This is a genomic window from Mycobacterium sp. SMC-15 (assembly GCF_045310925.1).
In the GTDB taxonomy this organism is placed as follows: Bacteria; Actinomycetota; Actinomycetes; order Mycobacteriales; family Mycobacteriaceae; genus Mycobacterium.
This window is the reverse complement of the sequence record NZ_JBJIAJ010000014.1, coordinates 1-57,671: the sequence shown is the minus strand read 5'-3', so window position 1 is coordinate 57,671 and position 57,671 is coordinate 1. Positions and strand designations below refer to the sequence as shown.

The 57,671-nt window shown below is 66.2% G+C and carries 33 protein-coding genes and 2 pseudogenes (1 of these 35 running past the window's edge); 18 read left to right on the top strand and 17 right to left on the bottom strand.

Translation table 11 applies throughout. The features are described 5' to 3' along the window. A protein-coding gene (locus ACJH71_RS19270; RefSeq protein WP_406759586.1) for an MBL fold metallo-hydrolase crosses the window boundary here: on the bottom strand, positions 1–147 show its 5' portion. It extends 492 nt beyond the left edge of the window; only the first 147 of its 639 coding nucleotides appear in the window; it begins with the start codon at positions 145–147; its stop codon lies beyond the left edge, outside the window. 85 nt (positions 148–232) lie between these two features. On the opposite strand from ACJH71_RS19270, the gene purS reads away from it, so the two are divergent. Both purS and purQ read left to right on the top strand, forming a co-directional pair. Next, entirely contained in the window at positions 233–472 is a 240-nt protein-coding gene (gene purS / locus ACJH71_RS19265) for a phosphoribosylformylglycinamidine synthase subunit PurS (RefSeq protein WP_024441898.1), read from the top strand. Next, positions 469–1,143 (top strand): phosphoribosylformylglycinamidine synthase subunit PurQ, encoded by a 675-nt coding sequence (gene purQ / locus ACJH71_RS19260; RefSeq protein WP_406759585.1) that lies wholly within the window; start codon positions 469–471, stop codon positions 1,141–1,143. Before purS ends, purQ begins: the two co-directional genes overlap by 4 nt. A 28-nt stretch (positions 1,144–1,171) precedes the next feature. Here the strand turns inward: purQ and ACJH71_RS19255 are convergent, their stop codons facing one another. Next, a complete protein-coding gene (locus ACJH71_RS19255) occupies positions 1,172–1,969 on the bottom strand; it encodes a family 1 encapsulin nanocompartment shell protein (protein ID WP_406759584.1) in 798 nt (265 codons plus the stop codon). Further along, the gene (locus ACJH71_RS19250; RefSeq protein ID WP_406759583.1) at positions 1,966–2,985 is read right to left on the bottom strand and encodes a Dyp-type peroxidase; all 1,020 of its coding nucleotides are present in this window, start codon (positions 2,983–2,985) and stop codon (positions 1,966–1,968) included. The genes ACJH71_RS19255 and ACJH71_RS19250 overlap by 4 nt, the downstream gene beginning before the upstream one ends. Positions 2,986–3,036: 51 nt before the next feature. Between ACJH71_RS19250 and ACJH71_RS19245 the strand changes: the two genes are divergently transcribed. From ACJH71_RS19245 to ACJH71_RS19235, 3 genes are read left to right on the top strand one after another with little or no spacing between them, the layout of a single operon-like run. Further along, complete coding sequence (locus ACJH71_RS19245; protein ID WP_406759582.1) at positions 3,037–4,305, top strand: M18 family aminopeptidase; 1,269 nt, start codon at positions 3,037–3,039, stop codon at positions 4,303–4,305. A gap of 46 nt (positions 4,306–4,351) precedes the next feature. Continuing rightward, complete coding sequence (gene purL, locus ACJH71_RS19240) at positions 4,352–6,622, top strand: phosphoribosylformylglycinamidine synthase subunit PurL (protein WP_406759669.1); 2,271 nt, start codon at positions 4,352–4,354, stop codon at positions 6,620–6,622. A gap of 10 nt (positions 6,623–6,632) precedes the next feature. Continuing rightward, a complete protein-coding gene (locus ACJH71_RS19235) occupies positions 6,633–8,327 on the top strand; it encodes an alpha/beta hydrolase (RefSeq protein WP_406759581.1) in 1,695 nt (564 codons plus the stop codon). 231 nt (positions 8,328–8,558) lie between these two features. On the opposite strand, the gene ACJH71_RS19230 is transcribed toward ACJH71_RS19235, so the two are convergent. From ACJH71_RS19230 to ACJH71_RS19210, 5 genes are all read right to left on the bottom strand, one after another. Then, on the bottom strand, positions 8,559–10,016 hold the full coding sequence (locus tag ACJH71_RS19230) for a cytochrome P450 (protein ID WP_406759580.1): 1,458 nt from the start codon (positions 10,014–10,016) through the stop codon (positions 8,559–8,561). Between the two features lie 77 nt (positions 10,017–10,093). Beyond that, positions 10,094–10,531, bottom strand: a complete 438-nt coding sequence (locus tag ACJH71_RS19225; protein WP_406759579.1) for a nuclear transport factor 2 family protein — start codon at positions 10,529–10,531, stop codon at positions 10,094–10,096. Next, complete coding sequence (locus tag ACJH71_RS19220) at positions 10,513–11,445, bottom strand: aldo/keto reductase (RefSeq protein ID WP_406759578.1); 933 nt, start codon at positions 11,443–11,445, stop codon at positions 10,513–10,515. The genes ACJH71_RS19225 and ACJH71_RS19220 overlap by 19 nt, the downstream gene beginning before the upstream one ends. Positions 11,446–11,453: 8 nt before the next feature. Continuing rightward, positions 11,454–12,725: a type III polyketide synthase gene (locus ACJH71_RS19215; protein WP_406759577.1), complete on the bottom strand. Its 1,272-nt coding sequence runs from the start codon at positions 12,723–12,725 to the stop codon at positions 11,454–11,456. Between the two features lie 331 nt (positions 12,726–13,056). Further along, positions 13,057–13,488, bottom strand: coding sequence for a nitroreductase family deazaflavin-dependent oxidoreductase (locus ACJH71_RS19210; RefSeq protein WP_406759576.1), 432 nt, complete (start codon positions 13,486–13,488; stop codon positions 13,057–13,059). Positions 13,489–14,556: 1,068 nt separating this feature from the next. Between ACJH71_RS19210 and ACJH71_RS19205 the strand changes: the two genes are divergently transcribed. After that, a complete protein-coding gene (locus tag ACJH71_RS19205; RefSeq protein ID WP_406759668.1) occupies positions 14,557–17,517 on the top strand; it encodes a PE family protein in 2,961 nt (986 codons plus the stop codon). A gap of 198 nt (positions 17,518–17,715) precedes the next feature. Here ACJH71_RS19205 and ACJH71_RS19200 read toward each other — a convergent pair. The 3 genes and pseudogenes from ACJH71_RS19200 to ACJH71_RS19190 form a co-directional block, all read right to left on the bottom strand. Beyond that, positions 17,716–18,141 (bottom strand): annotated as a pseudogene (locus ACJH71_RS19200) (Dyp-type peroxidase domain-containing protein); the annotation flags it as partial. A 131-nt stretch (positions 18,142–18,272) separates the two neighbouring features. Beyond that, entirely contained in the window at positions 18,273–23,969 is a 5,697-nt protein-coding gene (locus ACJH71_RS19195) for a PE family protein (RefSeq protein WP_406759575.1), read from the bottom strand. Positions 23,970–24,718: 749 nt separating this feature from the next. Next, complete coding sequence (locus ACJH71_RS19190; RefSeq protein ID WP_406759574.1) at positions 24,719–25,351, bottom strand: TetR/AcrR family transcriptional regulator; 633 nt, start codon at positions 25,349–25,351, stop codon at positions 24,719–24,721. 621 nt (positions 25,352–25,972) lie between these two features. On the opposite strand from ACJH71_RS19190, the gene ACJH71_RS19185 reads away from it, so the two are divergent. The 4 genes from ACJH71_RS19185 (at position 25,973) to ACJH71_RS19170 (ending at position 31,328) form a co-directional block, all read left to right on the top strand. Beyond that, the gene (locus ACJH71_RS19185) at positions 25,973–26,458 is read left to right on the top strand and encodes an acyl-CoA thioesterase (protein WP_406759573.1); all 486 of its coding nucleotides are present in this window, start codon (positions 25,973–25,975) and stop codon (positions 26,456–26,458) included. Positions 26,459–26,552: 94 nt separating this feature from the next. Further along, positions 26,553–27,935 (top strand): cytochrome P450, encoded by a 1,383-nt coding sequence (locus ACJH71_RS19180; protein ID WP_406759572.1) that lies wholly within the window; start codon positions 26,553–26,555, stop codon positions 27,933–27,935. A gap of 4 nt (positions 27,936–27,939) precedes the next feature. Then, positions 27,940–28,428 (top strand): MmpS family transport accessory protein, encoded by a 489-nt coding sequence (locus ACJH71_RS19175; RefSeq protein WP_406759571.1) that lies wholly within the window; start codon positions 27,940–27,942, stop codon positions 28,426–28,428. Continuing rightward, positions 28,425–31,328, top strand: coding sequence for an RND family transporter (locus ACJH71_RS19170; RefSeq protein WP_406759570.1), 2,904 nt, complete (start codon positions 28,425–28,427; stop codon positions 31,326–31,328). The genes ACJH71_RS19175 and ACJH71_RS19170 overlap by 4 nt, the downstream gene beginning before the upstream one ends. Here the strand turns inward: ACJH71_RS19170 and ACJH71_RS19165 are convergent. Both ACJH71_RS19165 and ACJH71_RS19160 read right to left on the bottom strand, forming a co-directional pair. Continuing rightward, complete coding sequence (locus ACJH71_RS19165) at positions 31,303–32,022, bottom strand: TetR/AcrR family transcriptional regulator (protein ID WP_406759569.1); 720 nt, start codon at positions 32,020–32,022, stop codon at positions 31,303–31,305. The two genes, ACJH71_RS19170 and ACJH71_RS19165, sit on opposite strands and share 26 nt — an antisense overlap. A gap of 161 nt (positions 32,023–32,183) precedes the next feature. Then, positions 32,184–33,299: an AraC family transcriptional regulator ligand-binding domain-containing protein gene (locus ACJH71_RS19160; RefSeq protein ID WP_406759568.1), complete on the bottom strand. Its 1,116-nt coding sequence runs from the start codon at positions 33,297–33,299 to the stop codon at positions 32,184–32,186. A 458-nt stretch (positions 33,300–33,757) separates the two neighbouring features. On the opposite strand from ACJH71_RS19160, the gene ACJH71_RS19155 reads away from it, so the two are divergent. The 7 genes from ACJH71_RS19155 (at position 33,758) to ACJH71_RS19125 (ending at position 48,592) form a co-directional block, all read left to right on the top strand. Continuing rightward, a complete protein-coding gene (locus ACJH71_RS19155) occupies positions 33,758–38,494 on the top strand; it encodes a PE family protein (protein ID WP_406759567.1) in 4,737 nt (1,578 codons plus the stop codon). 439 nt (positions 38,495–38,933) lie between these two features. Next, positions 38,934–40,352 carry a PE-PPE domain-containing protein gene (locus tag ACJH71_RS19150; RefSeq protein WP_406759667.1) on the top strand — a complete coding sequence of 473 codons (1,419 nt, stop codon included), beginning with the start codon at positions 38,934–38,936 and terminating at the stop codon, positions 40,350–40,352. 210 nt (positions 40,353–40,562) lie between these two features. Beyond that, complete coding sequence (locus ACJH71_RS19145; protein WP_406759566.1) at positions 40,563–41,669, top strand: Rieske 2Fe-2S domain-containing protein; 1,107 nt, start codon at positions 40,563–40,565, stop codon at positions 41,667–41,669. A 79-nt stretch (positions 41,670–41,748) separates the two neighbouring features. Further along, positions 41,749–42,213, top strand: coding sequence for an SRPBCC family protein (locus ACJH71_RS19140; protein ID WP_406759565.1), 465 nt, complete (start codon positions 41,749–41,751; stop codon positions 42,211–42,213). 666 nt (positions 42,214–42,879) lie between these two features. After that, positions 42,880–43,578: a hypothetical protein gene (locus ACJH71_RS19135; protein WP_406759564.1), complete on the top strand. Its 699-nt coding sequence runs from the start codon at positions 42,880–42,882 to the stop codon at positions 43,576–43,578. 63 nt (positions 43,579–43,641) lie between these two features. Continuing rightward, positions 43,642–44,403, top strand: coding sequence for an SDR family oxidoreductase (locus ACJH71_RS19130; RefSeq protein ID WP_406759563.1), 762 nt, complete (start codon positions 43,642–43,644; stop codon positions 44,401–44,403). Between the two features lie 55 nt (positions 44,404–44,458). Beyond that, positions 44,459–48,592 carry an AMP-binding protein gene (locus tag ACJH71_RS19125; protein WP_406759562.1) on the top strand — a complete coding sequence of 1,378 codons (4,134 nt, stop codon included), beginning with the start codon at positions 44,459–44,461 and terminating at the stop codon, positions 48,590–48,592. Positions 48,593–48,601: 9 nt separating this feature from the next. Here the strand turns inward: ACJH71_RS19125 and car are convergent, their stop codons facing one another. From car to ACJH71_RS19105, 4 genes are all read right to left on the bottom strand, one after another. Further along, the gene (gene car / locus ACJH71_RS19120; RefSeq protein WP_406759561.1) at positions 48,602–52,135 is read right to left on the bottom strand and encodes a carboxylic acid reductase; all 3,534 of its coding nucleotides are present in this window, start codon (positions 52,133–52,135) and stop codon (positions 48,602–48,604) included. 36 nt (positions 52,136–52,171) lie between these two features. Further along, positions 52,172–52,966, bottom strand: coding sequence for a hypothetical protein (locus ACJH71_RS19115; RefSeq protein WP_406759560.1), 795 nt, complete (start codon positions 52,964–52,966; stop codon positions 52,172–52,174). A 111-nt stretch (positions 52,967–53,077) separates the two neighbouring features. Beyond that, on the bottom strand, positions 53,078–54,577 hold the full coding sequence (locus ACJH71_RS19110; protein ID WP_406759559.1) for a hypothetical protein: 1,500 nt from the start codon (positions 54,575–54,577) through the stop codon (positions 53,078–53,080). A 387-nt stretch (positions 54,578–54,964) separates the two neighbouring features. Further along, positions 54,965–55,387 (bottom strand): PaaI family thioesterase, encoded by a 423-nt coding sequence (locus ACJH71_RS19105; protein ID WP_406759558.1) that lies wholly within the window; start codon positions 55,385–55,387, stop codon positions 54,965–54,967. 613 nt (positions 55,388–56,000) lie between these two features. Here ACJH71_RS19105 and ACJH71_RS19100 point away from each other — a divergent pair. After that, positions 56,001–57,671, top strand: a pseudogene (locus ACJH71_RS19100) (hypothetical protein); the annotation flags it as partial.

The window sequence follows — 57,671 nt, the reverse complement described above, 5'->3', positions numbered from 1 at the left end:
GTGATCGGGGTGCTGATGAGTGACCAGGATGGCCGCCAGACCGGTGATGCCCTCGAAGCCGTGCGAAAAGTTGCCGGGGTCGAACAGCACCGTGGTTCCGCCGAAATCGGCGAGCAGGCAGGAATGGCCGAAGTGGGTCAGTTGCATACCTAAAGATTGTGCGCTCCGGCGCCACCGGCGGGCATCGGTATTGTTGACCCGACCGATTCCCCGTCGACAGTAGGGAGCACCCGTGGCCCGGGTGGTTGTGCACGTGATGCCCAAAGCCGAGATCCTTGACCCGCAGGGACAGGCGATCGTCGGAGCGCTTTCTCGGCTCGGACACACCGGAGTGTCGGATGTGCGGCAGGGCAAGCGCTTCGAGCTCGAGGTCGACGATTCGATCGACGACGCCGCGCTGGCCGAGATCGCCGAATCGCTGCTGGCCAACACGGTGATCGAGGACTTCACCGTCAGCCGGGAGACCTCGTGAGTGCCCGGATCGGCGTCATCACCTTCCCCGGCACCCTCGACGACGTCGACGCCGCCCGCGCGGTCCGGTTCGTCGGTGCCGAGCCCGTCAGCCTCTGGCACGCCGACGCCGACCTCAAGGGCGTCGACGCCGTGGTGGTGCCCGGCGGCTTCTCCTACGGCGACTACCTGCGCTGCGGGGCCATCGCCCGGTTCGCCCCGGTGATGGGCGAGGTCATCAAGGCCGCCGGCCAAGGCATGCCCGTACTCGGCATCTGCAACGGCTTCCAGGTGCTGTGCGAGGCCGGGCTGCTGCCGGGTGCGCTGACCCGCAACGCGGGCCTGCACTTCGTCTGCCGCGACGTCTGGCTGCGGGTGGCCTCCACCGCGACGGCCTGGACCTCCCGATTCGACGCCGACGCCGACCTGTTGGTGCCGCTGAAGTCCGGCGAGGGCCGCTACGTGGCCTCCGAAGCAGTGCTCGACGAGCTGGAGGGTGAAGGTCGGGTGGTGTTCCGCTACCTCGACAACATCAACGGCTCCCTGCGCGACATCGCCGGGGTGAGCTCGGCCAACGGCCGGGTGGTCGGGCTGATGCCGCACCCCGAGCACGCCATCGAGGCGCTGACCGGGCCCAGCGATGACGGGCTGGGGCTGTTCTACTCCGCGCTGGACGCGGTGCTGTCGGTCTGACGGGCTCAGCCCGCCAGGGGCCATGGCGTCAGCAGGTCAGCGCAACCGCTGCCTCGGCGGTGTAGCACAGGAACGTCAGCGTCTCCTGCAGGTAGAGCTGCACGTTCTCGGCATCGTGCGACAGGTAGCCGATCGACACGTCGGTGCCCAGCCGCAGGTCGAAATCGCCGCCGCGGGTGGTCAGCACAAACGCACCGTCGATCGCCGGTGCCCAGATGATGTCGCCGGTGACCAGCCGGCGCAGGTGCTCCAGGATCGGGTAGCCGTGATCGGAGGTCTCGGCGACCTTGGTGTAGGTCTCTGCCGACAACAGCACCGAGTACGGGCCGTCCACCCCGGCCAGCCGCAGCGCTGAGAGCGCCTGGCTGATCACGTCGGGGATGCCGCGCGGGTCCTCCGGCAGCGTCAGCTCCGGGTTCGAGCTGGCGCTGCGGATGCCCTCCACCGCGGCGCCCGGGTAGCCCCCGAAGATGATCCGGTCCTCGGCGAACGCCAACTTCTTGGCCGCGGCCTTCACCGGGTCCCAGTCGGGATCTTGCGAGCCCCGCTCGACATCGTCGATCTCGTCACGCGACAGGGTGAACGGAACCCGCAGGCGCACCAGCGGTTTGCTGTCGCGCAGATGCGCTTCGACGCCGTCGGCCGGCGCGCCGATGCCGGTCAGCCGGCCGGTGCCCACCGCGGCGGCCGTCGGGCCGGCCGGCTCGCTGACGTCGACCACTCGGCGACCGGCAATGTGCCGCTTGAAGGTCCGGGTGGCCTCCTGCTCGATGTCGGCCCAGGCCGCTTCGGTGACCGGGGCCAGATCGCGATACAGGTTGTTCATTGCGAGGTTCCTTTCAGGCTGCCGATGTTCAGTGAGCCTTGAACGGCGGTGGATTCGACGGGCTCGGTGGGGGTGGGCGTCGCTGCTCCCGGCAGCGGCGGCGGATCGTCGAGGAAGTCGGCGGTGGGGGTGAAGAACATCCCGCCGGTGACCGCGGTGGAGAAGTCCAGGATGCGGTCGGTGTTGCCCGGCGGGTCGCCGAAGAACATGTTGCGCAGCATCTGCTCGGTGACGTCGGGAGTCCGCGCGTACGCGATGTAGTACGTGCCGGACTCGCCGGCGCCCACCGAGCCGAACGGCATGTTGTGCCGCACGATGTCCAGTTCGTTGCCGTCCTCGTCGGTGATGACATTCAGCGCGATGTGCGAGTTGGCCGGTTTCACCGCGTCGTCGAACTCGATGTCGTCGGCCTTGGTCCGGCCGATCACGCGTTCCTGTTCGGTGACCGGCAGCGCCTCCCAGGCGGCCATGTCGTGCAGGTACTTCTGGATGTGCACGTAGGACCCGCCGGCAAAGTCGGGATCGGAGTCACCGACCGCGGTGGCCTCCAGCGCCTCGTCGTCGACCGGGTTCTCGGTGCCGTCGACGAACCCGAGCAGGTCTCGATTGTCGAAGAACCGGAAACCGTGCACCTCGTCGACCACGGTGATCGCGCCGGCCATCGCCTTGACGATCCGCCCCGCCAGCTCGAAGCAGACGTCCATGGTCTCGCCCTTGACGTGAAACAGCAGGTCCCCCGGGGTGGCCGGAGCGGTGTGGCGGGGACCGGTCAACTCCACGAACGGATGCAGCTGCGCCGGCCGGGGCCCGGCGAACAGCCGGTCCCACGCCTCCGAGCCGATCGAGGTCACCAACGACAGCCGTTTGGTCGGGTCGCGAAAGCCGATCGCCCGGGCGAAACCCGCCAGGTCGGGCAACGCCTCGTGCACTGTCTGCTCGCCGCCCTCGTTGATGGTTGCCACCAGAAAAATGGCCGCACAGGTCAGGGGAGCGGTCACGGGCTGGACGGACGGCACGGTATCGACCCTAACGCCCCCGCCGGCGTCCCGATGCGAAAGACTTGAGCCATGGCGGCCACCGCAACCGGATTATGCGAATTCATCGACGCCTCACCGTCGCCGTTTCACGCCTGCGCAACCGTGGCCGAGCGGCTTCGGTCCGCCGGCTACACCGAGGTCGCCGAGACCGATCGGTGGCCGCAGGCGCCGGGGCGGTACTTCGCCGTCCGTGCCGGTTCACTGATCGCATGGAACAGTCCGGAGCACGGCGGCCACATCCCGTTCCGGATCATCGGCGCGCACACCGACAGCCCGAACCTGCGGGTCAAGCAGCATCCCGCCCGCGAGGTCGCCGGCTGGCAGCTGGTGGCCCTGGCGCCGTACGGCGGGGCCTGGCTGAACTCCTGGCTGGACCGCGAGCTGGGCATCAGCGGGCGGCTCTCGGTGCGCGACGATTCTGCGGGCGCGGGAATCAGCCACCACCTGGTCCGTATCGATGAACCGATCCTGCGGGTGCCGCAGCTGGCCATCCACCTGGCCGACGACCGCAAATCGGTCACCCTGGACCCCCAACGCCACATCAACGCCGTCTGGGGAGACGGCCGGTCGCCGGACTTCCTCGGCTACGTGGCGCAGCGCGCCGGCGCCGAGCCCCGCGACGTGCTGGGCTTCGACCTGATGACCCACGACCTCGCGCCGTCGACCGTGACCGGGGTGGGCCAGGAATTCGTCAGCGCGCCGCGGCTGGACAACCAGGCCAGCTGCTACGCCGGGCTGGAAGCCCTGATCGCAGCCAAGCCTGGCCGCCATCTGCCGGTGCTGGCGCTGTTCGACCACGAGGAGGTCGGATCGACGTCGGATCACGGCGCCCAGTCCGATCTGTTGAGAGGCGTGCTGGAGCGGATCACGCTGGCCGCCGGCGGCGACCGGGAGGACTTCCTGCGCCGGCTGACCGCCTCCACGCTGGCTTCGGCGGACATGGCGCACGCCACCCACCCGAACTACCCGGAGCGTCACGAACCGGGCCATCCGATCGCGGTCAACGCCGGCCCGGTGCTCAAGGTGCAGCCCAACCTGCGCTACGCCACCGACGGCCGCACCGCCGCCACCTTCGCGCTGGCCTGCGAGAAGGCCGGGGTGGCGCTGCAGCGCTACGAGCATCGGGCCGATCTGCCCTGCGGATCGACCATCGGCCCGATGAGCGCCGCAAGTACCGGGATCCCCACCGTTGACGTCGGCGCTCCGCAGCTGGCCATGCATTCGGCACGGGAACTGATGGGCGCACGGGACGTGAGCTCCTATGCGGCGGCTCTGACGGCATTCCTGGCGCCGGACTGAGCCGAAATCGGTGCCATAGACTGTGCCCGTGACGCCCCCGACCACGCTGGACACCGTCGAACACGCCGCTGCAACGCCCGAGCACCCGCAACCGTTCGCCGAGTTGGGTCTCAAGGACGACGAGTACCAGCGCATCCGCGACATCCTGGGCCGCCGCCCCACCGACGCCGAGCTGGCCATGTACTCGGTGATGTGGAGTGAGCACTGCTCCTACAAGTCCTCCAAGGTGCATCTGCGCTACTTCGGTGAGACCACGACCGACGAGATGCGCAAGGCCATGCTGGCCGGCATCGGCGAGAACGCCGGCGTCGTCGACATCGGCGACGGCTGGGCCGTCACCTTCAAGGTGGAGTCGCACAATCACCCGTCCTACGTCGAGCCCTACCAGGGTGCGGCCACCGGAGTGGGCGGCATCGTGCGCGACATCATGGCGATGGGCGCCCGCCCGGTCGCGGTGATGGACCAGCTGCGGTTCGGCGCCGCCGACGCTCCCGACACCCGCCGGGTGCTCGACGGAGTGGTGCGCGGCATCGGCGGCTACGGCAACTCCCTCGGGCTGCCCAACATCGGCGGCGAAACCATCTTCGACCCCTGCTACGCGGGTAACCCGCTGGTCAACGCGCTGTGCGTCGGCGTGCTCAAGAAGGAAGACCTGCACCTGGCGTTCGCCTCCGGTGCCGGCAACAAGATCATCCTGTTCGGCGCGCGTACCGGGCTGGACGGCATCGGCGGGGTGTCGGTGCTGGCATCGGACACCTTCGGCGGCGACGAGAGCGGCGCGGGCCGCAAGAAGCTTCCGTCAGTGCAGGTCGGCGACCCCTTCACCGAGAAGGTGCTCATCGAGTGCTGCCTGGAGCTCTACGCCGCCAAGCTGGTGGTCGGCATCCAGGATCTCGGTGGTGCCGGATTGTCTTGTGCGACTTCTGAGCTGGCTTCTGCCGGCGATGGCGGAATGGCGATCCAGCTGGACCAGGTGCCGCTGCGCGCAGCGAACATGAGCCCGGCCGAGGTGCTGTCCAGCGAGTCGCAGGAACGCATGTGCGCCGTGGTGGCCCCGGAGAACGTCGACGCCTTCATGGCGGTCTGCGCCAAGTGGGACGTACTCGCCACCGTGATCGGCGAGGTGACCGACGGCGACCGGTTGCAGATCACCTGGCACGGACAGACCGTGGTCGACGTTCCGCCGCGCACCGTGGCCCACGAAGGCCCGATCTATCAGCGCCCGGTCACGCGCCCCGACACCCAGGACGCGCTCAACGCCGACCGCTCCGACAAGCTGCCGCGGCCGGTCACCGGTGAGGAGCTGCGTGCGACGCTGCTTGCGCTGCTGGGCAGCCCGCACCTGTGCAGCCGGGCGTTCATCACCGAACAGTACGACCGCTACGTGCGCGGCAACACCGTGCTGGCCGAACACGCCGACGGTGGGATGCTGCGCATCGACGAGGCCTCCGGTCGCGGGATCACGATCTCCACCGACGCCTCTGGTCGTTACACCAAGCTCGACCCCTACACCGGGGCGCAGCTGGCGCTGGCCGAGGCGTACCGCAACGTGGCCGTCACCGGCGCCACCCCGATCGCCGTCACCAACTGCCTGAACTTCGGTTCTCCGGAAGACCCCGGGGTGATGTGGCAGTTCGCCGAGGCCGTTCGCGGTCTGGCCGACGGCTGTGCGGCACTGGGGATTCCGGTGACCGGCGGCAATGTCAGCTTCTACAACCAGACCGGCGCCACGCCGATCCACCCCACCCCGGTGGTCGGGGTGCTCGGGGTTATCGACGACGTCGGCCGCCGTATTCCCACCGCGTTCGGAGTCGAACCGGGTGAGACGCTGATTCTGCTCGGCGACACCCGCGACGAATTCGACGGGTCCATCTGGGCGCAGGTGACCGGCGACCACCTGGGCGGACTGCCGCCGAAGGTCGATCTGGAGCGCGAGCAGCTGCTGGCCGAGGTGCTGAGCGCGGCATCGCGCGACGGCCTGATCTCGGCAGCCCACGACTTGAGCGAAGGCGGGCTGATCCAGGCGGTGGTCGAGTCGTCGATCGCCGGTGAAACCGGTTGCCGCATCTTGCTTCCCGAAGATGCCGACCCGTTCGTCTTCCTGTTCTCCGAGTCGGCGGGCAGGGCCCTGGTGGCGGTGCCGCGCACCGAGGAGAGCCGATTGCGCTCCATGTGCGAGGCGCGCGGCCTACCGGCCACTCGCGTCGGCGTGGTGGACCAGGCCTCGCAGGAGATAGAGGTCCAGGGCCAGTTCAGTGTGTCGCTGACCGAACTGCGCAGCACCTCCGAAGCGGTGCTGCCGGGGCTGTTCGGATAGTCCGACCAGGATGCAGGCGCCGGCCAAACACCCACTGCTGGTGTGGGCTTGGAGCCTGCTGCGGCTGGGGTTCGTCGGGGTGGCGTTCGGTGCGCTGTTCTTCTGCCTGTCGCTGACCCCGTCGCTGCTGCCGCGCGACTGGCTGTTCCAGGGGCTGATCGGCGGGATCAACGCGGCCTTCGGCTACGGGCTGGGGGTGCTGATCGGTGCAGCGGTGGAGCGGTTCGTCCTGCGCGGTGCCGACTGGTGGCCGCCGCCGCGCCCGGTCTTGCTCGCGCTCAAGGCAACAGTGGTGGTGGCGGCCCCGGTCGCGTGCATTGTGATGCTGATCCCGGCCGCCGGCTGGCAACGCCAGGTCTCCGAACTGCTGGGCATCGAAGGCCCGGCAACCCTGGGCTACCTGCGCACCCTCGGCGTGGCCATCGGGGTGGCCGCGGCGCTGGTGGCGACGGTGCGGGTGCTGATCGACGCCAGTCGGCTGCTGGCACGGGCGCTGATCCGGCGTTGGCACCTGCACCGCGAAGTCGCCATGTTCATCGGCAGCGCGATCGTCGTCGTGCTGCTGACCACCTTGATCAACGGCGTGCTGATCCGCGGTTTCTTCGCCGGCGCCAGCGCGGTGTTCCAGCCCGAGGACAGCGCCACCGTGCCCGGGACGAACCAACCGCTACAACCGGAGCGATCCGGCAGCCCGGAGTCGTTGGCGCCCTGGGCCACCCTGGGCAGCCAGGGCCGCAGCTTCGTCGCCGGGGGAGTGCACGCCGCCGAGCTCGCCCGGATCAACGGACGGCCCGCCCGTGAACCCATCAGGGTGTATGCCGGGCTGCACAGTGCGGGCGACGACCAGGCGCGCATGCAGCTGCTGCTCGAGGAACTGGACCGCACCCACGCCTTCGACCGCCAGGTGTTGGTCGTGGTGCCCACCACCGGCACCGGGTGGGTCGACCCGGCGGCGGCCGACGCGCTGGAGATGCTCTACAACGGCGACACCGCCATCGTCGGCGTGCAGTACTCCTACCTGCCGAGCTGGATCTCCTTCCTGGCCGACCAACGTAAATCGATGGACTCCGGCCGGTTGCTGGTGCGCACCATCGCCGAGCGGTGGCGAGGCCTGCCCGCGCAGCACCGGCCCAAGTTGGTGCTCTACGGGGAGAGTCTGGGATCGATGGCCGGGCAGGCCGCGTTCGACTGGCTGCCCGATGTCGCCGACATGGGCTATGAGGCCGTGCTGTGGGTGGGGCCACCGCAGGCCAGCCCGCTCTGGCATGCGTTGCTGGTGCGGCGTGACCCCGGCAGCACCGCCGTGTTGCCGCGCTACGACAACGGCCGCACAGTGCGGTTCGCCCAGGGCACGGTGCCGGCCGAGATCGCCCGGATCGCCGCGCCGCCGTGGCAGGGCACCCGGGTGCTGTTCCTGCAGCACGCCTCCGATCCGGTGGTGTGGTGGTCACCGGACCTGCTGTTCGCGCGGCCCGACTGGCTCACCGAAGCGCCCGGCCCGGACCGGACCGCCTCCATGCGCTGGTACCCGGTGGTGACGTTCTGGCAGGTCAGCGCGGATCTGTTCCACGGTGAGCAGATGCCCGCCGGGCACGGGCACAACTACGCGGACACGATCCTGGACGGCTGGGTGGCGGTGCTGCCACCCGACGGCTGGACGCCGGCCGACACCGAGCGGGTGCGCGCGGCGCTGCGTCAGCCGTGAGAAGCGCACTCGTGCGCCCCGTCGAGTCTGGCGTGCCATGGATGCCCGTACAGAAGAAAGAGCATCTGCTCTTCGCATTCCCGATCGGATCGGTCAGTCGTCATCGATGACCCAAAACCCGCGCATGAACGCAACACGGTGAAGTTGCCGGTCGGCGCGCGTCGGGGTCCGTTGGCCCCTTACGATGCGGTAATCAGCCGGGACCCGACGATATTGAGCCCGACAAGCAGGCTAAATCAGCCACGGCTTTCGCCGAATTGACCGACTGGTCCCCGCGATTGAATCGAGACGTCGGATGTGTTCGCCGTGGTCGCGGTGGCTGATTGCGATCGAAGGGCGGCGAAGAGTGGTGCGAAGGCGCAGCCCGCGTGCGGTCAGGTTGACAGTTGCACGTGGACGCAGCGGCGTGCCGGGGACGGTCGTGAGGGTCCAGCGTGAAGCGATGGTCGCAAGAATGAGGGTCATTTCGAGGGGCGCGACTTGGGCAGCGATGCATTGCCGCGCGCCCTTACCGAAGGGAACAAACGTATTCCGTGGTGGGCTGGAGCGCGATTCATCCCAGCGGTCAGGGGCGAAGCAGTCGGGGTTGTCGTAGTGGGCGCTGCGCCCCATGAGGTAGGGACTGTAGGTAAGGATCGTTCCGGCAGGAAGATCATGCCCGCCGAGTCGTGTAGCGGCGGTGACCACGCGCGTCATGATCCACACGCTGGGGTACATCCTCAGGGTTTCCGTGATGATGTTCCGGGTGAGCTTGAGCTCGGATACATGCTCAAAGCCGGCCGGATCTCCGGCCAAGACGGTATCGACTTCGGTCTGGAGTCGAGCCGCAATATCGGGGTGGCTGCTGACCATGAACAGAACCCATCCCATGACGCTGGCGATGGTGGCGGTGGGAGCAGCGATGAAGGTGGCTGCATGACCAAGGATCTGGTCGTCGGTTAGTGCCGGACGCCCGTCGTCGGTGGTTGCCAGCAAAGCCGTGAGAAGGTCATCGTAGCCCTTGCCCTCAGACCGGCGCTCGGCGATCACATGGCGGAGGGTCTGGCGGATACGGGCGACCGCCTGGTTGAAACGACGGTTGGCGGGAGTCGGTACCCAGTGGAAATAGGGCGGATGGCCAACGCGTTGTGCGACCACAGCCAGAAAATCCGTGAAGTCATCGGCTAGGTGATCAACCACGTCGGGAGCCAGCACACCCGAAAACAACACTTGCACCGCGGCGTGTATGGCGATTCTGCGCATTTCTACCGGTACGTCGATCTCACAGCCATCGCCCCATCGTGATGTGATGAGGCCGGTTGTCGCGGTGAATACGTTGGCATACCCCGGCAGGCGAGTCGGGTCGAAGACGGGCTGGATAAGTCGGCGATACTTGCGGTGCCGACTGCGAGGACATGTGGCCAGGCCGTCGGTGACCAAGGGCTTGACCAGTTCGATCAATGGTCCGCCTTTATCGAAGGTGCGGTCATCGCACAGCATCTGGTGTGCCAGTTCCGGATTCCGGACCATTGTCATTTGCTTAGGTCCAACGCGGAACCGAACGAGGTCGGCATCTGAGGGAAATGAGTCCAAGAAGCCCAGCGGGTCACGGCGAAGCCGGAACATATGCCCAACCACCGGCAATGCGCCTGGCGCCGAGGGGATCTGATTCTCAGCACTGCTTGCCATGACCATAGAAAGTTCGGTCATGTCAGCTCCTTCCCTTGAACGATCGGAGTCGGTCGAGGCAGATCAGGCGCGGACCGCTTGCCGTCCGCATTTGACGTCTACCCAACGGGTGTGTGAGACGTCAAAGGCAGGGGGTTACGCGCCAAAAACTCGGCGAATGCAGCTGCGGAATAAGCGTTTTCCCAGTGCTCGACAATGCGCCCGTCACGAAATCGCCACAATCCGCAGAACGGCATGGCGATGGATTCGCCGTTCAGGCTGGCGCGCAGATGTCCGGAGGCCGCGCCAAAGTGGTCATTCGCGGCGACAAAGTCGACGTCCATCACCAGGGTGCCGGCCGTCCTCAAGACCAGGTCAACTTCCTTCTCCAGAACAGCCTGCGCGCCAGCATAGATGGGAACGGCTCCAGGAATGTCACGTTCAGCTGCGTGCAGAACGACATCGTCGGCAACGTAATCCGAAATCCGGGTCAGGTCGGCATAGATATCGCGGAGCACCGTGGCGTTCGGATGCTCAATCATCGTGTTGGTCGCCAAACTTCGACCCCCGACTGGTCGACGGCCGTGGTGATCGCCGTCAGATCGTCTGCGGTAAGTTGCAGGTCCTTAGCTGCGAGATTGTGCTCGAGGTGTGCGATGGACGTGGTGCCCGGAATAAGCAAGGTGTTCGGAGCGACGTGGAGTAACCACGACAAGGCCAGCTGCGACGGCGATACCCCGAATTGGGCGGCGACTGCCTTCAACGGGCTGTCGGGTCCGACGAGGTCGCCATGGCCCAGCGGGAACCACGGAATGAAAGCCATATCGTTGGCCTCGGCGTATCGCAACGCCTCAATTCCGGACCGATCGGCAACGTTGAACAGGTTCTCGACAGCAACGACTTTGGCGTGCTGGCTCAGTTCTTTCAGCGTGGCAGCATCGACTTCGGGCTGACCCGAGACGCCGATGTGCCGGATCTTGCCTTGCTCTTGCAGCCTTACCAACTCACCGAATTGGTCGGAAACAGGTACGGTCGGGTCAATGCTGTGCAGCTGGTACAGATCTATGCACTCGACGCCAAGGTTGTGAAGGCTGACTTCGACCTGCTGGCGAAGGTATTCGGGGCGACCCAGCGGAACGATGTACGGAGCATCATCACGTGCCCAGTCCTTGGGACCCGATCGCAACAAGCCGCCCTTGGTGCAGATGACGAGATCGTCGGGATAAGGGTGCAGGGCTTGGCGGATGATGCGCTCGTTACTCCCGGGTCCGTAAGAGTCGGCGGTGTCGATGAAGTTGACCCCGAGCTCCACGGCGCGGCGCAGAAGTGCAATCGCATTGTCTGGATCCAGCGTATCGCCCCACATTCCGGGGCCGGTCAGATGCATTGCGCCGTAACCAAGTCGGTTGACGGTGAGATCGTTGCCGATCGTGAGGGTTTCGGAGGTAGAGCTGAGGGTGGAGGTCATCATAGTTTCCTTTAGGCGAGGTTGGTTTCGAGACTGCGCGACTCCGATCGCGCAACGACTTGTGGGGTAGCGCCGGTCCAAGTCCCTATTGCGACTTCGGCAGTGATGCCTGGACCGAAGCCGGCGATCATTCCCCGGGCGCCTTCTACCAGGTCGCCCTCCTCAAACTGCCGACGCAGGGCATCCAGTACAACCGCTGAAGCGATGTTGCCGCACTCCGTCAACGTGGCTCTGCTGTGGGCAAAGCTGTCGGCAGGAACTTTCAAATACTTGGACAGGTCGTCGAGAATCCGAGGTCCACCTGCGTGGATAACATAGAAGTCCAGACACGTTGCGTCCCAACCGCGTTGTGCGGCGATATCGGTCAGCACTGGCGCAAGTTGCTCCATAGTTCCGGGCACACGCTTGTCGAGTAAAAAATGAAAGCCCGTGGCTTTTACTGCATAGGAGATCCAGTCCTCGGTGTCGGGAACGAGACGTGTCCCGCTGTGCTCGATCCGCAGCCCCACCCCGTATCCGTCGCCTCGAACCACTGCGGCGGCTACGGCGTCACCGAACAGGCCGTTCGACAGCAGATTTCCCACGGCTAGGTCGGTCGGCTGATAGCAGAGTGAACAGAACTCGCAAGCCACGATCAGCACATTCGAACCTGGATGTGCCACGCAGAAATCCCGTGCTCTGTTGATCGCCGAACCCCCTGCTGCACAGCCGAGCTGCGCGATCGGGATCTGACAGATATCGTTGCGAAATCCGAGGTTATTGATCATCCACGCGGTCAGCGAAGGCATGGTAAAGCCGGTGCACGAAACGAACACGATCGCATCGATCTGATCAACTGCCACTTCCGCGTTCGCAAGTGCCTCGGACACGACACCGGGGATCCGTGCTTTGGCTTCACGGACATATACCGCGTTGCGGATCTCGAATCCGGGGTGCTCCCGGGTCACCTCGACCGGCTGCACGATATGGCGGGTGCGAACCCCGGTGTTGCTGATCAGCTGTACGGCCAAGTCATATTGCGGATGGAGACGGTGCAGTTCCTCAGCCAACTTCAAGGTCTGGTCAAGCGTGATGACGTGTTCTGGCAAATGAACGGCCGGACGGCACAGTACGGGGAGAAATGGGTCGTCCTCCCAGTCGAGGTCCGGCGAAGCCGGCGTGCCCTGCGGAGTGCTGCGGTCGGCCAAGTACTCATTGTCGAGACTCACGGGATACGAATTGTGCATGAATAGCCTTCCCTGCCAAGCAGTTTCGTCGATCGTCTCGACGTCAACCGCCTTCAACGAAATTACGGTAACCCATCGCGACGTGTTCGCCGAGGGATAAATTGCGGAATGGGGTTTTCACGGCGTTGATGCCGCCGTGTCGGCTAGACGGAGCACGTAGACAGCGAACGCAGCTGACCGCGACGGTGAACGCAAAGCAGTGGACGCGACGACGATGCGGCGGCTACCGCTGACGGTAGCCGCCGCATCAAGGCAAAGAGACTGTGCCATCAAGCAAGTGGTTCTTTGCCCGCCTGGGCCGCGGGGCGGAGATCGGATCCGGGGCCTGCGATCGGCGATGGACGAGCTCGCGCTGGTGTGCTCGGACGCCTCAAATCGGGCCGGGGCATCAACGGGTGCGCTGCAACTCGAAGAGCGGAATCACTCGGGCCGTTCGTGCTTGGTAGTCGGCGAATCCGGGTGCGACTGCGATGATCCGAGAGAAGATCTCGTCACGCTCTGCTGCGGGCAATTCGAACGCAACGGCGTCATAGCGCGTCGTGCCGATCTCCACTTTCGCCCGCGGATATGCCCGAAGATTGTGCACCCAAGCGGGGTGGACGTCGGCCCCGGCATAGGAGCCGATGATTATCAGGCGACCGTCGATGCGGAGATAGGCCAGCGGGGTCAGCCGTTGCTGACGGGACTTCGCGCCGGTCGTCGTCAACAACAACAGGTCGGCCCCCTCGAATTGGCCACCCACCTTGCCGCCGTTGCTTCGGAACTCCTCGACAACGGCCCTGTTGAATGCCTGCATCGCTTCGGCATCCGGGATCTGCATTGCGCTCGTCTCCTATCTCGATCACTCTCGATTGCAAGTAGGCGCTCGGTGAAGCTGCGGGAGGCGTGCGTACCAAGAAGGTCGTTGGCGGTACCACATACTGCACCGGACGCCGGCGGTGGGATTGGGTTTGCGGGCTGTCTGTCATTTTTCATGACTTCCGTGAAACCGATTTGACGCTAGCGTCATTCATTCCTGGTTGGTATCAATCGTTCGCAAGTGAAAGCGACGTTCTCGGTGAAGCGTGCTCGGCAGCCGGTATGGCCGGCGTCGGCCGCAACAGTGGGTCTGTAGACCATGGTTCGGAAGGTTGCTGGCCGCTAGCCGGCTTCGACACAGGATGCACTGAAACGTGAGACGTAGGGTCATTTACTACGAGACCGCTGTAGCTCAACATGTTTCGCGTAGGTTGAACGGATCCAAAACTAGGGGCGATGTTGTTTCCGGGGCGGTGACGCTAGCCCCTTGCCTTTGTTTCGACGCCAGTCTGCGGGGCGGGGGTGACAAGCTGCATGGGACGGTCCGACGTTTCCGGCGGTGGCTGGACGCGAAGGCGCCGATAGGCGGCCTGGCGAACTGTTTTCAGCATCGAGGGGCTCGCGGCCAATGCGATCCATCGCTACCTTGACCGACCTTTCGAACGAGATGTCAGGAGTGTGCTGGATGGCGGGTCGTCGCGGTTCGAAGCGTTGCCATGAACGAGGGCGGACCGCTCGGCGTCGTGTGGTGGGATTGGGCGCCGCGGCTGGTCTGGCGCTGAAGTTGATGCTGCTTACCTCAGAGGTTGCCTGTGCAGATGTTCTCGATCTGTTCGCCGATCCGATCGCTGACAACACGGAGTTCGATAGCGAGGCGAACGGGTTTGCCTACGATGCTGTTTGGGCCCACGGTGCCGATGGTGACTCTGGGGTAGCGGCGGCGAGCTTGGCTGAGGCGGGCGATTCCATCGGATGGGCGCTCGCGGGGCCTGCGCTGGGTGGTACCGACGACCCCGTTTTCGCTTGGGTATCGGGTCTTTATATTTCTGGTGCACTGGAAGAGTTGACGCAGGCCTGGATCAACAGTCCGATGGGCATGGCGGTAAACGAGTTCGTCAACTGGCCGTTCGTGGAACTGTTCGGGCGGACCCTGATCGGTAACGGCATCGACGAGTTCACCGGCGTCAACACGTCGCTGTGGGGTAGGTCCGGCATATTCGGGGACCTTGGTGATGGCGGGTTCTTGTTCGGTGATGGCGGCGCCGGTGCCGCCGGGACGACCGGGGTTAACGGCGGCGCGGGAATGGCCGGTGGCGACGCGGGGCTGATCGGCAACGGGGGCGACGGCGGAGCTGGTGCTGATGCCGCGGTTGCCGGTGCTGCCGGCGGTGCCGGTGGCAGCGGCGGCGCAGGGGGCTTGCTGGCCGGTGTCGGTGGTGCTGGGGGCGACGGTGGCAATGGTGTGGCCGGGGCTGATGGCGTCAACTTGGCTGTTGGGTTGTCATGGATTGGCCTTCCGGGCGCTGACGGCGCGGCCGGACACACCGGTGCGGCCGGGCAGGCTGGCGGTGCTGGTGGTGCCGGCGGTACTGGTGGCGCTGGCGGCGTCTTCGGCGCTGGTGGCAATGGCGGCAACGGCGGACTCGGCGCCAGTGGCGGCGATGGCGTCATCGGAGGTAACGGCGGGGACGGCGCGAACGGCGGGATGGCGGACGGCTTCGTCGGCCACGGTGGCCACGGTGGGGCCGGCGGAGCGGGTGGCGCCGGCGGAGCAGGAGGGAACGGCGGCTCCGGGGGTGCTGGGGGTGCCGGTGGAATCTTTGCCGCTGCCGGCTTTCAAGGTTTGGGCGGTGACGGAGGGGACGGCGGGGCGGGTGCCATCGGCGGCAACGGTGGTGCCGGCGGTGACGGTGTCTCCGGTCACGACGGCGGCAACGGCGGTACCGGCGGTGACCCCGGCGCTGGGGGAGCGGCCGGCCTGGGCGGTGCCGGTCGCGTCACCACCTTCAGCGGCCAGGCCGGCGCCAGCGGAGCGCTGGGCGGTAACGGTGGCGATGGCGGCCACGGAGGCAATGCCACTGCTGCCGGCGGTTCCGGCGGTAACGGCGGTGCCGGCGGTGACGGCGGTCTGAACGCGGTCGCCGGTGACGGGGGCAACGGCGGTGCCGGTGCGGACGGTCCCACCGGTGGTGCCGGCGGTGCCGGGGGCGCCGGCGGCAGCACGGCGGGGAGGTGGCCGGACGCCTTCCTCACCGCCAGCGGTAATGGCGGCGTCGGCGGTGACGGCGGGGACGCCACCGTTACCGGCGGCCACGGCGGTGACGGTGGCGCCGGCGGCAACGCTGGATTGAGCGGTTATGGCGGTGCCGGCGGTCACGGCGGCAACGGCCGGTCTGGCGTCGGTATGCCCTTCGTCTCAGCAGGAGGCTTCGACGGGACCGCCGCTGACAAGGACGGTACTTCCGGCTATGCCTCGGTCTACGCCGGTCAGGCCGGCGGTAACGGCGGTAACGGCGGCGCCGGTGGGGCCGGCGGGGCGCTCATGGGTGACGGTGGCGCCGGCGGTAACGGCGGCGTCGGCGGCAACGGCGGCTATGGGGGAGCGGGCGGCCACGGCGGTAACGGCGCCAACGCAACGGCGGCCGGCGACAGCGGCGGTGCCGGCGGTGCTGGGGGCGACGGTGCGTCCGGCGGTGACGGTGGTGGCGGGGGTAACGGCGGTGCCGGCGGGTTGGCGCAAGCGTCCGGATACAGCTCAGGCAGTCACGGCATCGGCGGTGCGGGCGGCAGCGGTGGTGCCGGGGGGATCGGCGGTAACGGCGGAGCCGGTGGACACGGCGCCGACGGGCCCAGCGGCGGTGGCGGCGGGGCCGGCGGTGCCGGCGGTAATGCCGGTGCTGGCGGAGCCGGTGGCCAGGGCGGTTTTAGCGGTAATGGGTCATACGCCGCGAACGGTGCGGCTGGCGACAGCCGCGCGAGCCTAGGGTCCGGCGGCAATGGCGGTGCCGGCGGGGACGGCGGTCACGCCACCGTCGCAGGCGGTAGCGGTGGTGCCGGCGGGGACGGCGGAATCGCTGGGTCAGTGGGCAACGGTGGCGTTGGCGGGGCTGGCGGCAGCGGCAGCACCGGCGCCAACGGCGTCAATCCGGGATCCACGGGCACGGCGGCCCGCGGTGCCAATATCGGTAGTTTCGGCGACGTCCAGCTCAGTTTCACCAAGAGCGGCGGCTACCCGGTGATCTACGACTACTACTTCGGCTGGGTCGGACACAACGGCGGTGCGGGTGCGGACGGTGGTGCCGCCGGACAAATCGGTGGCACCGGCGGTACTGGCGCCAACGTGGCCTTCACGCCCAGCTCGTATGTGGAGGGAGGCACCCGTGACTTCACGGTGAACGTTCACCACAATCAGGGTTTCGGTGGTGGCGGAGGTCACGGTGGTGCCGGCGGTATCGGAGCTGCCGGCGGCGTCGGGGGAACCGGCGGCAACGCGAGCGTTACCGCTGGCGCGGTCGGCTTCGCGACCGGCGGCACTGGAGGTACCGGTGGCACCGGCGGTACCGGAGCCGTGGGTCAAGCTGGTGGCGCCGGCGGCGCCGGCGGCGCTGGGGGTGCCGGCGGATGGCTGGCGGGCTTCGGCGGTGACGGCGGGACCGGCGGTGGTGGCGGCGCGGGTGGTGACGGCGCCACTGGCGCTGCTGGAGGAGCGGGCGGTGCGGGGGGTAACGCCACCGGCCTCGGCGCACTGTCCGGTGGCAACGGCGGTGCCGGCGGTGTTGGTGGTGCTGGTGGTACCGGCGGAGCTGGTGGTGCCGGCGGTGCCGGCGGGACCTCGGGCCAGGCCTTGGCTGCGGGATACGGCGACGGCAACCACGGTGTCGGCGGCGCGGGCGGTGCCGGTGGTGGCGGCGGTGCCGGCGGTGCTGGCGGTGCTGGTGGAGCCGGCGGTACCACAAGCCCGTTCATGGGGCGCGGCGCGACGGGCGCGACCGGCGCGACCGGCAGGGTCGGCTGGGACGGTCTCGCCGGTGCAGACGGCGCGAGCGGCTGAGGCGGCGAACGGGGACCGTCGCGTGACAGCGGCGCAGCAGTTCGGAGTCGTTCGGCACGTGTCGAGCACGACCAAAGCTCAGCGGTAGGGCACAGAATCGCGCTGCCGTTTCCCTGCGGGTATTAGGTACACGATGTCGGCGTCGCTGCCGCGAATTCGACGTATTCGAGTTTTCGTGCGCATGATCGCCCGTTCATTCTCGGGGCCCTCGTCACCGATCTGTGTCGCTTCGGCCGGGCCCAGCCCGCCAGGGTTTCCATGTTGTCGCCAAAGCCGAGAAGATCGCGGTTGCCGAACTGCCGGCCGCCCGCGCCGCGCTGCTGGCCTCGACGTGACAATCCGGCCGGCCGGCTCGAACCACACATCAAGTGATTCCGAGCGGAGATGGAACAGTAGATCACCCGGGGTGGTCCAGCCCCGGCAGCTCGATGAACGGATGTAGTTCGGCCAGCTGCGGGCCTGAAAACGGCCGGTCGAAGGCCTGCGATCGGATCGAAGTGACCAGCGCGAACTGCTTGGACGGGTCTCCCGGAACGCGACCGCACGAACCATTCCAGACAGATCCGGCAGTGCGTCGCGCCCGGTGGCCTCGCCACCTTGGTCGATGGTGGCCACCAGGAACATGGCGGCCGGTGTCTAGGGCGCGAGAACCGGTTGCGGCGACGGTAGGGGTATCACCTGACCTAGCCGCTGGCGGTTGGCTTTGCGGTCCGATGTGCCAGCGCGCCGCCGACACCGGCCGCATCCGAACTGCGCTAGCCGGGGTATCCGGGTAACCCGCCGGCTGGGCCTGCCGGGCCGCCGTTACCGCCGCGCGCGCCGCCGTTGCCTTGGCCGCCGTCGCCACCCCACACACCGTCGGGAGCTGCTCCGGGATAACCCGGGCGAATGGTCGGGTAACCGGGCTCGCCGGGGCCGCCGGAACCGGTGCCGCCGTTGCCGCTCGCGCCGTTGTAGCCGCCTTCGGCGCCCGCACCGCCCCCGAGGCGGCCGAAGCCGCCGTCGCCGCCGTCGCCGCCGTCGCCGCCATTGCCGCCGTCGCCGCCGGCACCGCCGGGCCCGCCGGCGTTGCCGCCGTTGCCGCCGGAACCGGCAGGCCCGCCGTGGCCGCCGTCGCCGCCGGTGCCCTGGTACTGGATGTCGATGCTGCCGCCCTCTCCGCCGGTACCGCCGGCACCGCCGTTGCCACCGGCACCGCCGTTGCCACCGGGGCCGCCGCCGTTGCCGCCGAGGCCGCCATTGCCGCCGAGGCCGCCGGTGCCGCCGTCGCCGCCAGCCATTGAGGCCGGGTTGTCCTGTCCGTCGCCGCCGTTGCCGCCGAGGCCGCCGTGGCCGCCGTTGCCGCCGTTGCCGCCGAGGCCGCCGTTGCCGCCGTTGCCGCCGTCGCCGCCGTAGCCACCGATCTCGCCGAAGCCAGCGTCGTCACCGCCGTTACCCTTGGCGCCGTCACTGCCTCGCCCGCCGTTGCCGCCGTTGCCGCCGTTGCCGTAGAGGCCACCGTCGCCGCCGTTGCCGCCGGAGTAGCCCTTCTGGAAGGGGCCGGGGTCGCCGTCGTGGCCGTTGCCGCCGTTGCCGCCGTGGCCGCCGCTGTTGACCGGGGCACCGGCGGCACCGTGCGCACCGGCGGTGGATCCGTCGCCGCCGGCCGCCCCGGCGCCGGCAGTGCCGGGGTCGCCGCCGCGGCCGCCGTTGCCACCAGCTAGGTGGCCGGGGGCGCCGTTGCCCCCATTACCGCCGTGTCCGGCCACTCCGGCTGCACCGCCGTGGCCGCCGTTACCGCCTGCGCCTTGGTTGCCGGCCTGGCCGTGAGCGGCCGTGCCGCCTGCGCCGCCGTTACCACCGCGTCCGCCGTTGCCGCCGTCGGCGCCGTTACCGGCGTCACCACCGTTTTTGCCGCCGCTGAGGTACGACTGGCCATTGCTGCCGGACCCGCCGGCACCACCGGTACCGCCCTCTCCCCCGACGCCGCCGTCGCCACCGTTGCCCGCGGTGGTGCCACCGGCGCCACCCATACCGCCGTTACCGCCAGCCCCGGCTTGGCGGCCCGCGGTACCGTCGACGCCCGGGTCGGTGGACGTCACTCCGGCCGCACCATTCCCGCCGGCCCCACCGACACCGCCGGTGCCGCCGTTACCGATCGCGCCGGCTACGCCGCCATAACCTCCGTCGCCGCCGTTCTGTGCGGTGCCGTCGGTGAGCAGTTCGCCTGCGCCGCCGACTCCACCGGTGCCGCCGTCACCGCCGATCCCGGCGGCGCCGGCCGCGCCGTCAGCGGCCCGCGTGCCGTCGCCGCCCAGCCCACCGCTTCCGCCGGTGCCGACGGTTCCCCGGGTGCCACCGTGGCCGCCGGCTCCGCCGTTGCCGGCGGCGGCAGCGGTCCCACCGCCGGCGCCGGTCCCGCCGGTCCCGCCATTGCCGGCATCTCCGGCGTTCCCGCCCACACCACCCTGGCCGCCGGACCCGTGCGCCCCCGACTGGCCGTTTACCGCAAGGCCGCCCGCACCGCCGTTGCCACCGACACCGCCCTGGCCGCCGGTGCCGCCGTTCCCGCCGTTCCCGGCGTCTCCGCCAGCGGCACCGCTGCCGGACACCGCGTTGGCTCCAGCCGCGCCGTTGGTGCCGTACCCGCCATTGCCGCCGGCACCACCGGTACCTCCGATCCCGCCGGCACCGCCGTCGCCGGAAGTGGCTCCGCCGGCTCCGCCGGTTCCGCCGTTGCCTCCGGCCGCACCGGTTGCGCCGTTGCCGCCGTCTACGCCCGCAGTCGTGGAGGTGACGCCTGCCGCACCTGCCGCTCCGTTACCGCCGTTGCCGCCGGCACCGCCGGTGCCGACCATTCCCGCGGCGCCGCCTCGGCCGCCGTCGCCGCCGATCTGGGTGATTCCGTCGGCCAGCAGCACTCCTGTGCCGCCCGCGCCGCCAGCTCCGCCGTCGCCACCGGTACCGGCCGTGCCCGCGACACCGTCGGCAGCCCGAGCGCCGTCGGCACCCAGCCCACCGGTGCCGCCCAGCCCGGCGTTGCCTCGGTTGCCGCCCAGCCCGCCAGCACCGCCCGCGCCGGCTTGGGCGTTGTTACCGCCGCCGGCTCCGTTACCGCCGGCCCCGCCGTTACCGGCGTTACCGGCAGCCCCGCCGCTACCGCCTGAACCTCCGGCGCCCGCGGCACCGCTGTTGCCCTGGGCAGCGGTACCGCCCACGCCGCCCGCACCGCCGGCGCCGCCACGGCCGCCGTTGCCCCCGTCGCCGGCGTCACCGCCCGCAACGCCGCCGTTACCGCTACCGGCAGCGGCGTTCGCGCCAGCGGCGCCATCACTACCGGCTCCGCCGCTCCCACCGGCCCCGCCCAGACCACCGACGCCTCCGGTTCCACCGTTGCCGGAGGTGCTGCCACCGGCGCCACCCGCGCCGCCGCGGCCCCCGGTCCCGCCGGCGAATCCGTCGATGCCGTTGCCCGTGGTGCTATCGGTAGTGCCGTTCGCGCCGGCGGCGCCCGCACCGCCGGCACCACCCGCACCGCCGTTACCCACCGCACCGGCGCTGCCACCGTCGCCGCCGTCGCCCCCGCGACCCGCTGCACCGTGCAGGGCCGTTCCGCCGACGCCGCCTGCGCCGCCGGCCCCGCCGTCGCCGGTGACAGCGCCCGCGCCATCACCACCGGCCCCGCCGGAACCCCCGTTGCCGGCCGTGCCGGCCGAGCCTCCCGCACCGCCGACGCCGCCGGCTTGCGCGGTGCCATCGCTGAACACCACACCGTCACCGCCGTAACCGCCCATACCACCGTTGCCACCGGTAGCGCTCGCACCGGCCGCGCCGCTGGCTGCTCGGGTGCCGTCGGCGCCGAAACCACCAGTGCCGCCGTTGCCGACGCTGCCGCGTTCCCCGCCTTGCCCGCCGGCGCCGCCGGCCGCGGCGCTGGCAGCCGTTCCGCCGCCGGCCCCGTGACCGCCCATGCCGCCGTTACCGGCGTTGCCGGCCGCGCCGCCCGCGCCGCCCACGCCGCCCGCCCCGTGCAGCCCCGCGGCGCCGTGCGCAGAGGTGCCGCCGGCCCCACCATTGCCGCCCGTACCGCCGGTGCCGCCTGCACCGCCGTCCCCGGCGTCACCGCCGGCCCCACCGGCCTCACCGGTGCCGTCGCCAGCGTCGTTGCCTTCTGCGCCGCCGGCGCCATGGCCACCGGCCCCGCCCGCGCCACCTCGGCCACCAGATCCGCCGTTGCCGCCGTTGCCGGATGTGCTGCCGCCAGCCCCGCCCGCGCCGCCGTTGCCGCCAAGCGCGCCGTGACTGCCGCGGGTGCCGTCGCCGCCCGGCATGGTGGAGTTGGTTCCGTCCGTTCCCGCTGCGCCTGCCCCGCCGTTACCACCAGCCCCGCCGTTACCGATGGCTCCAGCCGCGCCGCCGGTGCCGCCGGCGCCCCCACTTTGCCCGACCACCGTCCCGACGCCGCCGTTGCCGCCGGCCCCACCATCGCCGCCCACGGTCGCGCTGGCGCCGGTCGCGCCGCTGGCCGAACGCACACCGCCGCCTGCGTTGAGCCCGCCGAGGCCACCCGCCCCGGCTACGCCGCGCTCGCCGCCCGCGCCGCCGTTGCCGCCGGCACCCGCAGCGTCGCTCTGGCCGCCATCGGCACCCGCGCCGCCGGCCCCACCATTGCCGGCTCTACCGGCAGCGCCGCCGTCGCCGCCGACCCCACCGGCGCCGCGCTCGCCCCACACGCCTTCGCCCCAGATGTTGCGCACGGCGCCGCCTTCGCCGCCGTGCCCGCCGGCGCCCCCGGCACCCCCGTTACCGCCGGACCCGGCAGCGCCGCCGTTGCCACCTGCGGCGCCGCTTCCGGCTGCGGCGTCGTCGCCACTTGCGCCGTCGGTGCCATCACCGCCGGTCCCACCGACGCCGCCGGCCCCACCCAGGCCGCCGGCCCCGCCGTTGCCCGAAGAGGTTCCGCTGTTTCCGCCGGTGCCACCGCGGCCCCCGGCGCCGCCGGTACCGCCGTCGGCGCCGTCCGCGCCAGCGTCCGTGGAGGTGTTGCCCGCGACACCCGCCGCTCCGGTTCCACCGGCACCGCCTGCACCGCCATTGCCGTGGAGGAGCGCGTCACCGCCGTAACCGCCCTGGCCGCCGTCGCTTCCGGCGCCGGTGCCGTTGCCGCCGGCCCCGCCGGCCCCGCCGTTACCCCCGAGGGTGCCGTCGGCACCGTTGAAGCCGTAGTAGCTGCCGTTGCCGCCACCGCCGCCGACCCCCTGGGTTCCGCCGAGCCCGCCGTCGCCACCCGTTCCGCCGCCGAGCGCCCCGTTGCCGCCGGAGCCGCCGGCCCCGCCGTCGCCGGCGGCGCCGCCGACGCCTCCCGTCCCACCGGCCCCGCGCGCGCCGACGGCACCGAAGGCGCTGCCGGTGCCGCCGTAGCCGCCTTCCCCGCCGGTACCGCCTTGCGCACCGTTGCCGCCGTTGCCGCCATTGCCACCCGTGCCGCCGACGGCATCGGGGCTGTCCGTACCGGTTGCGCCGATTCCGCCCATCCCGCCGGCACCACCGGCCCCGCCGACACCGCCTGCGCCACCGGCGCCACCATTGCCGAACAAAGAGCCGGCTCGCCCACCGGTTCCACCGGTGCCGCCCGTCCCGCCGAAGCCGCCGCTGGTGCCGTCGCCAGCGGGTTGGCTCACCGTGCCCAAACTGCCGGCCATTCCGGTGGTGCCGGTGCCGCCCACGCCGCCGATGCCGCCCACGCCGCCGTCACCGAACCAGCCCAACGCATCGCCGCCGGCACCGCCGTTGCCGCCCGTCCCGCCTTCCAGGCCGAGTCCACCAGCTCCGCCTGCGCCACCGTTGCCCATTAACCAGCCGCCGGTCCCACCGGTTCCGCCGGCCATACCGAGGGCACCGTCGCCGCCGGCCCCGCCATTGCCGATCCAGCCCAGGGCGTCCCCGCCAGCACCGCCGGTCCCATCGGCGGCGGTGCCGCCAGCACCGCCGTCACCGAACAACAATCCGCCGTCGCCGCCCGCGGCCTCGGCCAGCGTGCCGCCGCTGAGGCCGGCCGTCCCGTTGCCAATGAGATCTTGTCCAAAGAGGTTCTGCCCGAACGGATTCACCAGATTGTCGTTCACCCAGGAACCGAACGGGTCGGTGATCCAGGCCTGTTGGGCGTTGTAGATCGGGTCGTAGATCCAGGTGCCGAACCAGTCCGTCACTGACGCATCGACGGCGGCCAGACCAGGTGCGGCCGGTAATGAACTCAGCGCATAGGCATCCACCACCAGTGATTGATCCAAGCTCGCGAACAGGGCATCCAGCCCGGCGCCACTCACGAGATCGTCACCGCTCAGCCAGGCCCAACTCACCGGATCGATCAGATCGACGACCCAGTCCATCAATGGATCGGCCTGCGCCGGAATGCTGGCCAACGGGGTCATGCCTAACGCCAGGAACGCACCTACCGTGGTTCCTGCTGCCACCAATCGGGTGTGCTGTTGGGCCCTAGTGCCACGCGCCCGCGTGCGTGCCCGCCTACCCGCCATTTGGTGCCTCCTGCATCTGGCAATGAAAAGGATTCGAACGCAACCTGATCCAGGCTGGGATGCCGTCAAGCTATTCCAAGCCCAGCGAGTGTGCAATCGTCATAGCAAACGCTTCATGTGCGGAATTGGCTCCACGTGGCAGTTGCAGGGGGAACCTTCCGACGCAACTGAAAAGTGCCTGACCAGGGTAGATGGCGCGGCACGAGACGGCTCTAGCTGTTGGGGAGACCGCATCCAAATTCCTTTTGGAAACCCCATTTTCACGGAACTCGGCGATCGTCGATGGACGCATTCCGCGAATGGCAATTCGCTCAACCGGCAGAGCTCCAGCGCGGGTGTCCGTTACTCCCGGATTGCGATCCAGACTGTGGAAGGGAGTCCGGTTATCGAACTCAGCAAACCAGGCCGGCATGCGCCCAGCGTTTGGGCGCGGATCCACATGAGCTCCAAGGTGCGCCGGTGCGATCTCTTGGGCGGTGGTAGGCATCGCGATCGGATTTCGCGAGTTCATCGGCGCCGCAACGTAGCCGCACGCGCGTCCGCATCAGAGTTGCCGACTGCCTTGGCGCACGGCCTATGCAGAGCCAGCCAGGACCGCGCGAGTCCGCGGGGCGTTCCGACGTTGATGCCGGAAGGAGATGTCAGCTCAATCGGAAGCGGTCGTGGGATGAAGCCGTTAGTGATCGCTATGCGCCAGGATCCGCGTTGCTTGGGACGAGCGCACGGTTTATGAACGGTATCAGGATGTGTTCGAGTTTCTCACGTGGTGTGGCACCGCCAGATGCAGTCTGATCGGCCATCATGCTTGCCACGAGGTGGAAGATCGCGCGTGCGTCCGCGAAGGGGTCGTCCGAGTGGAAGTCGCCGCGAGTATGGCCCTCGATGATGGCTTCCACCAAAGGGGCTCGCATCCGTTCGGTGCACCGCCGGATTTCATTCGGATAGTCCGGCAGTAGCTCACGCCAATGCAGGGCGAACAGCGATGCCGCCTTCGCCAAGTCTTCGCGATAGGCCAAGTCGAGAGTGGTGTCAACATAGGCGCGGACTTTTTCCCACGGTGTGTCGGCGGCTGTGGTGGCCCGCTGCAAGCAATCGGCCGCCCGGTCGAGTTCAACCTCCAGCAGAGCCATCAAGAGATCGTTCTTCTTCTCGAAATGTCGGTAGAAGCTCCGCGTTGACAGACCCGCGCGTCGGAGAACGCTTTCGATCTTGAAGCCCCACCAACCGCTGCCCTGAAGAACCTGTGTGGCGGCTGCCAGCAGCCGGCTGCGCTCGTCTGCCGTCTTGTCGGAATCGCCGGGCTTACGGCCCGCGTTCATGGCTGGCTGGTGGGCGTTCGCTTTGATATCAGCGGTGGGAGTGGGGTTCCGGAGGGCCACTTCTCGAGAGGGGTTGTGGGTGGACGCCGCCGCCAGATGGCTGATGGGGCGGTCATGTAGGGCATGGGAGTGACCGCGGCCAACTAACGTGCTAACCCGATGCATCCCAACAGGATTCATCGGACCACGACGGGCGATGTATTCAACCGGGCCTCCGACGGGGCCGCCGCTGTGACCACGAATCACTGGTGCACCTCAAGTTTCCGCTGTCTTGGGCACGGGCGTGAGTGCCGCGTGCATCGGCTGCTGAAGTTATCGATCATTCGTGACGTTGTCCATCAAGATCTGGCAATTCGCTGACAATCCCATTTTCGAAGCGGCGTTCCCTCCGCGGCACCAACGCCACTCCTATATCAGTGGTCCCACTCAGATCGGCGGTGTATCGATGCTCGTTGTTGAGACGGTCAGTCAAAACAACTGAGACGCAGAGTCATCGCGTGACGGGTGGGGACTGCATACGGTGCGTTGTGTGGCCATCACCGCTGGGCGGTGCAGGCTGCACCACCACCCAGCTCTTGGGTCTACCCCCGGGGCCCATCGAATCCCAAGGACGGCAAGAGAATGTCGATGACTATCGATTGTGACGCCACTGATTGCGAAGGTCTGCCCGACAAGGCCTATGTGGAAAAGTGTCGGGTCTACTTCGATGATCTGGACGCATTCGGAATGCTCCATGCCGGACGCTACTATGCGCTCGTCGAGCGTGGAATAACCGCTTGTGTGTCGAGGATGGGCTTTCAGCTGGGAGACGAAGACGTGTTTGTCGTCGCCCGCGAGATGAAACTGACCTTCGGAGCGCCCGTTCGCCGCATCGGTGAGGTCGAGCTGGTCTTCTGGATGTCTCACATCGGCAGGAGCAGCGCCACTTTCGAGTTCATCGTGAGGAGCGATGAAGGCGAGCACGCGCGAGGGTATCGGTCGATAACCAAGGTAGACCCGGCAACCGGACGGTCGGCGCAGTGGACCGACGCGATTCGTGCTGTGTTCTCCGGAGAACTTCCGAGTCCGGCTGACGCTGCGGTTGCCGCGACGGCGGCGGCAGGGTGACATCGAGCAACGTCCTCACAGTACAGAGACTCTAAGTCCACCAACGGTTCTAGTGGACGGCTTGGAAGCGATCTCAGAAGTGAGAGGGGCCGGCATGTCCGACTTGCGATACGCGAGCGCGTCGACTCGCGAAGAATTCCCGGCAACTTCGTCGGGACTTCCGCCGGGACCAAAACTGCTGGCGCCAAAATTCCGCTCGTTGTTCTGGTATCGACGTACTCAGGTTATCGACGAATGTGTGCGTCGTTACGGCGATATGTTCACCCTGACCGTCCCCGTCTACGGGAGATCCGTGGTGGTCGCCAGCCCTGAACACGCGCGACAGGTGTTTACCGCAGCGAATGACGAGATGGGCTGCAGTGCACCGAACTTGGGTGGCCTTCTGGGGTCGAGTTCGGTGTTCGCACTCGACGGATCTGAACACCGTCGGCGCCGACGCCTGCTCACGCCAATGTTCCATGGCAAGAGCTGCGCCAATTTCGAGCAGATATTTGTCGAGGAGACGCTGCGTGAATGCGAAGGGTGGCCCACGGGGCAACCGTTCGCCGTTCTGCCATCGGCGACGCGCATAAGCCTGGAGGTGATGCTACGGGTTGTTTTCGGCGCAAACGGTGACCACCTCAACGAGCTGCGGCAGTTGGTGCCACCCCTTGTACAACTGGGATCGCGCCTGGCTGTTCTGCCCGTCCCGCGCTTCATCCGACGCCGAGTAAGGGGGCATCGCACACCATGGGGCAGGTTCCGCGAAAGACGGCAGGCGTATCACGATGCCATCGGCCGGCTCGTGGAGAACGTAAAGGCCGATCCGGAATTCGACACTCGCACCGACATCCTGAGTCTGCTGCTCAGGGCCGTCTACGATGACGGCTCTGCGATGACTCCGAAGGAGATCGCTGACGAGTTGCTGACACTGCTCGCGGCGGGCCACGAGACCACGGCGGCAACACTGGCTTGGGCTTTCGAGCGGATCACGCGCCATCGCGACGTGCTAGACAAAGTCACAGCGGAGGCGATGACCGACGGCAATGAGTACCGCAGAGCGGTGATCGCGGAGACGCTACGATCCCGTCCGGTCATCGCTTTGGTTGGACGTAAGGTCCACGCCGACAGCTTCGAGCTCGGCGACTGGAGTATCCCTTGTGGTGCGACGGTGATGATCGCGCTTTCCCATCTTCATAATCGAGCGGAGGATTTTCCTGATCCGCAACGGTTCGACCCGCAGCGCTTCATCGGAAAGCCCGTTCCTTCACATGCGTGGTTGCCCTTCGGCGGGGGCACTCGACGCTGTCTGGGTTCCGTCTTCGCCAGCCTAGAGATCGATGTGATCCTCCGAACGGTGTTACGGCATTTCAGCGTTGAGCCCGCCACTGCCGCGGACGAGCGCGTCGACTCCGGTGGCGTCGCTCTTACGCCAAAAGACGGCGCGAAGATCGTCGTGCACCGGCGGGAGGATCCCGCTGCGGGCGTGCAGCGCTGAGGCGATGCAGTCAACGGGGCAGTTGCCCAGGAACTTTGGCGATGGCAGGAGGGGAATGTCCGGATTCTTAACGAGGATGTGGATACCGTCGGTTCTGGTCGTGGTGATCGTGGTGGGCGGGATCGTGGTGATCCGCATTCGCGATACATTTCAGATCGACAGCGTGGCGCGCCGCAGTGATCTCAACACGGAAAGTCTGCAGACCTTCAATCCCAAGCGCATCGTCTACGAGCTGACGGGGACGGAAGGTGGGAGTGCGAGTATCAACTATCTCGATGAGAACGGGCAACCGAATCTCATCGACCAGGCAACGTTGCCGTGGTCGTTCACTGTTGTGACGACGTTGCCATCGATGTCGGCGAACGTTGTAGCCCAGGCAAGCACCGACACCGGCTCGTTGCGATGCCGGGTCATCGTCGACGGCGAGGTGCGCGACGACCGGGGTAGCAGTCAATACCGCCCCTTCATCTACTGCCTCGTGAAATCCGTATGAAGGCAGGCGACATCTCCAACCTGCGTCCGGCTCTTGCGCGCCTGGTGCGCACGGCGGCGGTGCCGGTGATCATGTTCTGGATCATCAGTGCCGGCATTCTGTCGCTCACCTCGCCACCCCTGGAGGATGTCGCGAGTCAGCGAGCGGTCGCGGTGATGCCGGAAGGCAGCTCTGCGTCCCAGGCGATGAGGCGAATAGGCGAGGCATTTGATGAGTTCAGCTCTGACTCATCGGCAATGGTCGTCCTAGAAGGGCACGACAAGCTCAACGAGGCCGCGCACGATTTCTGCAATCAGATCGTCGACGCCCTTAGAGCGGACACCGACCACGTCGAACATGTTCAGGACTTCTGGAGTGACCCGATCACGGCTGGAAGTTCGGAAAGCGCGGACGGTAAGGCCGCCTACGTTCAGGTATTTCTCGTCGGCGATCAGGGTAGTACCCGAAGCAACGAATCTGTCGCGGCGGTCCGGCAGGTCGTGGATCGCATACCGGCACCCGAAGGGGTGACCGCTCGCCTCACCGGAAACACCGTGCTCGTCGGTGACACCAATGTGGTGGCGCACGAGAGCTTCGCCAAAATGGCCTTGGCCTCGGTCGTCGTGATCTTGGTGATGCTGTTGGCGATCTACCGCTCGCCCGTGACCGCCATCATCTGCCTGCTGGTGGTCATCGTCGAGTTATTCGCCGCACAAACGATCACTGCGAATCTTGGCAACCTTGGCGTCATCAGCATTACTCCGTTTGCCACCAGTACCATCACGGCGCTGAGCATTGCTGCGGCAACAGACTACTTGATCTTCCTGCAGGGGCGCTATCATGAAGCCCGGTCGCTGGGCGAAGACCGCGAGATGGCATTTTACACGGCTTTTCGTGGTGTTTACCACGTCATCTTGGCGTCGGGCATGACTATCGCGGGAGCGTGTTTGTGCTTGACCGCGGCCCAGCTGCCGACTTTTCACAATTTGGGATTGCCCTGCGCAGTGGCGATGGTTGTCATAGTCATCTCAGCGCTGACCTTCGCGCCGGCGGTACTTGTCCTCGCATCTCGGTTTGGCCTGTTGGACCCGAAACGAGAACTGTCGACGCGTCGCTGGCGCAGGATTGGTGCCGCGGTGGTTCGGTGGCCGAAGCCAATCTTTCTGGTAACGGCGGCGATTGCGGCCATAGGCTTCGGCGGTCTTCTCACCTATGTTCCGAAATACAATGATCAAAAATTCACCCCATCGGATATGCCCGCGAATGTGGCGTATATGGCCGCCGAGCGCCATTTCACGCAGGCGCGTATGAATCCGGAATTGCTGATGGTGGAAACCGATCGAGATCTGCGTGATCCCGCGGGCATGCTCCTCGTCGACAGGATAGCGAAGAGCGTCTTCCATGAGCGCGGCATCGCTCGTGTACAGACCATCACCCGACCGTTGGGTTCGCCGCTCGAGCACGGATCGATCCCGTTTCAGATCGCCATGAAGAATTCGGGGACTCTTCAGACGGCCAAGTTTATGAATGACAGCACGGCAGAGGCGTTACAGATGGCGGACGAGATGGGGAGAACGATCGCCATCATGGAACACACATATGCGGTCATGGAGGATTTGACGGCTGCGACCCACAGCATGACGTCCGGAACCCATGACATAATCGATACCGCCAATGAGGCGCGCGATCGTATCGCGGATTTCGATGATTTTTTCAGGCCTATTCGGAACTATTTTCATTGGGAACCGCATTGCTTCGACATTCCGGCCTGCTGGTCCCTGCGATCGGTTCTCGATGTCGTCGACAGTGTGGATCAGATCTCGGAAACGCTGACAGGGCTAAGCCGTGACTTCGACCACGCGGACGGGCTCATGCCTGAACTGCTGGCTGATTTTCCGCAGCTGATCGCCTCGTTGAAGACGGTGCGCGCGTTGACATTGTCGACGCAGAGTCGGGCCGCGGGCCTCCAGGCGCTGGTTCAAGAATCGGCAGAGGGAGCGTCTTTGATGGGGCAACATTTTGATGAGGCCAAAAATGACGATCTGTTCTACCTGCCCCTGGAGGTGTTCGAGAACGCCGATTTTCAGCGTGTGCTGAAGCTGTTTGTCTCGCCCGACGGCAAGGCTGTGCGATTCGTCATCACCCACGAATACGATCCCGTCTCGGTTGACGGGATCAAACACGTCGCAGGTATCAAAGACGCGGTAGCCGACGCGATAAAAGGTACGCCGTTGGAGGGGGCGCGGGTGTGGCTGACGGGTCCCGGCTCGGCTTACTCCGACATACAGCGCGGCGTCGTGGTCGACTTGCTGGTCGTAGGCATTGCGTCGTTGATCATCATCTTCTCGATCATGCTGCTCGTCACCCGCAGCATCGTTGCTGCGCTGGTCATTGTCGGCACGGTTGCGGCATCGTTGGGGATGGCTTGCGGACTATCGGTCATTGTCTGGCAACACCTGATTGGCTCCGGAATCCAGTGGGTGGCGCTACCGCTGTCGGTCGTCATCCTGTTGGCCGTCGGTTCGGACTACAACCTGATGCTGGTGTCGAGGCTGCAAGAGGGCATCGATGCCGGTCTCAATACGTCGATCATCCGTGGCATGGGCGCATCTGGCCGGGTCGTCACTGCCGCGGGGCTGGTGTTCGCCTTCACCATGATGACGATGATCATCAGCGATCTACGGCTGGTCGGACAGATCGGCACCACGATTGGGTTGGGGTTGCTGGTCGACACGCTGATTGTGCGGGCCTTCATGACCCCTTCTATTGCGGCGGCGTTGGGCCGCTGGTTCTGGTGGCCATTGAATACGTTCCGCGGCAAGGGTTCAGCCGTCGAGCCGCGAAATGGACCTTCGGGTCCGCGCCAGCCGGTGGAAGCGTCAGAGGTTCAGCTGGTCAGCACATCTCGATCGCACGACTGATGAAGGGCATGACCGCGCGTTCGATCTCCTCTCGGGGAATCGCACGGCGCGTTACGGCCTGATCGGCGGCCATGCTGGTCACCAGTTGAAAGATGACTTCCCCATCCGCCGCGGGGTCGTCGGAACCTAGCTGCCCTCCGGTGCGGCCTTCGCTTATCGCTTCCACCAGGGGCGCCTTGGACAGTTCGGCACACCGTTGAACGATGTCTGGATACTCCGACCGAAGATGGCGCAGGTTTGCGGCGTACGTCGACGCCCGCTTGGACATGTTTTGCCGGTAGGGAATACCGATAACGGTGGCTGCCCAGGCGCGGATTTTTTCCGGCGGTGTGTCCGCGGCCGTGGTCACCCGCCGAAGCCCGGCGGCGATGTCGGTTAGCCCGAGCTCAAACAGCGCCACTAGAAGGTCATTCTTCTTCTCAAAATGTCGGTAGAAGCTTCGTGTGGACAGGCCAGCTTGGCGAAGTACAGTTTCGACTTTGAAGTCACCGCAGCGCTGGAGCACGACCATTCCCGCGGCCAACAACCGGTTGCGTTCAGCAAGTAAGCGCTGAGCTTCCGTTGTCTGGCGGTCGGACTTGGCGGATAGCAGCGGCCCGGGATTGTGGACGCCACCCGGTCGAACCCGGGACGCGCCTGGGTCGGGCGGTCGGACCATGCCCGCAGGGAGCGGCGAGTGGAAGGTCGACGCCATGGCTTCTCTCCAATCTGGCGACCCCGATGATCAGGGGTTGCCTGCACAAGGCTTCATTAGTATGCGCCGACAGTGGGCACAGGTAAGCGGTTCGGAGAACTGTTTGCGGCTGCGGACAATCGCAGGTGGGAGGCTGCCCTGGCCTCGGGTCATGACAACCATCACGACCCCTCGTAATTGCGGGGGGAGTGTCCTGTCCAGCGTCGAAAGGCGCGGCTGAATGCGCTGGGCTCGGAGTATCCCAGGCGACGCGACAACTGCGCGATGCTTTCATCGCCTTGCGCAAGACTGGCTAGGGCGGCCTCACGCATTACCTGGGCACGAATCTGCGAGATCGAGGTGTTCTCTTCCCGGAGGCGGCGCCACAGAGTGGGCCGACTCATCGCGATACCAGCGGCGATCTGGTCGCTTGTGCAGCTGGAATTGCCGAGGTGGTCTTCGATAATGTGGCGCACCTGGTCGCTGACCGACGTGTTGAAGTCGCACTCGGCGAGTAGGTTCGTCGGTGTCCCTCCCAGAAATCCCTCGATGTCGTCGTGGCTGCGGACGAAGGATCGTGTGAGGGTGTCGGAGTCGAATACCAGTGCCGCATGTGCTGCGTCGAAGACCGGCGCTGCTCCAAACGTCATCTGATAGCCGCAATGTCCGATGGGGCCTGAGTGGGGCAGCTCCACCCGATGCAGAATCAGTGGTCTTCCGGTTGCCCAATTGACGACGCGGTGAGCTGCCGTCAGCAAACCCAGCGACACCAAGATGAGGGATGACGTGTCGAGGGAAGGAAGGGTGAAGGACAACCTCGCGGTACCCGCCGTCTCTTCGATGGCAATTGCGGGCAGGCTCGGCAGCGCTGCGTGGAACTCTTGATAGCGGCGCACCGCCGTGGCGAGATTCGGTGCGCTGCACACGGTGAAGGTAAGCGGTCGTAGTGCGCTCCGGGGAACTCCGACGCTGTGAAGGCCCGTCAGATCGTCGTCTGCAGTACGCCACAGCTGCTGGAGGCCAAGACTGGCGTTCGTGCGGGTGATCTCGAGGCATTGATCGTGGGATGTGGGCCTCGAGATCTGTGTTGCCCGGGCTAATGCCTGCACCTCGCACTGATGTTTGACTGCGAGACGAACGATCTGTTTGGCCTCGCCCGCCGGCCGAGGGTGCTCCCTGAGGGGAGGCGACTCGATCGCAACAGGGTTGTGGTCTCGCGAATCGATCACGACGCTGTGCGCGGTCGAATCGAGCCGGGATGGGCCGCGCAGTTTGTCGTTCTGTTGCAGGGGGGACATAAGTAGATGCCTCCGGTTAGTCCAGTCCACAGCGGAACCAGCGCTCAACGACTCCGTGGTGTTTGCTGTCATGACGTTTGGTCACGTGAATCGTTGCTCCGTAAATTGTGGGCGTCGTCGGAATGGACGCCCGCTACCTGTGTGCGCAGAACGTAGCGGCTGTCCGGCAGGCCTCTCCACGAGAACGGGATTTTCGACTGAAAATGCCGTTTGCAATGCTGGTTCGCTCCGGCGTTGGAGATGGATGCGTCGCCGTTGCTACCGCGGCCGATTGGTGTCTTTAGCTGCGACGCGGCGGCGCTCCGGTTGCGCGGTGAGCTGTAGAGGGGTGGTGAGCGCCAACAAAAAGTGTTTGCTAGATCGGTTGACCGCCTTGTGCCTGTGGATTAGCTTGGCGGAATCTCGGCGGCTAGCTGAAAGTGTCCGCCATTACCGAAGAACTGCGCTGGAGGCATCAGGTGGTCGGCACACGCGGCAATGGGCAGGCTCGGCCTGGTAAGAGCGCCGCGGTGCGCCGTGGCGCCCGGCTCGTCAGTCTGGGCACGACGGTCGGAGCATTCCTGGCGTTGGGGATGACGCCGTTGGCTGCCGCGCCACCCGCCCAGGCCGATCCGTTGATGGACTGGATTTTCGATCTCCTCGATCCCGTCGGCTGGGGCCTGGATGGCGCCGTGGGCCCATCGGATGCCGCCGGATGGGATGCGATTTTCACCAGCTTGACGAACCCGGGGTCGATGGAGTCCAACGCGCTGGGCGCTGACGATCCCTTTGCGGCTTGGTTCGACGACTGGGTCTATGGCCCCCTGCATGCAGCGCAACAGGCTTGGATCGCTGACTCGTTTGGCTCCTGGGTTAACGACAATCTGGTTAATCCTTTCGGGCAGTGGGCTTTTGGTCAGGACCTGATCGCTAACGGTCCCGCCGGCATCAGTGGCGGCACGCTGGCGGAGGCCGCGGGTGGAAATGGGGGATTGTGGTTTGGTGATGGCGGTGCGGGCGGCACTGCCGCCGACGGCACCGGTGGTGCCGGCGGCGACGCGGTCGGTTGGTTCGGCACCGGCGGTGCCGGCGGAACCGGAGCGGACGGGGCAGCCGGTGGGGACGGTGGAGCCGGCGGCTGGTTCTTCGGCAATGGTGGCGCCGGCGGGGCAGGCGGCGCGTCGAGCAACGTCGACGTGGCCGGTGGGGCCGGAGGAACCGGCGGCGCTGCGGGATTGTGGTTCGGCACCGGCGGTGTCGGCGGCGCCGGGGGCACCGGGGCAACTGGCGCAATCGGCGTCACCCCTATTCCCGCTGGCCAGGCTGCCGATGGTGTCGCCGGCACTGGGGGTCATGGCAGCGACGGAGCGGCTCCCGGTCAGCGCGGCGGCGACGGCGGTGACGGCGCTCTCGGTGGCGTCGGCGGTGTCGGCGGCAATGGCGGCGTGGGTGCGGCCGGTGGTACCGGCGGCAACGGTGGGGCCAACGACCAGGCTTACAGCACTGGAGCGAACGTCAATGGTGGCACAGGTGGTACCGGCGGCACCGGTAGTTTCGGCGGCACCGGTGGTGCTGGCGGTATCGGCGGGACCGGCGGCCGCGGTGGCCTGCTGATCGGTAACGGCGGCGCGGGCGGCAGTGGTGGTTCCGGCGGTTCCGGCGGCGTAGGAGCCGTCGGCGCAACCGGCGGTTCAGGTGGTGCCGGCGGTAATGGAATGCCGTACCGCCCCGGCTACGAGAGTTTCCCCGGATCGGGCGGTGCCGGCGGTGCCGGCGGCGTCGGCGGTACTGGCGGTGTTGGTGGTATCGGCGGTTCCGGCGGCGCGGGTGGCGGCGGCGGACTGCTCGGCAGATCGGGCGTGGCAGGTTCCGGTGGTTCCGGTGGCGCGGGTGGCGAAGGCGGCGCGGGTGGGGCCGGCGGCACAGGCGGACCGGGTGGCGTCAGTGGCGGGTACACCGCGTCGGTCGGCCATACCGGTGCGGCGGGCAGCCAAGGCGCTGCGGGTGCGGTTGGCGCAGTCGGGCAGACCGGTGAGGACGGGGGCCCTGCGGCCGCTGTCAACTACGCGGTCGTGGCGATGGAGTCGGCGGCCGCCAACTATCAGCAGTTGGTGAGCGGTTTCGAACGCTCCGGGATGGCGTTGGCGTGGGCGGATAGTCCGTTGGGCGCGATGATGAATCCGCTGATCGGCCAGACGGTGCAGGACTACTTCTATGGCCCGCTTTATCAGGCCGGCCAGGCCTGGATCGCTAGTCCGCTTGGCGCGCAAGTGAATCAGTGGATCAATGAACCGTTCATTGAGTGGACGGGTCGTGCGCTGATAGGCAACGGCCTGGACGGCTTGGAGGGGCTCAACACCAGTATCGACGGCACGGCGGGCGGCTGGCTGTTCGGTGACGGCGGTAGCGGTGTCGACGGTGGGGCCGGTGGCGCTGCCGGGATGATCGGCAACGGCGGTGCCGGCGGCGCCGGAATTGACGCCATGGTCGCTGGTGGTGACGGTGGCGCCGGTGGCATCGGCGGCGCCGGTGGCTGGTTCCTCGGCAACGGTGGCGCCGGTGGGCACGGCGGTGCGGGCATGGCCGGCGACAACGGCGCAGCCGGTGTCAACCCGGCGACCGACACCGCGTCCACTGCGCCCGCCGGCCATGGGATTGATGGCGTGGCGGGGCAGGCGGGGGCTGGGGGTCAGGCAGGTCAGGCCGGCGGCAATGGTGGGGCCGGTGGTGCCGGCGGAACCACCGGCATGTTCGGGCGCGGTGGCATCGGAGGCTCCGGCGGTGTCGGTGGTGCCGGTGGGCATGGCGGCGATGGCGATATCGGCGGTGCCGGGGGCGCCGGGTCCGATGCCTTGACTGCCGGCGGCGGCGGTTCAGGCGGCGCGGGTGGTGCCGGTGGCGCGGGCGGCTCGGGCGGCTCCGGTGGAGCCGGTGGCGCCAGCGGTGCGGGTGGTACCGCTGGATATTTCGGTGCCGCGGGCCAGCTGGGTGCGCACGGCACCGGCGGCGTCGGCGGTAGCGGCGGTGCGGGTGCGACCCCGGGCGACGGTGGTGACGGCGGCGCGGGCGCCGACGGAGCGAACGGTGGTGCCGGTGGTGCCGGTGGTGCCGGCGGTGATGTCGGCGCAGGCGGAGCAGCCGGTCTCGGTGGCGACAGTGGCGGCGGCTTGCGTGCTGCCGACGGCATAGCCGGTGCCGGTGGAGATTCGGCGCTTGGCTTGTTCGGCAATGGTGGTGCCGGCGGGGCCGGTGGTAACGCCACCGCCAGCGGTGGATCCGGCGGTGCCGGTGGTATCGGTGGTGCCGGCGGGACGATCGGTGACGGTGGTGCCGGCGGTGCTGGCGGCAACGGTTTTGCCGGCAGTAGCGGCGCACACGGTGTTGGCGGTGCCCCGGGCGACTATCGGTCGGGCTGGCCGATTGCGACTAAGGGTGAGGTCGGCGGGAACGGCCAGGACGGCGGAGCCGGCGGTGCCGGTGGTGCTGGTGGTGCTGGTGGATTGCTGCGCGGCAACGGTGGTGCAGGCGGCAACGGTGGTGCCGGCGCCGATGGCGGGGTCGGCGGCAACGGCGGCAACGGCGGCGATGGTTCGGACGGCGCCAACGGCTACGGCCTTCGAAAATACGGGGGAGCCGGGGCCGACGCCGGGGACGGCGGCGCCGGTGGGGTCGGTGGCAACGGCGGCGCCGGTGGGGTCGGTGGCACCGCCCGGGCGTCCGGATACAGCGACGGCCAGCACGGCATCGGCGGTGTCGGCGGCAACGGCGCTCGCGGCGGCGGGGGAGGCGACGGCGGTAACGGCGGCGACGGCGCGACCGGTGACTGGGGTGCCGGGATCGGTGGTGCCGGTGGTGCCGGTGGCAACGGCGGCGACCCCGGAGCGGGAGGTGCAGCAGGCCTGGGCGGCGATAGTGGCGGCGGCACTCGCGCCGCAGACGGCCTGTCCGGCGCCGACTCCGGGTCTGGCGGCGGCGGCAACGGCGGTAACGGCGGTAACGGCGGTAACGGCATACCGGGTCGCGACGGCGGCAACGGTGGCGCTGGCGGGAACGCAGGGGTTATCGGGCGCGGCGGCGACGGCGGTGCCGGCGGCGCTGGCGGATCCGGCGGTGCCGGACTCAACAGTTCCGGCCAGTGGACCACGTGGGTCGGCGGTGCGGGCGGCAACGGCGGGGCTGGCGGCCATGCCAGTGCGGTCGGTGACGGTGGTGCCGGGGGTTCCGGAGGTACCGGCGGTCAAGGTGGCGTCGGCGTTAACGCGCCGGTGCAGGCGGGAGATCCCGTCCGAGCGGCCACCGGTGCTGCCGGTAAAGATGGTTACAACGAGCAGGGCATCAGTCGGTACACGGCGGTGAATCACCTGGCGACCGACGGCAGAGACGGCGCCGATGCCACCCGGGTGGGGCAGATCGGTGGCACCGGAGGTGCCGGCGGTGGTGCCTACGAGACTCCGGTCCCGGTGGACTACGACCACGTTTACAACTTGCCGATTGGCTGGGCGGTGTGGAACGCGTACGGGGCCAACGGCGGCGACGGGGGCGACGGTGGGGCCGGTGCCGCCGGCGGAGTAGGCGGGGCCGGCGGTTGGGCGAGTTCCATCGGCAACCCGCAGGGTGACGTCAACGGGGATCCCGCCGCCGGTGCTACTCCCGCGGGTAACGCGTGGGGCGGCGACGGCGGAAACGGCGGCAACGGCGGCGACGGCGCGGACGGCACGGCCGGTGGTGCCGGTGGCCTCGGCGGTGCCGGCGGTATGGGCGGAACCGTGTCCGGCAATGGCGGCGCCGGTGGGGCCGGCGGGGATGGTGGTGCCGGCGGTGCCGCAGCCGGCGGTGCGGCCGGTGGTGCCGGCGGCACCGGCGGCGAGGCTTACGGCACGGCGACGACCGGCCAATTCACTTGGAATACAGAGGCTCACGGTGGCGATGGCGGCAATGGCGGCGATGGCGGCACCGGCGGCGATGGCGCTTCCGGTGGTGCCGGTGGTGCCGGTGGAGTCGGCGGCGCGGCTCAGGCGCAGGGGTACACCGCGGGCAGCGATGGTAGTGGTGGTGTGGGCGGCGCAGGCGGTGCGGCCGGCGCAGGTGGCGCCGCCGGTGCTGGCGGCGCTGGTGGAGTGGGCCACAACTCCGCGACAACCACCACAGGCAGTACAGGGGCAGCGGGCACGGTAGGGGGCGCCGGCAATGCCGGCGCCGCCGGGGCAGACGGCTGATAGATCGAGCTGCACTCGGCGCCAGCCCTTGAGATCCGGACCCGACCGTGGGACGGATCTCATCGCGAGCCGGGGATGAGAATATTCGATGCCGTTTCTCCGCGCTGCATCCAAAGCAGTTGGGAGACAGTCTTGCGACGACACACGCCGCAGTTGTGTGCCGATTAGATCCGGGGCGTCCGCTACATACGGCTAGCACTGACAACGAGGAGCGACCTTGCGGCAGCCTCGGCGTCATCCATGCTGCTGTATACCCCGATCATTAGATGACTTGCATTGTGCCACCGACTATTTGAACACGTCATTTTCACCGCAACTACGTAGTCCTGTGATAGACAAGGGATTCCACAGCTCAGTCTGCTCTCAGTCGTTGTGAGGGCAATTTGTGCCGTCGCTTGAGGAGGTTGGCGTGTTGCTTCAAGGTTCCCGTTTGCTGAACGTGGTTCTGACGGTGACCGTCGGCGCTGCGCTTGTCGGGGCGACGTCGCCGTCGGCGTCCACGGCGCGAGCTGCGTCGGCCGACGTGGCTCTGCTGGCCGGCGGCAACACGCTGATCATGGGCGGTAGCAGCATGCCGATCCCCCCGCCCAGCTACATGGCTGCCGTATCGCAGTACTTCCCGGCCGAATTCGCCGACTTCAATCACATTCCGCTGTTCACCCCCGAAGGGGCTTCGCCGGTCTACACCGGCGTCAAGAGTTTGCAGCTGGATCCGTCGGTGGCTCAGGGCGTTCAGATCCTCCACCAGGCGATCACCAAGGATCCGGCCGATGGCGGCTACGCGGGTAATGATCTTCTGGTGCTCGGGTATTCGCAGAGCGCCGCCATTGCCTCACTAGAAATGCGGCAGCTGGCAGCCATGGGAGAGAACGCCCCGGATGCCGACAGCTTGTCCTTTGTCCTGCTCGGCAATCTGATGACCCCCAACGGCGGGTTGATGGAGCGATTCGGTGACGTCGACTTCCCACCGTTGACCCTGCCAAGCTTGGGCCTCACGTTCTACGGCGCCACCCCGGTGGACACCATCTACTCGACCAACAACTACTCCATTCAGTACGACGGGTTCGCCGACTTCCCGCGCTACCCGCTCAACTTCCTCTCCACACTCAATGCGTTCATGGGAATTGCCTTGGTGCACGGTAGCTACCCGAGAACGGATCTGGCCGACTCCGGTGCATTTCTGCTGCCGGGCTCCGCGGATCTGACCGGGGAAGGTGCGACCAACTATTGGATGATCCCCACCGAGACATTGCCGCTGCTACAGCCCTTTGCGGGCATTCCCGGTATCGGAGAACCTCTGGTGGACCTGCTGGATCCGGTGCTACGGGTTCTGGTCAACTGGGGCTACGGGGACCTCGCCCACGGCACGGTGGACACCACCACGTTCGCAAATGTGGCGACGCCGTTCGGATTGTGGCCCACCGATATCAGCGCGACCGAACTCGTGGACGCCCTGGGAGGTGCACTGGCGGAAGGATGGCAGGCCTTTACAGATCACCTGTCCAGCCCGGCGGATCTGTTTGCGTTCGGAGCCGCGGACGAAGGGACGGACACGATGGCCGAGTTCACGTTGCCCAGCCTGACCGATGTTGTCAACACGGTCACCAGCGCGACGGCGACTGCCTACTCGACGCTGTTGCCGACCGCGGATATCTTCAACTTCTTATCGACCACCTTGCCGCTCTACCAGTTCAACCTCTTCTCGCACTTCCTCGAGGAGGGTGACTTGCTGAGCGCAATCGGGATGCCTGCGGCGGCTGCCGTTGGTCTGTCGACCATGGCGCTTGGGTTCGAGTTCATGGTCTTGCAAGGGGCGGTCAAGGACATCGCCGCGGACTTCTCCGGACTCTTTGACTGATTCTGATCGGCCGCCCATCGAGAAACTTCGGGGGCTTTTAGTGAGGAGTGCCATGAACGGGCGATTGATGGACAGTGGCACGCCAGCAATCCTTGCCGGGAAACCGGGCTTGCCGGAATCAGGCGCACTTTCGCCACCCAGGTCAGCCCGAACGCACGTACACGGCAGGGGTGTTCGACTTGATCCCTTGCCTGCAACGAAGGATCCGTCATGTGGGTAGCAGTTCTCGAGTCCGCACAGTTGAGAAGTGACCCTGTTCGAGCGTGGTACTGGGGCACCCCAATCGTCGTATTCCGTACCTCGTCCGGGGGCCTTGGCGCCTTGGAGGATCTGTGTGGCCATAGGGGGATACCGCTATCGCAGGGTTCCGTACAGGGAAACAGTATTCGCTGCGGATTCCACCATTTCTGCTTCGACATCAACGGCGACTGCGTCCATGTCCCAGACGTCTTCGGAGCCGACGAGACGTTCCGCAGACGCTGCAGCGTCCGGCGGTTCTTCGTTCGCGAAGAAGTCGGGCTGATCTGGGTTTCGGTTGAAGATGAGCCGGATGCGGAGTTCCCGGTCCAGGTCGATCTACTTCCCAAGAACGGGATTGCCGCGGCAGGGTCCTTTGATGTCGACGGTGACCTGCGGGTATGGCTCGATCATTTTCTCGATGTGCCGCATTGCATCTGGACCCATGCCGAGAGCACGTACTCCGGGTCGCCGGAACGCCCCGCAAAGCTGGCGTCGCTGTCGATCGGCATTGAGCCGGACCGTCGCTATCCCGTGCGATCGGCCATCGATATGACCTTCCACGTCGAAGACGACGGTGGATATGCCAGCTACTCCCTTCCGATGCGGACACTGGTGACACTGAACCGGACCATGGCCCGATTGCGGCGTAGGTCGCGCGCCGGACGCGTGGCTGACGTGGCAGTGCAGGCTGGCCTAGTCACAGCACTGTGCCAGGAAACCGTATCCCGCGTCGGGTCCATGGAGGTCCGTGCTTGGACCAGCATCAATCCGTTGTCGGCGGGGAAGAATCGATTCTTCTACGCAGCCGTGGCCGACGGTAGCCGTCGTGGCCCAGGAGGAAAAGCGCTGGCGCGCAGGCTTCTTAACGATTTCGTGCGTCAACATCTGGGTGTGGAGGATGCACACTGGCTGGCCGCGGCCCAGTATCTTTCGGGGGACCGTTTCCGGGCAACCGAACTCGACTCGACGGTGTTAGCGATGCGCGACATCTTCGATGCGTACCGGAGCGAGAAGCGCCATCTCTACCCGGGCGATTCCCTCATTCACAGCATCGAGTACGGGGGTCATTCGGCCTGAGACAGGGCACCCGTCCCGGCACGCGCCACGCCCGTCGACGAAGTACCACAACCGTCAATCAACTCGGAGGTAGAGCCCAATGGCAGCGCCACTTTTGCAGGCACAAATCGATATCAGCGCGCCCGTCGCCGCGGTGTGGGATCTGATCTCCGACCTTCGTCGAATGCGTCAGTGGAGCCCGCAGTGCCGCTGGATGAAGCAGTTGGGACCGCTGGAACCGGGTACCCGGACTTTCAACATCAATCGCCGCAACTTCCTGTTCTGGCCGACGACGTGCACGATCAAAGAAGTTATCCCGCAAAGGAAGCTTGCCTTCCGCGTCGATGTCAACCGCGCCATCTGGAGCTATGAGCTACAGCCGATCCCGTCGGGCACCCGGGTGATCGAGACTCGGCACGCTGAGCGTGGCGTCAAGCCGATCTCGACGTTGACCGCCAATACTTTTGTGGGCGGGGAGGACATATTCGAGCGGGAGCTTGTCGAGGGAATGAAGATCTCGCTGGCCAGGATCAAGTACGCCGCTGAACGCCACGACCATGGGTGACGTGGTCCTTCTTCGTGGTATTGAAACTCATCGAGGCATCATCACATCTCCGCACCTTGTTGAAAACCGGATTCCGCACAAGATCGGAGCGCAGCCCTCCCTTTGTGGTTTCGGTGATGATAGACATTGAGTCTAGATAGCAAAGGGGCGCCATGTGTTTCGCGACACAAGCCAGTTTCTTCCATGCGGGAGACTCGATCGACACCACTCGGCTCGACGGGCAGCCACTTGCCAAGGCCGACAGGCTCTGGGTGTTCATGTATGCGCTGTGGAATGCACTAAATTCTCAAGACCGGTCCGAGCCGCAGTCTTCGAAGTAACCGTACGTGTGACCGGTATCGCTAACGGGGAGCGCGGATTCGATCTCGTGGGCGACGACGGAATAACCCATGTCCAACACTACGAGCGTCTCTCCGCATTGATCGTTCCGCGCACCGGCCCGCTGATCAGACGGCTTGAGCGACACTATCGGGAACTCGACGAAGCGCTCGAAGACCGCGTTGAAGGCGGGGCGGCGTCCAGATGACGGGCAGGCGTACGCAGGTTGCGGTGACGAGCCTCCGGCCGGGGCGCGTGGCCGATGTTGCCAAGGATCCGCTCCGTTCCAATGCCGATCATCGACGTATCCGGCGAAGCGAATGTCTCTGTCCAAAGTCACTTGGAACCGTGGAACGCCAGACGCTGGCAGATCAGCTCTACGACGTTTATAGCGAAACCGTACGTGGGTTGACGCGCGATGAGCTGGCAGATGAGGTCCTCGGCAGAAACGACGCTCGCGTTGCCCTGTTCTATGGCACGAAGAGAGAACTTGCGGGCTTCTCATACGTCGGCATCGAGCGGATTGAGCACGCGGGTCGACAGTATGCGGTGTTCTGCGCGAGTGTGTACTGCCGCTTGGGTTACCGCGGCGGCGTGCAGGCGTCGCGCTTCGGACTGCGTGAGGCACTGCGCTTCAAGTTCCGCGAGCCGAATACGCCGCTGGCCTACTTGACCCGTTGTGCGTCTCCCGCCGTGTACCGCCTGATCGCTTCGACGATGCCACGCGTATATCCCAGCCTTCTGCATCAGACGCCGGATGACGTCGAGGCTCTGATCCGCAAGCTCAGCGTGCGCAGAAACTACCGCTCGGTCGGCGAAGACCCGTGGATCGTGCGTTCGGTCGCCACGCCCCAGAATCCGTCGCGGTTGAGTCACATCCAAAGAGACGCGCAGGTGCGCTTCTTCATTGAGCTCAACCCACGCTTCGCCGATGGCTTGGCACTGCTGACCTGGACGCCGCTCGACGCGGCGAACATTGCCGGCGGTCTTTGTCAGCTGGCGCGAAATCAGTTCAGAGGACAACGGGGTTCGCGGCGAAGTCGTTGATCCGGTTCCTGCGGTCGGGCGCGGCCGTCACGGTATCGATCTGTCACATCGAGGAGGGTACGAGTGAGTAAACGCATCGCGATTGTGACTGGGGCCAGTACTGGGATCGGGCGTGCTACGGCCGTTCGGTTTGCCGCGCGGGGATACCGACTTGTGCTCAACGCGCGCGACAGTGAGGCGTTGGCCGTGGTGGCGGACGACCTCACCGCGAATGGATGTGAGTTGACGACAATCGTCGGCGATGCAGCTGAGCCTGAGACAGTGGATCGACTCGTCTCCGTCTGCCAAGAACGATTCGGTAGCCGGCCCAGCATCGGAATGGTCAACGCTGGTGGTGGCCTACCGGGCACCCTGCTGACCTCCGATCCAGCGCGTTGGGAGGACCTATTCCGCGTCAACGTGCTGGGCGCTTTGCGTCAGATGCGGGCATTCGCGACGGCAATGCTTCCCATTGCCGAGGCCTCACCACTAAACAAGGCGCTCGACATCGTCGTCACGGGCTCGACCGTCGGAACCAATGTGTCCCCTTTCAACACCGTGTATGGCGCTTCAAAGTTCGCTGTCCACGGCGCCGCGGAGGGATTGCGGCGCGAAGTCGGACCGATCGGGATACGTGTCTCCCTGATCGAGCCGGGGATCGTCGCAACCAATTTTCAGGCGGCGGCGGGATATGACGCCCACTGGTTCAGCACCTACTCGGAAGAGATAGGACCGGTCCTCGATCCCGACGATGTCGCACGGGCGATCGAGTTCGTCACCGACCAGCCACCCCATGTCCACCTGGGCTCGGTGGTGTTGAGGCCGACTCGGCAGCCATACCCGTAGTGGCATGGCGTTGGGGACTTCCGTGGTTGTGACGTCGGAGAGCGTGGGGAAGCCGATGAAGACACTCGCCGATCTACTGCGGCGTGCAGCGGTGATGTATCCACATCGTGCGGCGGTATCGGATTCTGCACGGTGCCTTGGCTATTCCGACCTGGAACGCGTAGCCGGCAGAGTGGCTGCGCTGCTCGCGAGCACCGGGTTCGAACCCGGTGATCCGGTGGCGGTTGCGGGCGTGCGCGATGCGCGACTGCTGGCGGTGTTCCTTGCAGTTATGCGTGTGGGTGGTGCGGCTTGCGTTCTCGGGCCGGATTGGAGCGATACGCTCGTGCGCCGGCGGCTTCAAGCGATCGCGCCGCGGTGTGTCCTGACGACAGAGGCCGACTTCGCGGGTTCGGATGAATCTATTCCTCGGAAAGTAGTTGATGTAGACGCGCTCCTTGCCACCGCTGAATCCGCCGAGCCGCTGAGCAGTGCGGTCGATCCGTCGCGACCGGCCTACCTCACATTCACCACTGGAACATCAGGTGCGCCCAAAGCCGTTGTCGTCAGCCATGCCAATGCCGTTCACTACGCGTTGAGCCTGAGTAAGAGACTGGCAGTCACAGAAAGTCAGAGAGTGTGCTTTGCGCAGGTGACTACGCTTGCCGCCGATCTCGGCTACACGCCCTGGCTGTTGGCGCTGCCTGCCGCTGGTCACGTCTTCGTCGTGGGGGATGCTGCCTCGCGAGACCCGGAGGTGTTCTGGAAATGTCTGTCGGACAACCGGGTAACAGGCCTGAAGACCACACCGTCGCATTTGAGTGCCCTCTTGGATAGTCGCCCTGCGGACACACGCCCCCTGGATAGGCTTATCTTGGGTGGTGAGCCCCTTACCCGATCCTTTGCCGCTGAGCTGCTGACGCAAGGTGTCGCCAGTTGTTTGGTAAACCACTACGGGCCAACCGAAACGACTGTGGGTACAGCGTGTTTCGTGGCGAACGGCGTATGGGATCTCCCGTCGGATGAAGTAACCGTCCCGATCGGCACCGCAATCGGGGAAGCAGTCCTACGACTGGAAGGCGCTGAGTCCGGAGTGTTGGTGGTAGCCGGACCGGGAGTTGCGAGATACCACGGAGCCGACAGTGGCGGCTTCGTGACGGCGGGTCGGCAGCGAGTGTTTCGCACCGCCGACATTTGCAGGAGCCGCGATGATGGCAGCCTGGTGTTCTTGGGAAGAGCGGATCGTCAGGTGAAGATCAGTGGCTACCGAGTAGACCCCGATGAGGTCGAGCGTGTGCTCAATGGCCATCCCGCAGTCCGGCAAGCAGTGGTGGTAGTGGGGGACCGGGGCGTGGATCGCCGCTTGCTGGCGGCGATGTCGCTGCGAGCGGCGGATCGCCGGAGCAGCGATGTCGTGCCGACTATTGAAGCGTACCTGCGTGATCGGCTACCGAGCTACGCAATACCTTCCCCGATAGTCCCGTTCGCGGCCCTGCCGGTAGGGACCAGCGGCAAGCTGGATCGACATGGGGTAAGGGTACTCCTCGATGAAGCCGTGAAATGCCGCGCGGAACAAGCGAAGGCTGCGTTCAAACCAGGTCTGGGTGGGTCGACCCAGTTTCTGGCTCAAGGTATCGCGCAGCTGTGGGCTGAAGCCCTCGGTTTGCCTGCAGTGCATGTCGATGCCGACTTGGCACATCTGGGTGTGGACTCCATTCTGGCGATGCGCACGTTGGCGCTTCTCAGGCGGCACGGCAGTAGCCTCACCCTCGACGACGTCTATCAACATGCGACGCCGGCTCTGCTGGCACTCGCATCACAGCGCGCCAGGCCGCTTCCCGATCTGCCTGCCATCGACCACCGTTGGGCACCCTCATTGGCGCCCGCGCAGCGCTGGTTCTTCGGGCAGGGATTACCCGGCGAAGGGCATTGGAACCAGGCCGTAGCCCTGCGCTGTGGGGCGCGGGTCTGTCCAGAAGCTCTAGTGTCGGCGATGCGTGCTGTTCTGGAGCGCCATTCGGCTCTGCGCTGGCCGGTGAGTGCCGCTGGACCCGCTGCTGGACCGCTACCGGTGCATGAATTGGAACCGGTGTCGTTTTCGCGCCTGCCATTGGACGTCGCTGGCGCCCAGTCCGCAGTATCCGGCATAGGTGGTGCGGTCAACCGAGGACTCAACCCGGCCGCCGGGCGCATCGTCCACGCGCATCTGTTCCGCGGCAGCGGACCGATCGAGGACCGGCTGGTGGTGGCGGCGCACCACGTCGCCATGGACACGGTGTCGTGGAGAATCGTGTTGGCCGATCTGACCGTGGCCTACCGCGCAGCCGTTCTCGGCCACCGCGTCGAATTGCCACCAACCGCCGACTACTACCGTTGGGCAGCGCTCCAAGGCGCCGGTCGTCTTCGGTCAAACGCTCAACCTGTGACCGTGTCGGGCAAGCCCGTCGCCCTGACATGGTCATTGAATCACCGTGCCACCGCGCGGTTACGCCACCGCTACCCGTGCGGCCAGATGCTCGAAGCCGCACTGTTGTCAGCGTTCTCCGACGCCATCGCCGACGCGCGCGGTGAATCCAGCGTGGATATAGAGGTGGAGTCACATGGCCGAGGGTCAGGCGCTGACGACGCTGCCTTCGTGGAAACGGTGGGTTGGTTCACCGCCGTCAAGTGGCTGACGGTTGCCGCAGGCGCGCGAGCACCTGAAGTACAACGGATGGTGCGAGACGCCGCCTTGTTGCCAATGGACACCTCGGGAGGTCGACCGAAGATCGGATTCAATTTCCTCGGCACTTTTCGGCTGCCAGCGGAGCCGCTACTTGGCTGGACGCCGGCGAACGAGATTCCGGGGCCGGCGCGCTGTGCTGCCGGTGACCCGATATACGCACTACGCCTGACCGCCCGCGTTGTGGACGATCGACTCGTCACCGATCTTGTCTATCGGGCATCGGAGTTCCCGGATGAACTGGTGGACAAGGCGTATCGGCAGTTCGCTACGGCCATTGCGGCATTGACAGGCACGCCCGCGGCACCCGTCGAATGCTCGTCCATATCCACATCCGGGATGCCGCTGCTTACGGGTGCGGCCGGGGCCGACGTAGCCCGCGTGAAGGTGGGGACCGAGCCCGCTGCCGTGTTGCTCACGGGCGCCACCGGTTATCTGGGCGGTCATATTCTGACGAGCTTGATCGCAGCGGGTGCCAGGGTTACGTGTCTGGTGCGCACACCCGATCCGAAACTGCCGGTAGCTGTGGAACGTGGTTCGGTGGAACTCGTCGTAGGCGATGTAACAAAGGATTCGCTGGGCCTGGGTATAACGGATATCGCAACAGCACGAAGGGGTTTGACCACCGTGATCCACGCGGCCGCCGATGTCCGACTGGCGGCCCCCCTGAAGGAACTGGAGGCCACGAATGTCGAGGGGCTTCGCAAGCTGTTGAAATGGATCGATGACGGCTCTGTTGTGCCGTTGCACCAAGTGTCGACCCTGGCAGTCGCGGGGACGGTCGATGGACCCCGTCGATGTTTCAGCGAGGCTGACCTGTCCATCGGCCAACGTTTTCTCTCACCGTACGAGCGGTCGAAATTCTCGGCGGAGTTGCTAGTGCGTTCGTGGTCGCAGCGGGGAATCCCATCGTTCATCTACCGTATGGGCCACGTTGCAGCCCACAGCCGTACCGGCGCTTTCCAGCGAAACGCTGCCGACAACAGGATCTACCAGACCCTAAGTGGATACATCGCCGCGCGATGCGCGCCCCACCTGCCGTCATCCACCATCGCGTTCTCTCACGTCGACACGGTGGCAGCTGGACTAGTTGCGGTGGCACTTTGCCGGCACGCGGCTCCTGGCGTCTACCACCTGGAATCGCCCTACGACATCCATCAGACCGAGGTCATAGGCTGGCTGCGTGCTTGTGGGTACTCGGTTGAACTCGTCGACGAGGCTGAATTTCAGCGGGCGGTTCGACGGCTGGCCATCGACGACCCTGCTCGCGCGCATCTGCTGACTTCATGGGAGGGCCACGCCGACCGCAATATCCGCTTCGACCGCTCCCGAACGCTGGCCGAGCTGGCACGGCGAGGTGTGCGATTCACCAGGCCCAGCGCGCACTGGGGCGAAGCGGCGATCCGGTGGGCCGGGGAAGCGGGAGCGTTGCCGCAGCCCGCTGCGACACACGGCTGGCACTCAAGAGCGTGGTCGCACGCTCGGTGAGCCGGACGGCTATAGCAACCCGAGCAGTCGCAGGTCGGTGATGTACTTGACGATAATCGCCGCGCTCACGTGGGGGATATCTTTCTCTGCCCCGATTCTGGTGCCCCGAACCGCTGCGCGGAAGCGGTCGGTCGGTGCTGTCGACCCGGTGATCGGCGGCTGCGGCTTCTGATAGTTATGCAGCAGGGGCAGCAGCGACGCCTGGCGCTGGCGCTCCGGCAGCGCTCGCAGGGTGGTCTCGAAGCGCTGCAACCAGTCGCCGTAGTCGGCGATCCGCTGGATCGGGTAACCGGCCTCGATGAGCCAGTCGACGAACTCGTCCACCCCTAGACCGTCGTCGTGGGGGTTCACCACGTGGTAGGTGGCGAAACCCTGGACAAGCGAGCCGGTCTTGGCGCCCAGCGTGGTGATGGCCTCGGCGATGAACTTCACCGGCAGCCCGTCGTAATGCGCGCGCCGGCGGTTGCGGTCGGAGTCGAGTTCGTAGAACGAGCTGGGGGCGATACCGGTGGCCACCAGGGACAGCATCGTGCGAGTGAACATGTCGGGCAGGTTGAGCTGGCCGGCGTAGCTGGTGTCGGCCAGGATCATGCCGCAGCGGAACACCGCCACCGGAAGGCCGCACAGGTCGTTCGCTTCGCGCAGCAACACCTCTCCGGCCCACTTGCTGGTGCCGTAGCCATTGGCGTAGCTGTCGTTGATGGCGCGTACCGGGCTCATCAGCCGCGCATCGGCGTCCTCGGTGAACGTGCCGGGTGCGACTTGATCGCCTACCCCGATCGTCGAGACATAACTGAATGGCTTGATCTTGGAGGTCAGCGCGAGCCGGATCAGCTCGGCGGTGCCCAGCGCGTTGGGAGCGAACAGCTCGCTGTACGGCAGCATATGGTTGACCAGGGCGGCCGAGTCGACGATCACGTCGACAGTGTCCGACAAACGCCGCCAAACCTCTTGCTCCAAACCGAGATTCGCTGCGGACTTGTCCCCAGCCAAGACCTCCAGATGTTTGGCGGCCAGTTCGGTATAGCGGGCCAACAGCTTGTCATCGGCGCCGTCGAAGATAGCATCGAGCCGGGCCCGCGCGTGGGCGTCGTTCTTGGCCCGCACCAGACAGATCAGCTGGGCGTCCGTGCCGTCGATAGCGGCCAGCCGCTCCAACCATTCCAATACCAGGTAGCGGCCCAGGAAACCGGTGGCGCCGGTCAGCAGCACCGTGCGTAACTCACCGCTGGAAACCGGCAGCGTCGACGCGACGGCCAATGTCTCCGCGTCGAGGAACTTGTCCAGCTTCAGGTCGGCCGCGGCCACCTCGACCGCGTCGCGGCCGTGCACGCCGGCGAATGTGGGCCGGATTGATCCCGCCCGCTGGGTCTCGATGTAGTCGGCCAGCGCAGCCAAATCGGTGGCTGGGCTTACGATCACACCGACCGGAACCTCTACACCGAAAATGTCTTGCAGCAGACTGCCATAGCTCAGGGCCGACAGCGAGTCCCCACCCAGATCGGTGAAATGCGCCTCGGGTGCGGGAGCACCGGCCGCTGCACCCAGCAGTGCGGACGCCGCCCGTCTGAGGGTCGCCAGCACCGGCGCGTCGGCGCCGCTGCGGCGCAGCTCGTTGAGCTCGTCGTCCTGCCGCTCGGCCAGTTCACCGTAGAGCTGTTCCAGTCGCTGTTCGTAGTGTGCCCTGAGCCTGGTCCAGGCCAGCTTGTAGGCACCAGTGAGCAGTCCGTTCTCCAAGCTGAACGGGTTGGTCTCGATCAGGAAGTCGCGTGGCACCTCATAAGACTGCAGTCCGGCCTGCTGGGCCGCCCGCTGTAGTGACTCGGCCAGCGCCGCCTTGAGTGCATCGGCACCGTACCCGGCAAACGCATCCTCGGTGGGTACAACGACCGCCAGCAGGAAGGCGTGCGAGCTGTTGCCGTAGACGTAGATTTGTTGCACCAGCGGGCTGTTGGAGAACACCGCCTCCAGCTTGGCGACGGTGACGAACTGGCCTTGGGCCAGTTTGAGCACGTTGTTGCGCCGGTCGACATAGACCAGCCGGCCCGGGCTCACCTCGGACACTACGTCACCGGTGCGGTAGTAGCCGTCGGCATCGAACACCGAGGCTGTGACCTCCGGGCGTTTGTAGTATCCGGTGAATAGGTCTTCGGACCTGATCAGCAGTTCGCCGCGCGGGTAGGGCTGATCGGTGCGAAAGTAGCCCAGGTGCGGTAGGTCGACCAGTTTGTAACTGATCACCGGCGGACGCCGGATCTCACCGTTGAGGCACATGATTCCGGTTTCGGTAGCGCCGTAGCCTTCAACCAGCGGTACGTCGAGCGACTTCTCCACCCAGGCTTTCACCTCCGGCGAGGTAGGTGCAGAACCGGTCATCGCGAAGATATACCGCCCTCCCAGCACGTGCTTGCGCACGTGCGACAGCACCTCTGCCTCGATCACCAGCCGGTCCCGCAGATCCGCAGCGCATCGGCGGTCCACTTCTCCCCGGAATACCTGAAAAAGCATGTCCCAGACTCGAGGAACGAATAACAGCTCGGTTGGTCGTACCAACGCGACGTCTTCGAGCAGCGTGGAGGAATCGCTGCGGCCGGCGAAATACGCGGTGCCACCGCTGGCGAGTGTCCAGTACAGCATTCCCCGTCCCATGAGACTGCTCATCGGCATGAAGCTGAGTGCGATCGACGGTCCGACCGTGGGCTTGCCCCATGCGGCCCGGGCTGACGCGCGCCACGCGTTCGCGATCAGTCGCTCCGTGTACATCGCTCCCTTGGGTGCGCCGGTGCTACCGGAGGTATAGATCAGGAGCAGCAACGGATCATCTTGAGCGGGGTGGAAGGCTGTTCCGGTGGGCGCTGTCGCCCCTCGGTCGAGTACATCCGAAAGTGTGTCGATGGCGATATCGCCCGTTGCCTTGGAAAGCCGCTGTACGGCGGCGCTGAATGTTTCGCGCTGGTCGTCCGCTTCGTGGTGATAGTCGAACACCAGTAGGCGCGTGGGCGTGGCTCCGGCCACGACCAGCTCAACGGCGTCGGGCAGGTATTCCAGGCTTACCGCGATGACGCTCGGTTCGGCCTCCAGCGCGATGGGCAACATCTGGCTGGCCGGTGTGCTGGCCGGCAGGGGGACCGACACTGCGCCGATCTGGATCAATGCGAGATCGACGGCCATATAGTCGGGGCTGGGAAAACCCAGCGTGCAGACCCGCTCGCCTGGGCGCACAGTTGTCGCCAATGCGCCGGCCACTGCTGTGACTCGTTCCGACAGTTCCTTATAGGTGATGGTCTCGAACTCTGGCAGCAAGCGTCTTGTGATACGCCCGGTATCAGGGTCTTTCACGAAATCAGCGACGCGGTATCCCAGGGCGGGCCGCTCCGCGTAACCCTCAAAGACGGTCTGAATGATCTGCGGAAGGCGAAGCCCGGCGGCCTCGACCGCTGCGGTGACTGATGCGCGGGGGCGGGTTGCTGCGAACTGGTCGTCGTAGGTGGCGAGGTCACCGATCCGGCGCTGAAGTCGGGCAGTACGGCTCACATAGGTCATAGGTTTCTCCGAGAAATGAGGTATCCGCCGGATAGCTCAGCGGCGTCTTCCTCGCGCACACGTGGCCCGAAAGAGACCGCCCACGATATTCGCCGTGTTCAACGGTATGAAGACGACGAGCGACTCACCGTCGGCGAAGCGAGGGTTAAGCCGGAGATAGAAGCGCGTCTCGGGATCGTCTGCGATCCGGCGCAACCGCGATACGGTGTGTGGCGTAGCGATAGAGCGTACGACCCACGAATCTTGAGCAACCGGGTGGTATTGCCACCGAGCGATGAGCGCGCCGACCAGAGCCTCGACGCCGGCTGGGGTTTGCCGCGTGCTGTGAGGGTAGAGCGTCGGCATAACCAAGGCCATTCGCCGGTAGGAGGCCGGCGAAACGCTGCGCGTGAGGTACGACATCGGTGTCCGCGGCTCACGGAGTTTAAAGCGCAGCGCCACACGGAATCCGAATAGCGCGGTCTGTACGCCACCATGATAGCCAGGACGAAAGAAGGTGCCCATGCTGAATATTGCGTGGTTTCGGGACTCGTGCTCGACTCGGTCAAGGCCCGCATATGTGAACCCGGCGAGCTCGCCGTCTGCGCCATAGAAGAGTCCAACGCGCACTCCGCGGGCAAATACATGCTCCTCGAACTCGTTGCGGGCGAAGCCCGACATGGTCTCGCACAAGACAGGGTAGAGCCGGTCGGCCAGCGCGGAACGCTCCGAGGGGCACAGGGATGCCGGCTGAAGATACTCCTTCCGGCGGATGCGTCGAGATCTTGCCGGCATAACCGTATTGATCGTCGGGCCGTGCGTGGTCGATGCCGTCGTTCTCATGCCGCCCATGACGTGTCCTCCTGCGATAGAACGATTCGGCCAGATGCTGTGTGGGCCACGCTCTCCCACAGAGCTGCCTTTGATATGGGACGCCGATTCATCACATCGCGCTCGCCGGTGCTACTCGATCTCTGGGTTCAGTTGGAATTCGTCGAACGTTCCCAGTACCGCCGCGGCGAGCTCGTCTTTCGAAATACCTTGGTCACCAAGGCATGCTGTTATGGCGACGGAAACTTTGCCATTGACTCTTCCCGACAGAAGGAACAGCTTGCCCCCCATGAGGTCCATGGTCGATGTCGGGGTTCCGTCCCAGACCAACCGGATGGACAGGTAGTCGGCATCGGTACCATCTGGCCGATTCACCGCCGGGTCTAATTCGCCAACATTGGAGCAGCCGATCACGGTAGCTCCCGAACCCGGCCAGAGACCTACTAGGCGCCTGCTCAGCCAGTTAGGAATCATCGATGCCAACGGGAGCAACGCTAACGACCCGTTGGGATTCGTGGCCAGCTCGACCAGTGCCTGCTTGATCCTGAAGCGGACTTCCGCAAGGTCCTGTGCGGCACATGTCGGATCGACTGTCGCGACGGCGTATGTCAGAGCGTTCCCGCGAGTATCGTCTTCGGTACGTTCATTGACCGGACAGAACAGCGTGGCAGTACCGTCGCCCGCAACGCGTCCGAGTCGCTCGCCGAGCCTTGCTGCGACACCTGCAAGGAGCGAATTACTGGTTCCGCCAAGAGTTTCGGCACGGGAATCCCACTGCGCCAGATCTATGTACACGGTCAACCCGACTATCGGGGCGGGTTGCTCGTCGTCGGAAGTCCTCGGCGGCGGAACAGTGGTCGCGGCCGGTGAAGGCAGGGTCTGACGCCTGTGTCGGTGTCGGAACAGCTGCAAAGTGTCGGCGAGCGCCCGCGCCATCTCCGGCATCGACGCTATGGTGCTTCGGCCATCCTCAATCAGAGCTGCTGCTCGCGACCGCGAGCCTGGGAGCGGGTAGCCCAAGTCTCGTCTTCTGCCCTCAGACGCATCTGCTACGGCAAGGGACATGCCGACCGCGTCGGCCACGGTATGCGAAGCGACTAAACTGATTGCGGTGCAATTTCCTTTGAGCGGAAGGACGCCCAGGTGCCAGCTGGGCCCCCGCTCCGGATCGATCGGGAGGCGTGCCAGTTCGTCCGTCCAAGCACCCACATCCGCGCGCGACCGTTGTGACGAGGCGATGTCGATCCCTAGCGGTGCACGCGCCAGCACCCACCGATCACGAGCAAATGGGATCGGAGATCGTTCGATTCTGCGCCCCAACAAGCCGTATCCGAGATTCTGATGAAAGCGACGTAGTGCGGCAATATCTATGGGACGATTGTAGATCCAGGTGAACTGGATGATTTCCCGGTAGCCGCATGAGCGCAGACCGAGAAACGATATCTTGTCCAGGTGCGCGATCCTGTTGTCCTCTTCGGGGCTCTTTGCGCGGCGAAGCCGTAGCGCGGACCGATTAAGGAGAGTCATCAATTGCCTTGTTTTCCAATGAATGTCATATTGCGCCCCGTTGGTTGGCGTGAGTGCGGAGCATGGCGGTCCGCGCAGCAGCGTCGGTCGTTGAGTGCGCCCCAAGTGCGTAGAGTGGCGATGCGGCGGCGGCCCATGGTCTCGACATCACATCGCCACGCCGGCCGGCCCGGGCTGTTGGCATGCGTGCCCTTTCGACTACAAGCCACTGGTTGCTCCCTGTTATCACTTGCGGCGCAAGACGCTAGAGGTCAAATGCTTGCGGAGGCTGAACGTATCGGCTCCCACCGGTGTTATCTACAGAACCGCAAATGTTTGATGAAAATAACGTTTGCGGCTGGATTCCTGCTTGCGATGATGGCCTGGCTCGTGTGGCTTCGGTGCGGACGCAACAGTTCAGTCGTCCCAAGGTGAATCCGACCATATTGGTGGACGACCAAGTCTGGGCGCGGAGGGGGCCAACGACACGCCGGCTATGGCTGCTTCACCGGGCTAGCTCGTGGGCAGGTTCTGGACTCGCACCTGCCCACGGGCGACGGGCCGGCTCTGATCGTCGGAGATAGTTACCAACCAAAGCTGTTGTCTGGTGCCACGGTGAATTGGTAAGCATTCCAAGTGCATCGTGCCCGAGGACATGGGCCGGAGGAAGTCAGTGCTGTTGTTGACGCCGACCGCGTTGCCGCCGCCGTTCTGAGCCAACCATAGATAGGCCGAGGTGCTCGCCATGCTCTCGACCAGTGTGCAGTACACGCCACCGTTCACGATGCCCATGGGCTGAAACAGCTTGGGCTGCACCGGCACGTAGGCGCGGCCGCCGTCCGGTCCGAGTTCTTCGACGACGACGCCCAGATATTCCATGAACTCGTTTCCGACGAAAATTGGTGGCAAGACCGAGCTGTTGATCGATTTTTCCATGGCTTCACGGTAACGAGATCGAAAGGCTAAGTTCCTTTGATCCCATGAAAAGGCCGTTTGCAGAATGTATTTGGACCGCACCCAGTCTGTCGTTGCTGGTGTGGTCAGGGCGCCCACCATCGTCGAGGGTGTCGCCGTCAGCTCTCCTCCAGATCACCATCTTGACGATGCGCAACCAACTCAACCGACACAGGGCAGAGGTTGCTGCTCGGGGCGACCGATGGGTGGGCGCGAGTATAAGCCGCGTGTTGCGGATGGTGCTGCAGGTACTGTCATGTGACTGGTCTGTCAAGACTATCGGTGTTTCTCCGACGGCGTCCATCAGATCTGCCGATCGCTTGAAAACACGATTTTCATTGCCATTTCGAGATTTATCGCCGTTTGGGAGGGACTGTCCCAGTGGATCGTGGGTTGACGTCGGACCTATCTGTGGCGAGGTATCGGCGCTCCGCCGTGCGGTCCTACGTGTTTGGCATGGGCCGGATCAAAGCTGAAATGTCGTTTTCGCGGAGTTTGCTGGTTGGGGTGATCAGACCGCCGCGCGGGGATTAGCTTGGCGGAATCTCAGCCCTGGGCGGGTTGTCCCTCAGGGCCGCGGGCTAGGAGGCATCTGATGACTGGAAAAAGTGGGCGTATCGGGCGTCGTGCTGGCGGGGCCCGGCGCAGTACCCGGTTGGCGGCCGCGGGCACGACGGTCGGTGCGTTCTTGGCGTTCGGGGTATCGCCGTTGGCCGCTCCGGCGCAGGCGGATCCGTTGTCGGACTGGATCCTAGATCTGATCGATCCGGCGAACTGGGATTGGCTCGGCTTGTCGGCTGGCGTCGACGGTGGCGGTTGGGACGCTTTGCTGGCGAGTTTGGCCGATCCTGCGGTGCCGGGCGAGGTCGGCTCGGTTCTCGATACGTCGGCGCTGGATGTGCTGGTTGCGGGTTTCAGTGGATCTACGGCGGGAGCGCCTGCGCCGGCCGGTAGTACTGCGGCGTTGACGGACTGGTTCGACACCGGGATCTACTCCTCGATGCATGCTGTCCAGCAGGCGTGGATCGTCGACCCGTTCGGTTCGTGGGTGAACGACAATCTGGTAAATCCGTTTGGGCAGATGCTGTTTGGGCAGGACTTGATTGGCAACGGTGCTGACGGCCTTAGTGGCGGAACGCTGGCCGAGGCCGCCGGCGGCAATGGCGGGCTGTGGTTCGGGGACGGCGGTGCTGGCGGCACGGCTGCTGACGGCACCGGCGGTGACGGAGGAGATGCGCTGGGCTGGTTCGGCAACGGCGGCGCGGGCGGTGCCGGTACCAACGGTGCGGCCGGCGGCGATGGAGGTTCTGGCGGCTGGTTCCTGGGCGACGGTGGGCACGGCGGTGCTGGCGGCGCGGGTGTGGCCGGCGCGGACGGCATCGACGGCGTATGGGGCGGTGTGGCCGAGGGCGCCAACGGCGCCGTCGGTGGTGTCGGCGGGGCCGGTGGTCATGGCGGGGCCGGCGGCTGGTTCGGCAGCGGAGGCAATGGCGGCGTCGGCGGCGCTGGTGGCGCTGGCGGGGCCGGTGGTGCCGGTGCCAACGGCCTGGATGCTGCGATTGTTGGCACGAACGGTGGGGACGGCTCGGAGGGTGGGGACGGCGGGGCCGGTGGAAACGGCGGGGCCGGTGGAAACGCGGGACAAGGCGGATGGTTTGGCGGTGCGGGCATCCAGGGTGTTGCGGGTGTTCATGGTGTGGGGGGTGTGGGTGGTGCTGGTGGTGATGGGGGTGTGGGTGCTGCCGGTGGCGCGGGGGTTGATGGCACGGCGGGCAGTGTCGATGGTGGGGTGGGTCAGGACGGTGGTGCTGGTGGTAATGCCGGTGTTGGTGGTGTCGGTGGTGATAGTGGCGGTGGGGTGCGTGCGGTTGATGGCAGTGATGGGGTGGCCGGCGTTGGCGGTAATGGGGGTGTTGGTGGGCGTGGGTTTGACGGCCCTGATGGTTCGGCGGGCAGTGTCGATGGGGTCCGTGGTGGTCATGGCGGTGCCGGGGGTAACGGTGGCCTGGGTGGTCTGAATGCTGATGGTCTGACTCGTGGTGGTCAGGGCAATGGTGGTGCTGGGGGTGCTGGCGGCCGGGGTGGTGCGGGCTTCGATGGTGTCGACGGCACGGTGGGCAGTGTTGATGGGACGCACGGAGGCAATGGTGGTGCCGGTGGCAACGGCGGCGCCGGCGGCGCGGGTGCTATTGCGGGTGTTCATGGTGTGGGGGGTGTGGGTGGTGCTGGTGGTGATGGGGGTGTGGGTGCTGCCGGTGGCGCGGGG

What these genes read in the sequence shown, in the direction of transcription:
- ACJH71_RS19165 (WP_406759569.1), bottom strand. Translation starts at nt 32,022, where the DNA reads ATGGCGTCGACCTTCCACTCGCCGCTCCCTGCGGGCATGGTCCGACCG.
- ACJH71_RS19125 (WP_406759562.1), top strand. Translation starts at nt 44,459, where the DNA reads ATGAAGACACTCGCCGATCTACTGCGGCGTGCAGCGGTGATGTATCCA.
- ACJH71_RS19140 (WP_406759565.1), top strand. Translation starts at nt 41,749, where the DNA reads ATGGCAGCGCCACTTTTGCAGGCACAAATCGATATCAGCGCGCCCGTC.
- ACJH71_RS19205 (WP_406759668.1), top strand. Translation starts at nt 14,557, where the DNA reads ATGGGCATGGCGGTAAACGAGTTCGTCAACTGGCCGTTCGTGGAACTG.
- ACJH71_RS19245 (WP_406759582.1), top strand. Translation starts at nt 3,037, where the DNA reads ATGGCGGCCACCGCAACCGGATTATGCGAATTCATCGACGCCTCACCG.
- ACJH71_RS19230 (WP_406759580.1), bottom strand. Translation starts at nt 10,016, where the DNA reads ATGACCGAACTTTCTATGGTCATGGCAAGCAGTGCTGAGAATCAGATC.
- ACJH71_RS19255 (WP_406759584.1), bottom strand. Translation starts at nt 1,969, where the DNA reads ATGAACAACCTGTATCGCGATCTGGCCCCGGTCACCGAAGCGGCCTGG.
- ACJH71_RS19210 (WP_406759576.1), bottom strand. Translation starts at nt 13,488, where the DNA reads ATGCAGATCCCGGATGCCGAAGCGATGCAGGCATTCAACAGGGCCGTT.
- ACJH71_RS19170 (WP_406759570.1), top strand. Translation starts at nt 28,425, where the DNA reads ATGAAGGCAGGCGACATCTCCAACCTGCGTCCGGCTCTTGCGCGCCTG.
- ACJH71_RS19175 (WP_406759571.1), top strand. Translation starts at nt 27,940, where the DNA reads ATGCAGTCAACGGGGCAGTTGCCCAGGAACTTTGGCGATGGCAGGAGG.
- ACJH71_RS19235 (WP_406759581.1), top strand. Translation starts at nt 6,633, where the DNA reads ATGCAGGCGCCGGCCAAACACCCACTGCTGGTGTGGGCTTGGAGCCTG.
- ACJH71_RS19190 (WP_406759574.1), bottom strand. Translation starts at nt 25,351, where the DNA reads ATGAACGCGGGCCGTAAGCCCGGCGATTCCGACAAGACGGCAGACGAG.
- ACJH71_RS19185 (WP_406759573.1), top strand. Translation starts at nt 25,973, where the DNA reads ATGTCGATGACTATCGATTGTGACGCCACTGATTGCGAAGGTCTGCCC.
- ACJH71_RS19145 (WP_406759566.1), top strand. Translation starts at nt 40,563, where the DNA reads ATGTGGGTAGCAGTTCTCGAGTCCGCACAGTTGAGAAGTGACCCTGTT.
- ACJH71_RS19105 (WP_406759558.1), bottom strand. Translation starts at nt 55,387, where the DNA reads ATGGAAAAATCGATCAACAGCTCGGTCTTGCCACCAATTTTCGTCGGA.
- ACJH71_RS19160 (WP_406759568.1), bottom strand. Translation starts at nt 33,299, where the DNA reads ATGTCCCCCCTGCAACAGAACGACAAACTGCGCGGCCCATCCCGGCTC.
- car (WP_406759561.1), bottom strand. Translation starts at nt 52,135, where the DNA reads ATGACCTATGTGAGCCGTACTGCCCGACTTCAGCGCCGGATCGGTGAC.
- ACJH71_RS19180 (WP_406759572.1), top strand. Translation starts at nt 26,553, where the DNA reads ATGTCCGACTTGCGATACGCGAGCGCGTCGACTCGCGAAGAATTCCCG.
- ACJH71_RS19115 (WP_406759560.1), bottom strand. Translation starts at nt 52,966, where the DNA reads ATGGGCGGCATGAGAACGACGGCATCGACCACGCACGGCCCGACGATC.
- ACJH71_RS19220 (WP_406759578.1), bottom strand. Translation starts at nt 11,445, where the DNA reads ATGATGACCTCCACCCTCAGCTCTACCTCCGAAACCCTCACGATCGGC.